This is a genomic window from Cohnella baijiui (assembly GCF_020731285.1).
In the GTDB taxonomy this organism is placed as follows: Bacteria; Bacillota; Bacilli; order Paenibacillales; family Paenibacillaceae; genus Cohnella.
Genome location: NZ_JAJFOW010000031.1, coordinates 1 through 57,671, shown reverse-complemented (window position 1 = coordinate 57,671; position 57,671 = coordinate 1). Strand labels below are relative to the sequence as shown.

Sequence of the window (57,671 nt, the reverse complement as noted above, 5' to 3'; positions counted from 1 at the left end):
CGCCATTGATCGTGAGACAGGTACCACGTCAGCAGCGGAGGATCGGTCGGTCTCATAGGCTCACGCTCCTTGGCGCTGATAGGCGCAGATAGGATAGAATACGGTTCAGTGCGGCAGCATTTTGCCTTTCATGCCGCCGGCAGTCGGCTTGGCGTCGCGATGGGTGAGCTTCTTCCAGCCTTTGGCCAGCCACGGCAGCAGGTAGGCGTCAAGGCCGAACCGTCCCGCGTTGGCGCCTGCCGTGAAGACGACGAAGGCCAGCAGCAACAGCCAAGGGTTCGTGCTTACGGTCCCTGCGAAGAGGAACAGGAAGTTCAGCATCATGCCGAAGAAGGCGGCCGTCAGCGTCAGTCCTCCGACGATCAGTCCGACACCGATCAGGAATTCGCCGAGCGGGATCAGGATGTTGATCAGCTTGACGTTCGGCAGCGCGAAGTGCTCGATGAAGTAGGTGTAGTTCGGAAAAACGGCCGCTTTCGTCGCGTGGTCCGCAACCGGATTGGCGGTTGCGCCTTTGAGAAAGCCCGCCGCGTCGAAGCCTCCGGTCAGCTTGTGCCAGCCCGCGTCGACCCATTGCCATCCGACGTAGATCCGCAGCAGCGTCACCGCGACAGCCGCCCAGATGTTCTCCTTGAACCATTTCATGACCATGAGGGTCATCTCCCTTCGGGATATGGGTGAGATCTTCTTGCTGCTTGGGGGTCGGTAAGATCTCCTTGCAGCTTCAGTATGATCCGAATCGTCCGCCAGCAATGTGATGGATGTCACTTTCGCGGTGAACACTTTGTGAATTAAATCACTTATTAGGATGAAAAATATCGGAACCGCTGTGCGGCGAGAGGGAGGACCGACTTTCGATCGCGCTCACGATGTCGGCTTCTTCCCGGAGCCTGTTTTTCAGGCAGGCGTAGGCTTGCAGCAGCCGGGTCGCCAGCCTTTTCGCCTCCTCTCGCGAGACCGGAGCCGGCGCGACGTCCGCAGCGGCCAGAAACTCCCGGACAAACCGCTCCGCCCGCCGGTAGTCCTCTTCCATCGGCGCGAACAAGTCCGGTTCCCCCGCCAAATACCAGGCCGCGCAAGGGAATAGCTCCGAGCGCTCCCAGGAGACGTGCGCGCTCCATTCGGAAAGGAACCGCCGGACCGCCGCCCGTAGTTCCCGGATCTCCCGGTGCAGGCGCGCCAGGTCCTCGTCCAGGCGGACCGTGCAGGCCTGTTGGTAAAGGTCCTGCAGCTCGATCTCGAGCAGATCCCGCTCCAGCTTCGCGCGGACGACGGTCTCCCGGAGCGCGAGATCGGACGACGGCCGGTCCGGCATCCAGCCGCGATCGATCGTATCAGCTGTCGTTGTCATGTCCGTTGACTCCCTTCGGCCCGAACGGGCGTTATTCGACGATGAGCTTGCCGGTCATGTCCGCATGGCCCTTGCCGCACATGACGGAGCATTCGAACTTGAATTCGCCCGCCTTGTCGGCTTTGAACGTGACGGTCTGATTGCCTTTGATCTCCTGGTCGTAGCCTTCGATCTTGAGCGCATGGTTGCCTTGGCCGTTAACCAGCTTGATCGTCACTTCTTCGCCCTGCTTCACCTTGATTTCCGGTTGGTCGAACGCGAAGTTTTTCGCGTTGATCGTGATGGCCTTGCCCGCGCCGCCCGCTTCCGCCGAAGACGGGCTCGCCGCCGGCGACGATGCGCTCTCCTTGGCGCCGTCTCCGCCGCAGCCGGTCCCGATGATCACCGCCGCGAGCAGCGTCGCGCCGGTCATTCCCCATTTTCTTTTCATGCGTCCTTCCTCCTCGGGTTCGATATGCGTCCATCATACCGAGCCGGCGAACCGCGCTCTGTGACATCCGTCACAACGGAAGGCGATGCCACAGAACCGTCATAAGTGGGGCGACGCCGGGCGTTATGCGGGTTTTCCGCACATCTCCGGCTCGTGAGCCTGTCTCAGCCGGTAGTTATGCGGTTTTTCCGCACATCTCCGTCTCATGGGGCCGTCTCGGCTGGGCGTTATGCGGGTTTTCCGCACATCTCCGGCTCGTGAGCTTGTCTCAGCCGGGCGTTATGCGGTTTTTCCGCACATCTCCGGCTCGCGGGGCTATCTCGGCCGGGCGTTATGCGGTTTTTCCGCATAACTCCGCCTCGTGGGGCCGTCTCGGCCGGGCGTTATGCGGTTTTTCCGCATAACTCCGCCTCGCAGGCCCGTCTCTGCCAGCCACGTTTTAGTTCGCCCTGCCGCCAGACTGGAGCATCCAGTCAATGCAAATAGACCGCCCGGCCGTTTTTAGCGGCCTAGCGGTCCCTTACTCTAAGTGCTATTCCTCTGCCTGTTGGATCTGTTGGCAGCCCGAGCTTGACGCCCCCCGTTTTCGTCAGCCGCCGAAAAGCCGAACCCCGGCCCGCGACCGCCCCTTCGAACCGGTCACCGCGGTCGCGCAGGACACTTCCGCTTCACTGTCCGACTAGCCTGCCCTGTTGGTGAGGAAAAATAAAGTTGTTTAATCACAACCCTTTAACCATGCGGCTTATCGGCTGCGATGCAACAATACGCAATAAATTAATGATATTTTCCGGAGCATTTCAGCACCCATCTGGTTCACCAGAAGTGTAATCATTCAATCTTGTTAATCAAATCCCCGGTCTTACTTAACCTCTCTTTTCAATTCATCCATATATTCGGGCATCAAGATAACCCTTTGTTCCAATCGCGATTTTTCAGCCGCAAAAGCAATCAGATGGCTTTGCACGGAAACTTTCGCTCCGGTCAGCCCTTTTTCGTTGCCATCGCTTTGAACGAGACGCACGAAATCTCGCATAATCCCGCTGTCGCCGCCGCCGTGACCTGCCAAATCCGCATCGATCCGGATCGTCTCTTTCTCCCGGGTATTGAAACTGGTGATTTCGATTTCGTTTTTCTCCATATCGCCTCGGATTTGACCGTGCGTCCCCATCAGCTTCACCGACCTGCCGCCTTCATACGTAAAGGCGCTCATCGTAAAGGCAACCGTCACTTCATTGGCGAATTCCAAATTGACGACCTGATGATCGACTACATTGTTGTCGCAGTGAAACACGCATCTTCCATAAGGACCATCCTTCAAAGCCCGAAGCACGCCTTCGTCGCTGGTGTCGTTGCTGACGACCGATCGAAGCACGGCGCCTACCCAATCGTCTCTCTCGATATACATTTTAGGAGCGTAGTACGGACAATCATCCTTCACGGGACAGCCTTCCAAGCAGCGAAGAGGGGCGCCCTCCGGCGCATTTTCTTTGCGGAAATGGGTCAACGATCCGAAGGAAGAAACTTTGACGCACTCCGAATCGACCAGCCACTGCAAGATGTCCATATCATGACAGCTCTTCTGCAAAATCATAGGACTCGAAGTGTCCGAATTCCGCCAGTTTCCCCTGACGAAACTGTGGGCTTGGTGACGATGCTCCACGTTTTCCGTGTGTTGAATCGAAACCAGCTTGCCGATTTTGCCATCCTCAATGAGCCGCTTGATGGTCGCAAAAAAATCGGTATAGCGAAGCACGTGGCAAATCGAAAATACCCGGTTGTATTTCTCCGCATATTCTCCCATGATGATGCATTCCCGAGGATCCGGCGACATCGGTTTTTCCATCAGCACATGGTATCCTTTTTCCAGCGCCTTGAGCGCGGGCTCGAAATGCATTTTATCCTGCGTGCAAATCAGGACGGCATCCGCCACCTTCGGTCCGGCCAGCAGATCTTCCCAGCTCGAATAACTGTTGGCGTTCGAAATCCGATGTTCTTGCCGGAAAAGATCCCTTCGTTCAGGATCCGGATCCGCAACCGCGACGAACCGGATGTCGTCCGGATTTTCCAACGCGTAGGGTGCGTATGCCCCCCTGCCTCTTTGTCCTGCTCCGATTAATGCTGCCGTAATGGTTCTCATGCATGCTTCTCTCCTTCTCTATGATTTGCGCTAGCCTAGCTCGGCAAAATCTTGAAACGTAACAGCAGGATCTTGCGTGCCATGCAGCTCGAATACGATCAGCTCGTTGTCGCCTTCGCGAAGAAGCGGGCCCGGGACGTACAGCGTCTTTTGCGGTCCTTTTTCCCAATAACGTCCCAGATTGAAACCGTTGACGAACGCGACTCCTTTCGTCCAGCCTTCCAATTTCAAGAACGTATCGCCCGTCTCTTCGACGTGGAACACGCCCTTATAGAAGGTGGGCGTAAACTTCTCCTCCGTCTGCAGATCCTGAAAGACAAGCCCGGACAGATCGTCCAACGGAAGCGAATGGATCTTCCAATCATGCAGGAACATCCGCTCGAAACGGACGCCTTCGGTAATCCCTTTCGGGTCCTTCATGCCGAAGCCGTAATTGATCCGGCCCATATTTTCAACGAGTATGCTTAATTCCGCTCCCTGCGGGGGGATTTCCGCCACGATATCGTTCTCTTGAATTTCAAGCGTTTGATCGTGCGAGTTTCGTTCGACGGCACCTTGATACACCCCATCCAGATAGAGAAGCGCACGATCGCGGACTTCCTGGATCGTAATCTTGTTTCTAGCTCTTGGGCCGGAAATCCGGGTCGTGTATAAAATAAAGCCGAAATTCTGCCCCAGCTGCTCCATCGCTTCCGGACATCTCCGCCTGACCGGCTCAGTCAACCGATCGAGCGAATCGAATAGCCGCGCTTGTTTCGTCAGGCGAACCCTCCCGTAATTTTTCTTGGGAGCGGGCGGGGGCAGCTCCACATCCGGCAGCTCTGCGTACCTGGAGATGACTTCGCGGATCGCATCATACTTTTCCGTCCTATCGCCGGACTCATTCAACGCCGCATGATAGTCGTAGCTGGTCACGGTCGGTTCATATTTGCCCAAATAATTGGCCCCGTTATAGAAGCCGAAATTCGTGCCGCCGTGAAACATATAGAAATTGATAGATGCGCCGGACTTCAGCATCCGGTCCATCACGTCCGCCACGTCGTCGTGACCTCTCACATGGTGCTCGTCTCCCCAATGATCGAACCACCCGTTCCAATATTCCATGCACATCAGTGGTTGATCGGGCTGGTATTCCTGAAGCTTGGCGAACGCTTCCTCCGGCTGCGATCCGAAATTGACGGTAGCCAGAACCTCGGGGAGAAGCGTTCCTCCCTGAAGATTGGAATCGTCGTAACCGTCCGATGTAAACAGAAGCACATCGATCCCGCGCCTGATCATCGCTTGCTTCAAATAAGCCAAATACGGCTTGTCGTTGCCATAGCTTCCATATTCGTTTTCGATCTGCATCGCGATGATCGGTCCGCCATTCCTACACAAAAGTGGCTTTAACCTGGGCATCAACTCATCGTAATAAGCGTCGATTCTATCCAGATAAGGTTTATAGCAGCAGCGCAACTGCATGGAAGGATCTCGCAGCAGCCATGCCGGCAATCCGCCGAACTCCCATTCCGCGCAAATATACGGACTCGGCCGAACGATGACATGAAGTCCCAACTCCGCAGCCAATCGGACAAATCGCTCTACATCGGCGATGCCCGTAAAGTTGAATTGCCCTTCTTTAGGTTCATGCACATTCCAAGCCACATAGGTTTCAACCGTATTGAAGCCGCAGGCCTTTAATTTCAGTAATCGATCCCGCCAATATTCCGGTACGATGCGGAAGTAATGCATGGCGCCGGACAGGATTCGCATGGGCTTGCCGTTATACAGAAACTGATTTCCTTCGGTCGTGAACGTCGCCATTCTTGATTCTCCTTGTACAGTTAAAGTCGCACCTCTGCTATTTCACTGTACAAGAGCAAACGTATACCGAGAGCAAAAAAGTACTCACTTTCCTTCAAAAAAACGCGATTACGATCAACAAAAAATACACTTTTCTTTAAAATTGCAACATCGTTCCCCTTCAGCCGAACCTTCGTTAGCCCGGCCATAACACACTTCTATCTATGGCATAGAAAACGCCCTGTCTCGACGTGCGTAGACAGGGCGTTGCATTCCGCCGGCGAATGGAAAATGTCGTTCCTTTACCGGGTTCGCTGTGCGGTTTCCTCCAACAGAGGTACGAATCTTCATTCAGATAACCACTCATCTGGGCAAAGGTTGCGGTTTGTTTCGTTTGGTTGTAGCCCATTTTGCTACTACGCTTTGTTGCGATTCCGCGTTAGATAACGCCGCACATTCCCGGAAAGCGAAGTGCTTGCAACCTAAGCACTTATCATAGTCAAGTTGGAACAACGCATAGTCGATCGCTTCGCCGGTGTGGCTAAAGAAATGTTCCGCGCCGATCCGATCATAAAGACCGGTTTTCTGCAGAACCTGAAGCGGTTGTGGTTTCATACCGGAGATCATCACTAAACCGCCGCCCTTCTTAAAGTGGTTGACCAGACTTGATAAATTGGATTCACCGGTCATATCCATAAAGGGCACTTTTCCAAGCCGAAGCAGCAGGATTTTGGGTCGCAGGTGAATGGTATCCATGATCGACTTCTCAAACATGTTGGCAGCACCGAAGAAAAGGGGGCCTTCGATGGTGTATATACTCATTTGCGGGCAATCGTGGCTTTCTGACACCATATGGGCCTTCACTTTATCCGAGGCGGGGTCGGGCAGCATTTTTGCCACCGTCAACAGATCGCTCATGCGTTTGACAAACAGCAGCACCGCCAGGAGCAAGCCGACTTCAACTGCCGTCGTTACGTTTGTGAAAACGGTTAATAAAAAAGTGGTCGCCAGCACAAGCGAGTCGCTTGTTTTCGTTTTCAGCACATGGGCAAACGCTTTACGCTCGCTCATATTCCATGCAACGAGCATTAGGATAGGAGCCATACTGGCTAGCGGAATTTCGGAAGCGTAGGGCGCAAACAAAATGAGAACCAGGAACACCACAACGCCGTGAATGACGCCGGAGATCGGAGACACAGCCCCGTTCTTGATGTTAGTTGCCGTTCGTGCAATGGCACCTGTCGCTGGGATCCCCCCAAAGAAGGGGGTAACGATATTGGCAATCCCTTGTCCGATTAATTCACGATTACTGTTATGACGTTTTCCGGTCATACCGTCCGCGACAACCGCGGACAAAAGAGATTCAATGCCACCTAACATGGCGATGATGAACGCGGGTTGCAACAAGGTTGTGATTCGTTCCCACGTGATGTTGGGCGCATGAAAATGGGGAAGCGTACTCGGTATCGTTCCAAATGAGGACCCGATGGTGGCCACATGTCCTTTAAAAAGTATCGATGCCACTACCGTTGAGACGATCAGCCCGATCAATGAGCCTGGAACCCTCGGCAAGAACTTTGGCGTTAGTATGATGACGGCTAAACAAATCAATGCCGTCATCACGCTGTAGAGATTGATGGTTTCGAAGCGAATTAGGATCTCTTTCATGTTAGAAAGGAAGTCTTCATGCTTCTCGATCTGCGTGAGGCCTAAGAAATTCACGATTTGGCCACTAAAAATAATGACGGCGATACCGGCTGTAAATCCGATGGTCACCGGACGGGGGATATACTTGATTAAGACGCCGAGTTTCAGCACACCCATAAGAACCAGCATAATGCCGGCAAGCAGCCCTGCGATCAACAAATTCTCATAACCATACTGCATGACAATGGCAAAAAGAATCGGAATGAATGCGCCGGTAGGACCTCCAATTTGAAATCTTGAGCCGCCGAAGAGAGAGATCATGATTCCGGCCACAATGGTCGTATAAATGCCGTATTCAGGTTTGACCCCCGAAGCAATCGCAAACGCCATGCCGAGTGGAATCGCGATAACGCCGACAATCAGACCCGAGATGAGGTCTTTGCGTAAAGAAACGGGGGTATAGCCTTCAAACCGTCCGGTCCATTTCATTTCAGAACCTTCTTTTATATATTTGATTATTTGAATATATAGCAAATACTACTCTCACAGTGTTCCATTGTCAATTGGTTCGCGACACCCATGAACAAAGAAAAAAACAAGGCCTCCGGGTTGATATCTCGGATCACCTTGTTTTATTATGGTTCTTTTCTTATCACTTCAAGCAAGGAAATGGCATCTACCAGGTGGTTGTCGAATATCTGCTTTGCCACTGTTAATAAATCTTTAATCAGCGGGTCACGCAACGAATATATTACCGTTGTTCCTTCTTTTATACCATAAACCACATTCTTATTACGCAACACCGACAATTGTTGCGAAACGGCAGAGCCTTCCGAACCTAAAATGCTCTGCAGTTCATTGACATTTTTGTCGCCCTCACTCAGCACTTCCAGTATACGAATTCGCATGGGATGGGCCAGTGCTTTGAAAAAATCGGCCTTGAATAGATGAAGGTTTTGATATTGAGGCATACCACTTGCTCTCCTTGACACTTAAACTTTTGAATATGCGAATATAATACCACAATAATGAACCGATGTTTCAAGTAAACCTAAAAATGCGGAAGGGTCGTTGTCATTATTATTCCCATGACGTATAATAATTGAACATTTCAAACATTTGAATATTTGAATTTAAGAGGAGCGGAGGGTTCGAATTGCCAGACGAACCATTCAAGCAACTTTCGCAGTCCTTAATCAAACTCCATTCCAACATGAAGCCAACAAGCAGAGAAGCGGTTATCGAAACAGGACTTCAGTATCTTCGTAACGTCGGTTCAGAAAACATATGTAAGGTGTGCATTTCGAATTCAGGTTCTTGCTGCATCGGATGCCGGCATCTTTCTGATCGAGTGGGTTGTCAGAGGCGGAACACAAGTTGTACCGCATGGTTGTGTGGTTTCCTTAATTACTTGTTGTATGAATTGAACTTATTAGAGGAATGGAATGATTTTTGGAATGAGGTACCTGGACAAAAATTTCGCAGGGACGTGACGCCCGAATACTTTTTCATGTCCAAATCACTTTCTGTACCGAATTTTAGGCATCTCAGTGAAGCCTTTGCTGCGGATCTTGAGGAGTTGGCGCGGAAGCATATCGCGATTGGGTTCATTCTTACCCTTAGAGAGAAATTGGACAAAAATATGGAACGTTTGGAATTGTCCCGTAATAACCCGACGTATCATTCCATCATAAAACGGACCATAAAGGAGTTGGCCAGTCCTTTCCACCGTTTTCATGAAGCCTTGGACGAATATCGTCTATGCACGGCTAAACGAGACAAAGACTAAAGTCTTGAAAAGGTTAACCTATGCGGTCATCATCCATCATAAAACCACCTACTACATATTGGTGACGAGGTATCTTCACTTGAAGGATACGCCGGCCATCCCGATTCTCGCGGCGCTCGTGTCTCCGATAAACGTGCTCGTTATGCGTATTTTTTTCGGTGCGGTGCCTGTTCGATTTCAAATGGGGCACCTCCTCGCGTGGATGCAGCAACACTACAACGAGCCCGGCGATGAAGTGTTGGTAAACAACGTTTTGGCGTATACAAAGGGATTTTGGAACGGTCTGTATACCTGTTACGACACGTCACATGTACCTCGAACGAACATTGACCATGAACGGTTCTTTCGCCAGACGAAAACGAAGCATCGCCGGATGACCGGCCGCCGCAGTTGGAACGATTACATCCTCCGCAGCGGCGAGTTCGTTGTGTTTGTAGACAATGCTCTGAAACAACCCGACATCATCGAACGCCTACAAAAAGTGGATTACAACGCGTTCAATAAAGAGAGAACCCGATGGAATGATCGTCTGCTCGAAGGGACGAAACGTCGGAGGTTCCGTAAAAATCCTGAAATATACTTGCAAATCATCGAAAATAAGATTTGTGAGTTAATTGGTCAGTCGTAGAAAAAAACCAAATTTCCCTCTAAAAATCCGCCGTAGAATATCCATTTTGGAAAGACCACTTGTTACTGCGCGGGGTGATGGAAAAAGTTATATTTATGCCAATTGCAATCCCAAGTACGCTCAGTACGCCCAAACCATCCTTCGGACGTTCTATAACTTCTATACGCCGTATAAATCTTATGACGGAAAAGAAGCGCCCCCTGCTCAAAGGATTGGAATTACAGACAAACAATTCACCTTAAAGGATATTGTTTATTTCAAATAGTATTGGGGGGGGCATCTTTGCTAAGCTCCCTTCCCTTCTTCAAATTAAAAGCCACGAATAAGATGAAACTAAAAGCAAATTCATGTAGTATCAATAGGTTAAGGAAGGAATTTGAAGAACTTGTGGATAAAGTTAAACGAACTGAAAAAGGAGTGTGATTTAAATGAATAAAACTTTCTTGGGGAGAAATCCAGCAACAATTATACTGCTCGGAATTATTGCAATTGCGTTAGTAATACTCACGATATCGTTCACGCAGAAGCATTCTTCAGGAGTAGTACCAGAGAGCCTACCTCTAAATAAACAAATACAACCGACAGATGTTCAAGGCTATAAAATGAGTAAATGGGTCGTTGAAAACTCATTCGCAAAACAAGCGGATGTCAGTTTAACTCAACAACAAGTTATTCAACTCGTAGATATGTTCAATTCAATTCCAGAAATGAGCGTTGTTCAAGTGGAAAGCGTCGACCCACAAATTAGTGCAGGGATTGTACTTGGTTTAAAGCCTGATAGAGAAATACGTATACAATACGCAAAAAAAGAAGTATATGTGACTCGAAACGACCTGAGCAATGACTTTGAATTAAAATATTACAAAGTCAATCTTGAAAACATTAAGGGTTTCTTTGAAGGATTTCTGAAAGAAAGTTAAACACAAGGTGCATTTAACAAAAATAAGGTGGGCTAAACCGGCTAAAACCCACCTTATTTTTTGTTTGCTCATGCCAAAACTCAAGTCATTCAATATGTCATTTAAGACCTTTCTACTTCAAAACGGAACCCGTTAGAATCATATCCACCTCTAATCATTTCGCTCTCTTCTCGAAAACCTTTCCATCATTATGCCAGAGAGCGTTTCTATTTTAATTCTTCTCTATACCGCGCTTTATTGCGGCTTGATCGCGTCAGCCACCAACGAAGCAAATGCCTTGGCACCTTCCTCGTCAAGATGAACGCCATCCTTTGCGAAATACGAATCTTTGTCTGTGCTGGCCGCGTACCAGTCGACGAGTGTGACATTGTCGAACTTTATCGCTTCATTTGCCAAGGTCGAGTTGACGTCCCGCTCCCAGGGACGAGGCACGCGTATATTTACGAGCACAATTTGCTGTACATCTTCGAGCGATTGCAGCACCGTATCGAGCGTCTTCTTCGAAAACGTGCCGTTCGTACCGAGCCCGATGATGACCACGTCTCCGAGTTCGCTATTCGACTTGAACTTATCGATTATGGCCTTCGCCTGAGACATCTGTCGGCCCACTTTGCCGTCGATCGTGATGCCGGGAAGAAGGTCTTTCAAATATGGGGCAATGTCCAGCATGACCGAGTCGCCGATCGCGATCATTCCCCGCCCCGCATCCGGCTTCGGAGTCTCGACGTGCTGATTCGAGCCGTTTGACTGCGGCTTCGATGTCTCATTTGGCTTCGCTGTTCCGTCCATCCCGGTGCCGGGTTGTTCCATGCGAGGCAGTGCCGTACCGTCCGTTTGTAGATTGCCGCTGCCTTGCGAAACCGAGCCGGCCGATTTGCCGGATGCACAGCTGGTCAAGCCGATCACAGCCACCATCATTACCAGTATCATACTCAACGAAGCAATTGTGCGACCGACCGGCACCCTCCCACGACTCATGTCTCGAGGTCGCATTCGCCTCCATACTTTACCCAAACCGCCGCTCCGAATTGGCTCCTCGATAAACCGCCAAGATAACGCGGCAAGGACGATACAGACTACTATCTGAAATATGCTGCGCATAATGTTTGTCCCTCCAGTGTTAACAGTTGGACTCGTCAGTACGATAACCGGATAATGCCAAAGATAAATGCCGTAAGAACGGACGCCAAGCCACCGAAGCGGTTTGCAGCCCAATACTTTACCCAGCCTGCTTACCGGATGAACAAGCACCGCCACAGCCAAAGCCGCGGCGACGGACAACAGCGCAAGTCCGCCCCGGTAAAGGAAGCTGTCGTACTGATCGGTCAGCCGAATCATGACCGCAATCGTTACCAGTCCGCCCGCCCCGATGCCGTCAATGACAACGCGCGCCTGCGGCCCAGTCTTTATGGAGAGCTTGCGGCTCGGCCAAATGATGGCGAGCGCGGCGCCGACGAGTAAGGCGAACGCTCTCGTATCCGTACCATAGTAAACCCGGCTTGGATCTGTACCCGGCTCATACAGCAGCGCCATCGCCAGCGCTGAAACTAGCGCGAGCGCGAGCGTCGACCGGCCGACAGCACATCCCCGCGCAGCGATGCCAGTTGGGAACGATCGAATACCGCGATCCATGTCGTAACGGCTGCAATCATGGCAAGCAGCGCGGGCATCAGCCGCCGTAGCCGTCTTAGCCAGAAGTCTTTCCAATCAATACGTCCGCTCCTCGCCCATTGGGCAATGAGATTGTCTGTAATCAGGTACCCGGACAATACGAAAAACACGCCGACGCCTAGCAATCCGCCCGGTGCCCAACCGACATTGAGATGATAGAAAATGACTGCAAATACGGCGAAAGCCCTTAGCCCGTCGAGTCCGGGCATGTAACGGGTATGATCATTGTTCAGCGGCTTAGGCATACATCCGCTCTCCTTAACCAACCTGACTTATTTGATATATTCATGACTTACCAATGCATCGGCGATTGCATCGGTCGGTATGATAAATTCCAAAACGCCCATATAACCGGGAGCGGCTTCGTATTTATCAAAGCAAATGACAAGCTTGCCTTGATCATTAATATAGAAGGATTGGTTTTTGTCAATGGATTCGAAGCTCATGGTACCATCTACCCAATAAACCTTGTCGGCGTCTGCTTCCATCTGGTCTCTCATCTGTTGTTTAACATTATCGTTGATCAGGTGAACATAGCTGTCATCTTTAAATAAACTCGGTAACGTAATCAAAAGTTGATTTTTCTTGTCTATCGTGTCATAGGTATACGCCGAGTACGAATTAACCGTGCTTACAGTATATCTGCTCACGGCAAGAATCCGATCATTGTCGGTTTTGACATCAAATCCGCTTTTTACGCCTAAATGACCTCCGCCATTTTTCTTTAGATCCTCCATCGTCGCCAAGAAATCGTTGTACAAATTTTTACTTTCCTCCAGATACTTGTTGTTCAAGGCGGCTTCTAACGTTGTATTATCCATGTTCGCAACGGAAGGTACCTTTATTTCGGCTTTGGCTGTTTCCTCATCTACTTTAAATTCCGTAAACGTTAGCACCTTCACGAGCGAGCCGACGTATGGCACATTCGATAATGCATGTGCAAAGGCGGGGCTAGCGTTAATCCCAGCAATCAATATAACAGCTGCCGCCCCGACCCCGACAAGACGATTCATCCAATTCGATTGTTTTTTCTTATTTTGTTTGAGGGCTTTCTTCACGACGAAATCCAATTCTTGCGGGATCGGTACATTTTTATAGTTTCTTTTCAATTGTTCCAGCTGTTCGCTCAAATTACTTGACCTCCTTGAGCAATTCATTGCTCATTTTAATTCGAAGTTTGTAGAGCGCTTGATACAATCGCGTTTTTACGGTACTGATGTTTTCATTCAACACTTCGGCAATTTCTTCGATTTTCAAATCTTCAAAATATCTAAGTACAACCACAGTGCGATAGGCCTGGGGTAATTCCTCCAAAGCCTTCTCCAGGTCAATATCATGGTAGACGTCTTCGCTTGCAGGGCAATGCAACTCCAACGTCATATCGTCTACAAGTTGAATCCTCTTTTGTTTTCTCAGAAAATCGAGCGATGTATTTACCACGATTCTGTAGAACCAGCTTTTCATTGAGCTTTCGGATTTTAAGAATTCTGAAGCTGTTATCGCCTTTTGGATGGAATCTTGAACGATGTCCAGTGCATTTTCAGCGTTCTTAACATAACTATAGGCCAATCGATATACATTCTCCTTATTTTCCGTAATAAAACGAATAAGCGATTTTTCCAACTTCTTATCCATTTCTAGATTCTCCTCGATACGCGCGTATCATTTTGCTTGCGTGATATGCGTAAGACGTGCGAGTTCCCCAAAAAGTTTGTTTTCGCATTAGAGTAATACCAGCGCCCTAACACGATCTGCAATACAATCAAAACTCGACCGAGTTTGGGTCATCTTTATGAGCCGGGTAATCGCGACTGTGCTCGATTAACTTTCGAAAAAAAAGGGCAGCATCCGGCTTGACGGATGCTGCCCCAACCAGGCAATATTAACAACTTTCTTTTTCCCGAACCTTTTATCTCCCGCATGTCATGGTTGGATCACGCTTCACTCGCGCTATTTCTCTGTAATTGCGAAATTTAAGCTCAGCCGGCTTTAGTTGCCGATGCGCTGATCGGTTTCACGACTTTAAACTTCTTTTGAATCTGCGCAACGATATCCTCCGTCGAATCCTTGAGCGAAATTGTCAGTTTTTCTTCTTTATCCGGCATAGCATTGATCACAAAAGCGGAATAATTCCCGGTTTTTGCCGCGTCCTTCTTCATTTGATCAATCATTTGCGTCAGAACATCGCTCGAAGGAAGACCTCCAAGTAAGGCAATCTGGAGTTTGTATGAACGCAAAGCAAGAGGAGCGGCAACGAGTCCTCATGGTTCGTATCCCGGATTTTCACAGGTGCCTCATGTCGCACGAACTTGCCGGATTTCGGATGCGGTCTGCCCTTTCAATTGTTTTACCAATCTGGCGAAATGATTCGATGTCTTAAAGCCGCAGCGGTGCGCGATCTCCGACACGGTCAATCCGGTATTCGTAAGCAGTTCGACCGCACGGTTGACCCGATAGTTCCATAAATAATGCATCGGAGTCGTTTGCTCATGCTGTTTGAACAACCGCACCAAATGCTCCGACGAAAGACCTGCGTGGTTAGCCAAATCCCGCAGCGTGATATCTTCCGCGAAATGCTCATGCATCCATGTCAACACCGCATAAAGCGCGGGGTGTTTTTCCCGCTGAAGGAGAAACCTCTTCGTCTCGGTTGGAAAAAGATGCAGTGCCGCAAGTCCGAGACTGCGAATCGTTGAGTCATCTGAAGAGACATTTCGTTGCATCTTGAGCATCAAATCGGTCAGCAAGTTCATCTCATCGGTCAGAGGAAGGCATTCCGGAAGCCGGTACATCGTATTGATCGCCTCCTCCGGTATCGGAGAGGCTTTCACGGAGATCCAGCGGTGCCAGGTTTCTTCGGTCTTGGAGAATGTGAACATTTCCTCGTGGCCCGGCTTCAATAACACGGCATGGCCGGGTTGCACGTGCAGGGGACGGCCGTCAATCGTGACATTCATCTCGCCCGTATACAATAACACGAGTTGAATGTCCTGCTGTATTCGGGGGCCATAGCGACCGCCAGGCGGATAAACGATGGATCCTGCATGGGCATATCGAACATGGTCGAACGGAAAAGTGAATACTCCTCGCACGATGCCACAACACCTCCGCTCCCATCTTATGATACTCAATCAGTTATATCAATTTCAGACACAATCATGCAACTTACAGCCATTGTTGCACGGCCGAAAATGCGTTATTTTGAATCATAAGCAGAATCCTAATGTTAAAGGAGAGTTTGATGTGGAAGCAATAAAACCGCCGCCGCTAAAGCCGCTCAATGAGAACCAAATCGATTTCTTCCGAGAAAACGGGTACGTCTTGCTCAAGAAATGCTGCTCCGATGATTTAGTCGATGCCTTTAACGGACACATTTATGATATCCGCGACCAAACGCCCATGCCGGACTGGGCGGCGTGCGACGAACGCAAAAAATATGCCGTGCGGCTGTTCAATCCGCATAAGCACGACAGCTTCTCCCGCCAATTGATGAAGTTGCCGATCATTCGCGGTGCGCTGGCCCAATTAATGGGCAGAGAGGCCGTATGTGTCCAAAGCATGTACTTCTACAAAGAACCGGGATCTCCGGGGCAAGCATCTCATCAGGATTATTATTATATCAAGAACGATCCGATGACGATGATCGCGGCATGGACGGCCATGGAGGACTTGGTCGACGAAGAGAACGGATGCTTATGGGTGATGCCGGGCACGCACAAGCTGGGTTTGCTACCGCACGGTGCGGTCAAAAACCTGGAAGAACATGAATCCCACACCGAAGAAACGGAGGGCGTAGATACGAGTCGTCAAATTCCGGTGATCATGGAAAAAGGAGATATTCTCTTTTTCAGCGAACTGCTGATCCATTCCTCAAACAAGAACCGAAGCAAGGACCGCTGGCGCCGTTCCTATGTTTGCCATTATATCCGCGAGGATTCCAATGTTCTCCATCGGGAAGATCTTCGCCAGAAGTATCCACTCTATTAATCAGAATAGTTGGATCATGGTGGTGTCCAGAGATCGGTTGCTTCTCAACGCCTGAATCTTGGAACAGCCCCCTTCCTCGGAAGGGGGCTGTTCCATTGATTTCGTCCGTTCCAGACCCTGATTTCGATTAACTCAAGCTGATGACGAATCGGAATTTGGCATCTTCTTCATACCACATCCGAAAATTCGTACCCCAGACATTGTTGTGCAGAAGAAAGTGCATGCCTCCGTCCAACGAAACGAAGGTATTGTCGAACTGCAGAAGTCTTTTCTCGCCTGGCGCCAATAAAGGCGCATCGAGCGTTTCGATCGAAGCCTCACCGTCACTGCCGCGATAATGTACGCCCGAATGGACCGCGTGCAAATTCCGGTTTCCATTCTTGACGACCTCCAAAGGCGAGACTCTTGCCCCCAATTTATCCAACTTCCATAGATTCGGGTTGTCTACCTTCAAGGCAAACGAAAACCAGCTTGCTTCCGGCAAACGGTAAGCCTGCTTGTCGAACCAGCTAATTTCAACATCGATCTTCTGCTGTTGCTTATGGAACCTGTAATCGATGCGAATTTTCCTGGGCGCCCCGTGTATCTGAACACATTCCGAGGGCAAGGCGAGCTGAACTTGCACCCGGTCGTAATTCTCCTCCGAGCATGCCGTTAGACAGATCAAGTTCGGCGAGATCCGTTGATGCTCCGGCCTTGGCTCCGCAAATTCCATGCCCGGTTTGCCGAAGTCCGCATCCGCCCAATGGTACGTAGTGCTCCATTGCTCCACATAGTGCCCGAACCAATGGTTATAATTTTCGAGACCGAATGTCTCGTAAGCAAAGCGGCCCAAGCGGCGGGATTCGTCGGCCCATTCCTTTCCGTTCCGGCCGGCGAGCTTGCAAATCGAACCGTCCGTATCGAACTCGACCTGAAACAAGCCGAGCGGATAGACCGTTCGCGGGTTCAGGCTGCGGCCATCCATGCATGGTTCCGGCGAGGCTGCGAGAGCGCGAATGGCCGCTTCCGCTTCATGCCGTTTATCTTCGGACAAGCATTGAATGGCCTGGCGGATATACGCCCGCTGCTCCTGCCACGAGCTTTCGAAGAGGCGAAAGCTTCTTTTCTTGCTTTCCGAGGCGAACAATTCCGAGGAAAGACTGTCGAGCTCATCCATGGCAAACGATCCAATGTAACGGTATTTGTCGGGAACGGCGTCTTGCGTTACCGTATCGGCTTGCCGCGCCGCCTGGAAATCGCTTAAGGAATAATGCTTGCAATCGCCTAAAAACTTCTTCTCGTCGAGTCCCCACGTATGCTCCGGGATGAGCATCAGATGGTCGCAGAAGTCGGCATATTCCTTGCTTCCGGGATCGAACCGTCCCTCCGCGACCCACCTGTCGCGAAGCCTTAACATCTCCCGGTATTGCTGGATTTTCGCCGGGTCTGAAGCGGCTCCGTGAATCCAGGTGTCGCCGATCTCTTCCTCAACTACCGGAAAGCGGTCTTTCAAGGCGATCAATTGGGAAGCGAAGGCCTCCATCGTGGACGCTTGGATCACAGCGCCGGGGAATCTTTCGCTCAGCCGGGCAAATTCCGCCTGGATGTCTTCCTTGGCAGGCGGTCCGCAATTGTCTCCCGTATGCGCGAATACCATAACCTCGTCAAATCCGTCAATCTGCACCGTGTTCCCATAGTTGCTCGCATAATTGACGATCACTTCCGAGCCGTCTTGCGCTCTCCATACGAAGATTTCGGGAACGGCAGGCACCTTCGACGCGGGATTGACGCCGAGGTGCAAGTAGCGGATGCCGTGTTTGGCAAGATGAGGAACCATCCCGATCGTATGTCCAGGTACGTCCGTCATTTTCGCCGTGATCGCGCTTTTTCCGTAACGGGCATTCAGCTTTTGGGCGATCGATAATCCGTATTCGAATAAAGCGGGATCCATCAGCTCGGTATGCGTGGTGAACGGCAATCCATGCCAGACGATGCTCCCGGCTGCGATCGCTTTTTCCATGGTTCTTGTTTGTTCTTCGTCGGCTTGTTTCAGATATTCGTTGATTAACCAGGAGCCGGTTGTCCATACGAATTGCGCAGGACCGCCTTCAAGCCGCAACTGTTCGGCTAATTGAAGCGCCTTTGGAATATATAGCTGAAAATATTGGTCCATCACATTACGCGCCAAGTCCGTAAACCCGATATCGAGATGGGTCTTGAAAACGACGTGAACGGTTTTAATGTTGCTCATATCCATAACCCTCCCTTTCGGCTAATCGACTTGGATGACAAGCTCATTCGCGCTAAATCGGGAGCAAGTTGCGGCGATCGCAATTTCGCCCTTCACACCTTTTGTTTTTACCCATGCTGCGATGCAACCGCCAACCAAGCTGATTTCACTCGGCCCGATCAACTCGCCGTCACCAGTTACAAGTATTTTAATAGTCTCGTTGATATACGGAATCAGATTATCTTCTTGATCCACGATCTGGAATACAATTCTGGTTGCATCCATATCCCCGGATGAAAGAACTTGATCGTCCGCCGAAGCAATGAGTTTTGAAGCTATTGGCGCCTCGCTATATTTTTTGCGTTTGGCTTCTTTTCCATCGAGATAACCGACGAATTCCCCGCTTCTCCACGCCATCCCCCATTCCCCCAGCATTTCGTCAATGATGACCGGAGGGTGGGTTAAACCCGGATAACGGTCTTTTGCAGGATAGAATCTCCCGACAAGTTCACCGCCGTACATAAAATCCACATATTCGCAATTGGTCATCACCACGAGAGGCGTTACCCCTCCGATACACCTCTCCCCCCTGGCGAATACGGTCACGGGCTCGAGCACCACTTCTCTTTGCGACTCGATTTGACTCTTGTATGCGTATGCGGCGAATTTGGGTATTCTGAACATGTCCATAACTCCGTGGTGACAAATACGGTCTCCCGAACCAAAGTCCTTATGGGTATTATAGTCAAAGGCGCACCATCCGATGGCGCCGCTGATATAATCGTCCATAGCTGCCGCATTGATGATTCTGAGATGCCTTACGCTATGCTCCATCTGTCTTTCTTCGCTGTCGAACCTTTTGGTCGGATACATGTGCCCGTTATATTCCGTAACCAAATAGGGTACATTTTCCGGAAGACCCGTGATCTCTTTCTGATCTCGTAAGACGACTTCGCCGCCATCGTGGATAAAGTCATTCATCGTATAGACATCTTCCAGAAGCTCGCTGTTGTTTATGGCTCTCACACCGCCGGTCTGCCTCGACGGGTCGGTATGACGTGCCAATGCATTCGTAGCCTGATAAAAGTCATGGTCGTCCTGCGACTCATTGATTCGTACGCCCCATAATACAATGGATGGGTGATTCCAATCCCTCTTGATCATTTCGATCACATTCGTCTTCGAAACTTCCTTCCACTCTTCATCTCCGATATATTGCCACCCGGGAATCTCCTCAAACACCAACAACCCGATTTCATCACACCTGTCAAGAAAATGCCTCGACTGCGGATAATGCGATGTTCTTACCATATTCAGTCCCAATTCGTACTTCAAAATGTCGGCGTCTTTTCTCTGAACTCTCTTCGGCATGGCATACCCGACGTAAGGAAACGATTGATGCCTGTTTAAACCGTATAATTTTCGTTTCCTGCCGTTGAGATAAAATCCATCCTTTTTGAAAACGGCATCCCGAAAGCCGAAACGCCGTTCATATAGGTCAACATAGTCGCCGCACTGCAATGTTATTTCGACATCATAGAGCTTCGGGTTTTCCAGATCCCACAGTTCAATCGATTCATCCAGATCAAGCACCAATTCCGCAGTGTGTTCCGCCGACTCGCTGATTGGAACCATGAGCGACGTCATCCCGACCTCGTTACCCTTGTCCTTCACTTTCACGGAGATGGAAGCGGATCCGCTTGCTCTTGTATGATTTGACAAACAGATCTCTGCTTTCAGCTTTTTTTCATTTGACAACAGATTCATGGACTCCAGCCTGACGTTGTCAATGAACACGCTGTCCACGATTCTTAAGCTTACTTCCCGGTAGATGCCTCCATAGGTCAAGTAATCTACAACGTTTCCGAATGGCGGAATATCTTTCCGTTCCGTCGAATCAACCATGACAACCAAGGTATTCGCCGTCTCGAAGCGCACAACATCCGTGATGTCAAAGGAGAATGGCGTATACCCTCCCTTGTGCTCACCTATCAGCTTCGAATTCAGGTAAACCTTCGCGAAGCACATGACCCCTTCGAAATCAATGAATATTTTGTTGTCCTGATACTGCTTTGGAACAAATAATTCCTTTCGATAGCAGGATACAAATTGATACATTTTCTCATCAAAATAACTATAGGGAACCTCTTTGTTGGTATGCGGCAGGTTGACGGTCTGGAATGGAGTGTCGTCAAAATCTTCCTTGATAAACGCTTCCTCGAAGACTTCGGTAAATCGCCAATCGTTGTTCAATGGAACCGTTTTTCTCATGCTTAGCCTCCGGTTGTCTGATATGAACCCAACGTATCAATCTCCAAGGCTGTCGTGAACATTGAAATCCTAACAATCCTTCGTATCAGGGAGGAGAGCAGCTACGATTTTCATACATTTCTCAGAAATTAGAAGGCGGTCACCATAACCAGTTCACTCTATTCTTTGACAGATCCCAATACGATCCCGTGAATAAAAAACTTCTGCAAAAATGGATATATCAGAAGCGACGGAATTATCAAACATTTTCCGATTTTCGAGAAAAAAAGAGGAGCGGAAGTCCGCCCCTCTTGAATCAGAACGATTCGGCTGAAGATTGCACCGATATCGTCATCGGCTACTCCCACTCCTGCCCCGCCTGATCCAGCAATGATTTTAAAGCGCGAATAGCGGTAACGACCCGCTCGGGATTGCTGGCGTTCGGCAAATAATGGTGCAGATGCGGCTCGACCGAGAGGAATCCTTCAAAGCCGCGCGATTTCAGCGCTGCCAGTAACTGCGCAATCTCACCCGCGCCAACTCCGGCAGGAACGAACTGGCTCGGTTCGATGGATGCGTCCTTGATATGGACATAGTCAATGGAATCATATATCTTCGGATAAGCATCGGTCATGGGCCGAACGCCGCTATTCACATAATTGCCAGGATCGAACGCCGCGCGGAGTGAAGGATAACGGCAGTTCGAGAAAATATCCTGCGTTCCTTCATCCGTGCTGCCATACATATTCGAATCATTTTCCAAAATGAGGATGACTTGATTCCTTTCGGCCATCTCGGCTAGGCGGCTCAATCGGTTCAGTACTTCTTCCCGAAAATCCGTTATCGGTTCATGAACGGGAGGATGAAAGGAGAATATCCGAATATAAGGCGTCTCGAAAAAATGGGCTGCTTTTACGGCCGCATCCAAAGCTTGCAGTTGCGGAGCGAAATCCTCATTGACCGGATATTTGCCGATTGGCGAAGCGATGGAAGATATTCGGAACCCACGTTCCATAAGCGTATGACGGATCAGCAGCAATTCACCGTCGTTAAGGTTGAGTACATTTTTGCCCCACACGCTGCGAAGTTCCAGATGCCTTAAACCTTCCTGTCCCAGCACATCCAACTGCTCGCTCAGCTCGGCGGAGATTTCATCTGCAAAACACGTAAGTTTCACTTTAACCATTCCTAAACCTCTCCCTTTACAGCTTAGTGCCGAAAGATTTTGAGAAATCTTCATGGATAGGAGGGATTACTGCCGCTTTTTTCACGTATCTGGAAGTCCGAATGAGCTCTTGTAGCTTGGCTTCGAAAGCATCGCCGTCGATCGGCACATCAACCGTACGTTTCTGGAAAGAGGACAGCATGATGCCGTTCGCGATCGTAAGAGAGCGGATGCCTTCCGTTCCTTCCGCTATCAGTTCTCCCTGTCCGGTCCGTATCCGTTCGAAAAACTTTTCGGAGACGACATGATGGCCGACAGGCGTTTCGGTATCTACCGCAATTTCAATCTGCTCTTGTCCCATATTGCCGAATCGTTCGGATGTTTCCCTGCTATACTGGAGCATAGACATTTTATTTTTATGCAAAACGAGTTTGTGGTCCTCATACACCAGCTTGCCGTTTTCGCCGATGATTTCCAGACGGTTTGTACCCGGGAGCTCGGCGGTTGTCACGATCAAATGTCCGATCATGCCATTCTCATGTTCGAAATAGGCTGTTACCTCATCCTCGACTTCAATATCGTGGTATTTGCCGATGTGCGCATGTCCGGTAATGCGGGCAGGTACGCCTAGCAGCCACTGGTACATGTCCAGCGTATGCGGACATTGATTGGTCAAGATGCCCCCGCCTTCCCCCGCCCATGTGGCCCTCCAGTCTCCGCTGTCGTAATAGGCTTGGGAACGGAACCATTCCGTATGGATCCAAGTAGCTCGTGTCAGACGGCCGAGCTCTCCGCTATCCAGAATCTCTTTGATTTTGCGGTAATAAGGAAAGGTCCTTTCCTGGAACATAATGCCGAACTGCAGCTCGGGGGCCAGTTGTTTGGCTCTGTCGTACGCCTCAATCATACGCTTGGCGTCATTGACGTGGACGGCAATCGGCTTTTCCGTCATGACATGAATGCCGCGTTCGAATGCATCGATGGCGATCTGAGGGTGGTCATAATGCGGTACCGCAATGATGACGGCATCCAATCCCGCTCGGTCCAGCATCTCCCTATAATCGTAATAGGCTCGGGTGTTGCATGCTGAAGCAACGGCATCAGCATATTCTTTGACGATATCGCATACGCCAGCCAGCACGACGGTGTCCATTTCCTGCAAATCATGCAGATGGCCTTTTCCCATTCCATTCAAGCCGATAAGACCGACATTCACCTTTTTGTTGGCCACTACAGTTCTCCTCCTCATATATGCTTTTCAGTCGTATCAGATCTATCATATACTCTAATTAAATCCATTTCCTTGCGTTATTTGATTGAAATATGGACTATATTGTCATTATTAAAAAAGGAGCCGAGCCGCATTCTTTCACCCTATTTGAGTATGATCGATAGTCATATCCATTACTTGCATGTCCAACGGACGAAGCCACATGTGGAATTTCATTTGCACCGCGGGTGCGAGATTTTTTTTCTAATTCAAGGGGACGTGAAATATTTCGTCGAGAAGACGATCTACCCGCTGCGGTTCGGCGACCTGATCATCACGAATGAGCATGAAATCCACAAACCTTCCTTTTCTACCGAAGCGCTATACGAGCGCATTACAATCGAGTTCACGCCGGCGATGGCCGAGCTCTTCCAAACGGATAGATTCAATCCTCTGGACTGCTTCTATAATCGTCCGAACGGCCAGCGTAATAAATTGGCGATGGATCCTAAGGAAACGTCGTTGATGTCGAACCTGTTCCAGAAATACGAATATTTCCAGAATAACCCGGCGGATGGCGATGCCATCTTGAAACTCGGCTGCTTTATGGAAATACTGGTTTTGATTAATCGTCTGTTCAAACAGCAGCCGCCGAGCACCGGAATGGAAACGCATCACAAGTTAACGCCCGTTCTCGATTATATCGAGCTGCATCTGGATCAGGATTTATCGCTTGACTGCTTGGAGCAGAAGTTCTATATCAATAAATATTACATGCTCAAGCTGTTCAAAAAGCATACGGGCAGCACGATCCACGAATATATCGTATCCAAACGGATCGGAATGGCCAAAAAACTGCTTGTAGAGGGATGCGATGTGATGGAAGCTTGTTTGAAATCGGGTTTCAACGACTACACGAGCTTTCTGCGGATGTTCAAGAAAAAGGTGGGGCTTCTGCCGAAAGATTATGTGAAAAGCGTGAGGTAACACATTCCGCCCGAGTTTTTTACATATTTGTTTTTGTTAAATTTCCGATCTTCGAGAAAAAAGAGGAGCGGAAGTGCCGCCCCTCTTGAATCAGAACTATTTGGTCAGCAAACCCTGTGCATCTCGTAGCAAAATCTGCGCCGCTTCGGCAGTCATGTGCTTCCCGCTTTGACCCTGTACGTCACTGCTCTTTACTTGCCGGAATGTCCCGACTGATCGTGAGGCACCGTGACGGTCGCGGTCGCAACCGTCTGGTTGCCTGCGTTGTCGGTCGCCGTGTAGGTGATCGTATAAACGCGCCCCGTGCCTTCGCCCAATCTCTCGGCGCGCAGACCGAACGTGGTGTCTTCCGAGCCGATGTTCGCTTGAATATCGTCTAGTTCGCTGTCGGGTTCGTTGCACGTAATGGAGGTCAGCACGACGGATTTCACCCCCGCCCCGGCGTCACTCGCTTTCAGCGCAGCCTTCACGGTCGCCATTTTGTGGTTCGCCGGCCATAACGTCGTTTGATCCAGCTCGATGGCGAGCTCCGGCCCCGTCTTGTCGATCATCACCGTTGCCGTTCGCGGTTCCTCCGCATTGCCAGCCTTGTCTACGCTCCAATAAACAATCTTGTGAACGCCTTCTTCGGACAATACGAACTCATTTCCAGTCCGCACTTCGCCGTCGTCTACCTGGTAGAAGGTTTCGTCCACTCCCGTTCCGACGTTCGTGGCGCTTAAAAGAACCGTGACATCATGGTTGACCCAGCCGCTCGGCGCATTATCGGTAGTCGTCGGCGGTTGCTTGTCGACGACTCTGACGACCGCTTTCGCTTTGACCGGCGTTCCTGCAACGTGTCCGTCAACGGTAAACCAGCCCATATTTGCGACCCTGTCGGCCGTTATTGGCTCCCAGGCAACGTCGACCAACCCTGTCGTGCTGTCGTTATATACGGCTTCCACCTGCGCAGGCAGTGACGGGATATCGCCTATGTTCGTATCTACAGCAACCGATTTGTAGTCTACGATTGTCTTTTCAAACGGTTGCTGCGCCTCATAAACCCCGAATTCCGCCAACCCGCATTCCGCTCCGCTTGGATTGTTGTACTTGTTGTCAGGATCGATGGTAAACTTAATCCAGCTCGTCGTGATCGGGGTTTCAAAAGCCACGGTGTTATCCGGTTGGCCTTCCCATTGGATACCGGTCACCTTCTTGCTGCCGCCTTCCCATTCCAAAAGCCCTTCAACAATTTGATTGATCGAGTGTCCACGGTCAACCAGATTAATACGGCCAATGCTCACTGGCGAAGGGAATTGGAGTTTGATCCAGGGACTTTGGTCTACCTGTTTCGCTGCCCATGAAGTTGCTTTGTTTCCATCTGTTGCTTTCACCCCAAGGTATCGATCGTCCTGATTATTTCCATCAGGGACACCGTTTCGATCCCGAACCGAAGATACGGTTACGTTAGCTATTCCGGCTATATTTTCGCTTTTCCCGATAATGGTTGCCTGATTGGACTCCACAGTGACTCCATCCAGTATAACTTTCACCTTCACGGTCGACTGGAATGGTTGATTGACAGCTTCTTTCATCACAATGGTATTGCTGCCCGGAACAACCTGCAATCTGGAATCGCTAAAAATATACTCGACAGCCGCCCTTGACAGATCCGCTTGTTCGCCATTACTCAGTAATCCTTCAATGGCAGCGACGATAGGGTCATTGGGTTTAATGGTCGTTTTATTCAAGGTAACGTTCAGTTTGTTTAAATAGGGAGCAATATAAATACGCCCTTTCTTGTCGACAGACAAATACGTCACTTGATCAATAGAACGTCCACCAATATTGACCCTGATGTTGATCTTGGCCATACCTTGAGAAACAGCTGTCAGCAGGTTGGCATTGCCGACCGCAATGACATCCGGATTGTCGCTTGTTGCGGTGATCTCGGCGTCTTGCATGTCCATCAGTTCGCCCGCACCCGTATAAGCCTGAACATCAAATTTGCCTGAGACTGCATCAACCGGCTTGTACACATAGTCGAAGCGGTTGAACAGATGGGACTTGTCGATTCCGTTAATGGCCACTTCGAGCAAATCGATCGTCGAACCGTTCGAACCGGCGTCGAAGACAAGTTTCACGTACTGCGCATCGGTACTTAAAGGATATTGGTTGTAAAATCCGAAATACGCAGTGCCCGTCGGGCCGTTAACGGTGCTGACATCGTTCCAGATCACGCCGTCATCGCTGGTTTTAATTTTGATTGTTTTGGGCGTGTTGATATAACTTTGCTCTAAGGTATTAAAGTTAAGATTGACGCTTGTTAACTGGGACTTGGCCGGCAGTTTGAATTGAATCCATGCCTGTTCATTGGCGGGCGCCGACCACTTGGATTGGTCAAAATGAATGCCGTCAATCGTCTTACCGTCAACCAGACGGTTTACGGCGTCCTGGCCGTGGCTAGCTGTAATTTCAGCAGACTTGGCAAGATTCTGATACGGCAACAGGTCCATGAACACTTTGTTGGTCGTGAACGTCTTGCCGTTCAGCGTGACATCGGCCCAAACCACTCCCCGTGCAGGTTGTTCTACATACGGCGTGACGATTTCGTTATCCTTGAAAGTAAACATATTGACTTCTTGAATCACGACGGGCTTGTACTTATCGCCCGCTTTCAGATCGACGATACCGCCATGCCATTGAATCTGTGCAGCGTCAAGCCCGATCGCTCCGCCTTTCGCAGATCTGCCTTCGATTTGATAGCCAAGCTTTTCCAATGTGCAAAACTCGCCATAAGTTTCTTTTTCATTCACTTTCAATGCTGCGCCGATCATATTTTCGCCGACATAGACTTTGCCGTCTCTTGAAATTACTTTCAGCGTGTCCTGTTTCGTTACCCCTTCATAGGTACCGCTTACCGTAATGGTTGTTGTTCCATTCGATACAGGAGTCACGATTCCGTTATCGTTAACCGTTGCTATTTCAGGGTTCGCGCTGACATATGCCAGGCCCGTAAGCTTGACTTTCAGCGCCGGGTACGTCATATAACCTTCGGAGTTGATTTGGATCGATGAAGGTGTCAGCTGCTTGCCCGTTGCGACGACATTCGTCAGCGTATATTTGCGCTCGGCGCTGTCGGTAACAATCTTGATGATCGTATCGATCGGATCCTCCTGAACGTTCGCCAGATCGATCGTCAGACTATCGCCATTTTGCACGAACGAAGTTGCCGGAACATCCTCGTTGAGCCAGGTGACGGCCGTCACTTTGTCTTTGATCGCTCGAATGGTCAATGTTTTGCTGGGAATGGCGTCGAACCCTTTCTTGCCGTCAGGCCCTTTCATGATATGCAGGTAAATATTGTTGTCCCTGTAGGTTGCGTAACCCCATTGCGGACCTGTCGTGCTGTTCGGGAAGGCAAACTTCTCATAGTTGCCTTTGCCGTCGTCTTCGTAACCGTAGCCCGCCAAGAAATAGGGCATAGTCCCCGTAGTGGACTCGTGTCTTTCCGGCTTGCCCTCAGGCGCGAACCAGCTCGCTAGCCCTTCGCGAACATCGATAAACTCTTGTATGGATTTGGGATAGCGGGTGGCAACATCTTCCGGGGAATCCCAGTTCGTTCCGCGGCTCATTAACGGCATTTGGTCGTTGTTGTCCACATAGCCTCTGCCGGCATTCATGATCATTTCTTTAGCAACCTGACGGTAATCATCGCGTTTCGCATAGTATGGCGTATAGTTGTTCTTGGTGTGAACGGACTTCCAGGGCTCCATGGTTGTCCGTTTCACTAGATGGTTGGCTCCTGCGCTCGCATAAATATGGCTGGCTTCAACGGTTCTTAAGTCCGGATCGCCGTACTCTGCGCCCCACGCGTTGGAGTTGATGATGATGTCATCGCCGTAATTGCGCACCATGCTGAACATGACGTCAAAATTGGCATTCGGCATGGCCTGCGGACCGTCAAAATAGAGGTATGCCGGATCATAACGCGAAATGAGATCCTCAATATTTTGCACAAACACATCCGTAGAGAAATGCTGCAGGCCTCCGCCCTCGGTTGCGTAATACAAACCGAATTTCATGCCATAACGTTTGACCGCCTCTTCAAACGGTTTCAGTCCGTCAACCACTTGGCCATTGCCGTCTTTCGGGTAATATTTCTGCCGATCATGCTGAGGGTCTGCAAATTTGGACGGCCAGTAATAGTTTTGTTGCAACGCTTCAATCGAGACGAGTGAATGCCCCTGCCGTTTTGCTCTCTCTGCCCATAAATCAGCGGAGAAATTGGGGTCATCAAAATAGCCGTACGTTACAATCGTGTGGCTTAATGCGCCAACCCTGCCCTCTTCGAACCATTTGTTGGGGCGTTCCTTGACTGTAATCGTAAATTCCTTTGTTGCTTTTGTTCCGTTGCTGTCGGCAACTTGCACAGTAAAGTGATAATCTCCCGGCTCGCTGTTGATGCTGATGATGCCCTTATTGCTGTTTAAATCAACTTTTCCGTTCACTAATCCGTCCGCAATGGTGCCGTCCGGATTCAATTCCAGACCGTCAGGCAGTTTGCCTTTCACGATGCTCCAGGTATATCCGGGAGCACCGCCGGCAGCCATGAACTGGAATGCCGATGCTGCAACGCCATATTTATTGGCCGTTATGGATTTATTCCACACATAGGGCCATTCTTTGTAACCCAACGGCATATTGTTGGCGGGCAGCGGAGTTTGAATCGCATCGCCGGTCGACAGGCCTTGAGTGACAATTTCCAGCGCATTGGACTCCCCTGTTACCGACTGTACAAGCCCGTTGATTTTGTTGCCATATTGATCCGCGACTCTTCCGTAAAACCCAAGATAGGCGACATTCTGATCCTTTGCTACCGGAACGCCATTGGCATTCACGTCTTCCGTATACGTATGCTTGATTTGTATCATCATCTTGTTCCAGCCCTGCTTCAACTGAATAACCTGTTTGGTCAAATCCTTCTGGACTTCTACCGGCGTGGTCGGTTGGGTGACGCACTTGTCGTTGACATACAACCGGTAGGAACCGCTGGCGCCTACGTTGAAATACGCCTGCTGCGCTGCCGGGCTATATACGTAGGTGTTAGCGTATACATATTTGTTTCTCGTATCGATGCCTTTCTTCACCTTATAATAGCCATACAAATCCTGGTAATCGTCGTAGTTCCGGTTGTAAATGCGATCGTCGAAATATTCCCATTTGCGGCTTTCGTCGCCAAAGCTTAGCGGCTCGCCGATTTTAGGCGAGATCGCGGCGGACTCACCGGGAGTACTTGCCGCCCTGTTGTATACCTCGATTTCCGAAATGCCGGTGATCGACGGGTAAGGCGTGCGCCCCTTGTCGATTTCCACCTTCATTTCCACCACGTTGTTCAATCCGGACGGGATCGTGTATACTGTCGGTTCCGACGGGTCAGGGGAGGCGCTGTTCACTTGCCCGGATTCGACTTTGCTGCCATCTTGCAACGTGAACGTCAGGTGGTACCCGTTGTTGACGTGGCGCGAATCGCCCCATTGCGCGATTCTGACTTCATTAAGGGCAATCGGGTCCTTCCATTTCAGATTAACCCACGGACTGGAATCATTCTCGGTCACCCACTGGTTTCTTGTGCTTCCATCTACCAAATAGGAGACGGGGTTTACCGCTAGCGTGGAAGATGACGCGGTGATTTCCGACGCCAACGGCGCGTAATTTACAATTTCGCTCGCTTCGCAGCCATAGATTTTTTCCGCCGCAGCCGAATCGAAAGGACCCGATACTAGCCACGAGTTAATGAACGGGGCGTTCCCCGCCGTTTGCTGTGCGTACACGGTCTCATGAGGAAATCCGAATAGGAACGATGTCAAGACCATGGACGCCACCAATATGACAGAGGTGATTTTTTTGCACACTTTTACCATTTTTTAATTTCCTCCTTGCAAAAGTAGTTGGGTGGTCGGACTCGAAGAGTTGACCGGGAAGCGCTTACAGAATGTCGGAAACATCAGTTTCCCAGTTTGTACACCCCCTCTTCATTTTTTAACTAGCAGGTTATGATTGCTCCATCAGGTTAAGGCACCATAGAAGGCAGGAGTACAGAAAAATGTAAATATTCCTTCAATAATTCGCCATTTCAACTCTTCAAAAAAGATACTTTTCTTCAAGATGATGACCGTATCGCGCGCTCTCCTTTCGCTATAAACCGTTTGCTCATTGCACGCTCCTCCTGACCAGACATTCCTCACCGGTTTCAAGTGCGATAGTGAGCAATGCCCCGATCGGACATTCCAGTATAACCATCGTTCCGCTCCGCTCCACGGACAACTTGTCGGTATCGAAATCGTTCTTCACTCGAAAAATCCCGCCATGCTCCGCCTGCAATCGCACGTATTCCAAGCGGCTATGAGCCGCTCCCGCCGATACAATAACGCCCATCTCGCCGCGAAACCGCTGGAATTCGGCTCCGTTATGCAGCCATTGCGCAGGCACGGCCGGAAAAGCCCGAATGACGCCGTTATCCGTCTGCAGCAGCATTTCTTGCAGCGCGTCCGCCGCGGCCATATTGCCTTCCAGCGTAAAGGGACGATAATGAATGGCCGTGATTCCCGTCTTCCGGTAATCGCCGTTGAGATGAAAGCCGTTCGGAGAACAAATGCCATTCCAAAATTGCCGCAAATGAAAATACGCCGCCTCGCCGTTATCCTGTCTTGTATATAAGGCGGCCATCCACGCAAACGTATAACCGACCCACAACCCTTTTCCCAACAATTCCAAATGGCCGATCGTATCGTCGATGATCTTTTTTTCCTCATCCGAACGACGATAATCGAGCGTCCGCAAAGGATAGATCGCCATCGCATGGGAAAGGTGACGATGGCTCTCCTGCAAGGTCTCGTCCGGGCTTAGCATCAGCCCTTTGTCGCCAACGGCAAGCTCGGGAAGACGGTCCAGCACGGCCGTCCATCTCCGGCGTTCTTCGTTTTTCTCCAGTAGCTCGGCCAGTTCGGTCAATCTGCCGAACAAATATCGGAGCAGAGACAAATCGTAGTTGCTGTTCGGCGTCAACCATGACCGCAAGCTGTCGTCATGAATTTCCGGCGAGCTGGACACCGGCAGCCGAAGCCGGCCGTCTTCCCCGGGCAGAAACAAATCAATCAGACATAATGCCGTTTCTTTCAAATAAACATAAGCTTTTGTCTCGAGAAATTGACGATCGCCGGTATAGCGCCAATATTGGTCGAAGGTATGGCACAGCCAAATTTGATTCGTCGGGCTGAGCGAGTACATCGGCCACCCGCCAAGCGGCTTTCCGTCGATCGTCATGACGGATGGCATATTAATGCCCGACGATTCGTAATACGATTGCGCGAAACGACGGGCTTCCGGCATCAGGTCCCAGAGAAAATCCAGCAAGCTTTCCCCTTCGGACCAGTGATTCGCCTTCAAATAATGCGAGTAGCTCAGCTCCGTATTCAAATCGTGGTGATAATCGCCTTTCCATGGCGGCAATTGTCCTTCGTCAGCTGTCCATACGCCTTGAAGCGGCATGGGAGGGGCGCCTTTGCGCGAGCACGAGCCGAACAAATAATTCGTGATATACCATTGCTTCTCCGCTTCGAAATCGGGTAACGACAGAGCGCTTTGCCGCCAATATCGTTCCCACCAAGCCAGATGGCCGGGCAATGCATCATCAAAGCCCCGAAGCGCGGCTTCCCGTACCCTTGCCTTTGCTCGTTCGAGCCAGTCTTCGCCGTCCAGGCTCGCGGCCACGCGATATACCCATTCGATTTGCCGCGGGGAGGCTTGCCGCTGCGCGACGACGACCGCATAAGCCAATTCTTGATTCGTTCTCTGCAAAAACCAACGGACATCCCCTTCCGTGCCGAACACCGCATCCGGATACGAGAGCAAAGAAAGAGCAGCCGGTGGTTCCAGGTTCAAGCTTACGGTTTGGACCCGATCCCCTTGCAGGCGCACGTAACCAAGTCCGTCTTCGGCATGCAAGAAGCTTTCAATTCGATAAGACGCGTCGCCGGCCATCCAGTCGACTTTCGCGACGGCTGCGTGAAGACGGAGACGGCATGTCATCCTATTCGACGCATGTTCGCCATGCAGCTCGATTCGTCCCGCGGGCAGCTTTGTAGGATTCGGGGAGGCGGAGAAAAAATCGCTGAATCTCCGATTGATTTGTTGTAGATCGCCATTTCGCACCAGTTGGATAAGGTTACGATAAGTAAACCCGCTGTCGAGTACTTCCGGCGCAAGTCTCGTGTCCCACAAATCGCCCCGATCGAGACTTAATTGAAGCGGCGCGCCGTCCCCCCACACCAAGCAGCCGGTCAAACCGTTCCCTAACGGAAGCGCCTCGTCCCAACGGCCGATCGGTGCGTCGAATAGAAGATCGTGCCGTTCCGAAGGCATTTTTCGATTATCCATCCTGCAACCATCACCCTATCTGATCAAGAATAAAAACAGCCCCCTGAATGGTCGGAACATCGCCAGTCAAGGGGGCCATTTTTACTTGCCTCCATTATTTGCCGTTTGCAGCCTTCCAAGCGTCGATTTGTTTTTGCTTCTCGGCGATGATGTCGTCGGCCCCGGCTTTCTTTAATTTGTTCAGCAATTGATCATAGTATTTGTCCGGGTCTACCGCTCCGACATCAAGCGGTTTCAGCAATTCGCTGATGACTGCGTTCACGTTCGCGATTTGGGTCTTAACCGGTTCTGTATCAAATACGAAGCCCATTACCGGAGACACCATCGCCGTCTTGTCGGCAGCGTAGATCGTATTGAGCATCTTATCGTTCGTTTCAAGATTGGTCGATTTGTCCCAAAGCATTCTGCCGTAGGATTGGCCGACCGTCCATTCGGAATAGTTGAAGTTGTACTTGTCCGGAATCAATTCGTACTGCTTGTCGCCAATTGGCTTGTAATCCACATTCGGTTGGCCGAACGCAAGAAGATGGTACAACTCGTCGTTCGTATTGAGCAATTCGATCAGTTGAACCGCTCTTTCCGCGTTCTTCGAGTTCGCGCCTACCGAAAGCATCGCCATGGAAGGCGTATTCGAAGAAATAAACGGCTCGGTAAACCGCTTTGAAACGGAGTAGATATGATGTTCCGGATCCGTATGGGGCATCTTGCCCTGTCCTACAAGTTCAGGCATGTCAACTGTATCCGGGAACGGTTGCGCGTACAAGGCCGCTTCTTTCTCGGCCTTCCGATCCGGAAGCGTGTCCTTCAAAGTAGCGGCGTCTTTCCGAACATAGCCATTCTGATACCAGTCGCGTACCGTTTTCAACCATGCTTTGTATTCCGGGGCTTCATACTGATTGATCACTTTGATATCCTTATCGCCGTACTTTACCCATCCCGGAAGTTTAAAATCTCCGACGCCGTCCATACCGTAGTAGACCGGAATGTCCGCGAACAAGTCCACGGAGCCGCCGATTTCCATCGGAATCATCCCTGGCTCTCCCTTTTTGACGGCAGCCAGGAAAGGCGTCAAGTCGTCCCAATTCTTCATCGATGCATAATCGAATTTATATTTGTCGACGAGATCTTTGCGGAGCTGCACACCTCTGGCTCCCGCCATTCCCCATACTTGATAGTTGATGGCTCCATAAATTTTCCCGTTCACTTTGACGCCTTCCCATGCGGCGTCAGGCACTCTGGACTTGGTTGTAGGCGCATACTTGTCGAGAAGATCGGTGAGATCTACGAATGCCCCTTTGGAGGCATTCTGGAAGTAGTTGATATCGCCCCAGCTTGCGGTAAAGGCAAGATCGAAAGGTTCGCCCGAGGAAATCATAAGACCGAGTTTTTGCGCGTACGAGCCACCGTCGATGATATTGAGCTTCAACGTTGCGTTGATTTTCTCTTTTACGATTTTGTTCGCCGCTTCCATAATGCGATCCAAGTCTTTAACCGGCCCATTCGGGATGTACATCGTTAATTCTACCGTTTCCTGGTTTGACGGCTCCGTCGACGAGCTCGAAGATGGGCTCGCGGATGGGCTCGCCGAGGACGGGCTGGGTGAAGCACCGTTATTCTTGGTTCCGCATCCGGATAAGATAAGGGATAGCATGAGAACCAATGTAAATACAGAAACCAATACCTTTTTCTGTTTGTACATCTTTTAACCTCCCTGGTTTGTTTACTCAACGAATGGCTGAGTACAATTTCACGATAGAGGTCTGAATAGACTCAGAACACCGGAAAAAGCATATCAACCTTCGATAATTTGCGAATGAAGCTCTTAAAAAAATGTACTTTTCATTAAAAATGCGCTTTTCGGGCTATTCGAATTCCATCTGCGCGCCCGAATCGTCCGCTTTTTTTCTCGATATTCGGTATTGAGAAAGCGGGATCCCGAAATGTTTTTTGAATAAAACGTAAAAGTAATTGGATTCTTCCCACCCGCATTGCTCCAATATTTCCTTGGTAGACAGGCTGCTCTCGTCCAACAATTGCTTGACGCGCGCCATTCGAACTTCCGTGATGTACTCGACAGCGGATTTTCCGGTTGACTCCTTGAATAACCTTCCCAAATAAATAGGAGACATCTGAAACGCCTCCGCAAGAAGATTCAGATTCAAGTTGGAATCCCGGTATTGCTCCTCGATCATCTTCTTGATGCGGGTCACGATGATTTGGCGTTTGTTTTGTTTATTGGTGACTGATGTCGAAACGATCTCGGTAAATATCGCTTCAAAAGTCTGGTGAATCTCACCTATTGTTTCATAGTTATAGATGTTGACCAAGAAAGAATGAAACATGTTGGGCAATCGCGATTGGCCTATGTCCCCGACGTCGGGAAAGGAACCGCGGATCATGAACATGAGGTGAAGCATCGAGGAAAGCACGGTTTCATATGTCGTACAAAGTAATCCCTCCACGATTTCATCGTAGTACTTTTTGGTTTTATCAAGTCGACCCAGCTTAAGCGAATCCAGCAGCAGTTTTGCCTTTCCTTCCGGGAACGGCGGCGGATTCAACCGCATCGAGGAAAGGAATGATGGGGTAAGAATGCTGCCATGTCCGGTGATTAACCGATACATGGAAAGAGCCAGCGTATCCGAATACACTTCACCGAGAGAGTTGCGGGATTCAACCGGCTTTCCGATGGTGACGGATAGAGAAAAACGCAAATATTCGTTTACCGAATGTTGGATGTTTTGAGCCAGCTTGACCAGGTCTGTTTCCGCTTCTTCCGAACCTGCCGATTCCAAGATCAGAACGAGCTTATCTTTATCCATATCCACGACATCGCCAGTATATTGGGCAGATGAAATATCGTCGATGATATTGGCGATTCCGAATTTCAACAGCCTTCGGTCTCTTTCGTGATAACGGTCCAAAAAGGATCGGTAACCGTCTATACGGAATAAGACGATTCGAAGCGGCCTCATGAGGTCGGTTCGAATGCCCAGTTCCTCTTTTTTGGATTGGAACTCGCCCAACTCGACATCCTTTTGGCCCAGAATGATTTCCTTCAGCCAGTTTTCCTTCAGCTTCGGACGATGATCTCGTTGCTTCCGATCCAATTCATCGCTTCTCAGACGAACGGCGTCCACCAATCTCCTAAAGGGAGAATACAGCGATTTGGACATCAGAAGCGAAAAAAGCAAACCCAATAGAAGCACGATCGTACTGATGATCAACGTAGAAGATTTGACGGCATCAACGGGCGAAAGGAACGATTGGTACGAGGTCAGACTGATGAATTTCCATTTCAGACTTCCGGATGAAACATAGGTCACGTTGAAAGGCTGATCGGCGATCGTCGTCTTGAAGCTGCCCGACGTCTGATCGGAGGCAAGAACGGTTCGGACATATTCCTCGTTCCGAGCATTCTTCAAAAACTCCCCATTTAATGCATGGTTGACCACGGTTCCATTCGCATCGATCACGAAGACATCGCTTACGTTATCGCCTGTTTTATTTTTTAATGAAGCGATAAGCTCCCTTAGATAGCTGGCTTTGACATTGACAACGAGCGCTGTTGTTGGATGTTGGCCGTATGTCGTTTGGTAAGGCATGATGTACGTATAGACGTCGGCGAACTCGGTGGAGGAATCCGCTTTCGGGATTCTTCGAACGACGGGCATGGAGAGCGGATGGCGAGCGTCCCAGCGTTTAATCATTTGTACGACTTCAGGGTCGTAAAAGTTCGCTGCGGAATAGAACGCGCCGTCTTCCGTGGAAATAATCCGGTCTTTCGGCAGGTTGACCGTGTAAGCCGAATAAACGTAATCATTTGTATACACAAGAAGATTAAGAAACCGAAAACCGTTGCTGAGCATGACATTATCGTCATCCGGATTCAAATACAGATTGGCAATGCCGGGATCGACGTTGGCCGTGTTCATGAATTTACGAGCCATATTGTCCATGTAGTTGACGCTAAAGCTGATCTGATGCAATAAGGACGTGTTCATTCTGTTTATATTATCCAGTGAAGCCGTACTGTAATTCCGGTACAAGAGGGCAGATAAACCGAAGATCAGCAGAGTGACCGTCAACGTAAAAGTCAAAAGCAGTTTCGTATACAAGCTATTCAACCGGACCCGGAATTTAAGAGAAAAAGCCATGGCGATTTGTCCTTTCTGCATCATAGTCAGTCATGTCGTTATTTCGACGTTCGGAACGGCTTTCCTGTGAAACGAACGGCGATTCAAGCGGCAGTCTGCTGAAATGACACAATATTAGCGAAAAGTACATTTTTTAATGCTTCCTCATCACGAGTTGTCGAAGGAACCTACGCTTTTTTCTGTTTGATGCGCCATTCGTTCTTGATACATTGGGATCAAGCAAACAGAAGGAGTGGTTGAATGAGTACCCCATCGCAAACGGCTGCAAATTCAGAGAGAAGAACCAATCGAACTCGCTCCTTGCATCCGTTGACCTTTATTAAGGAAATCGTCAAACATTGGTCGTTCTATGTCATGATTCTACCCGGATTGCTTTTTTTGATCATCTTTAATTATTTGCCCATGTTCGGAGTCGTGATCGCCTTCAAGGATTACAATCCGGTGAAGGGAGTATGGCATAGCAAATGGATCGGCTTTACCAATTTTGAGTTTTTTTTCAAGTCCGATGCGCTTTGGAGGGTGACCTTCAATACGATTTTTTATAACCTGCTCATTATCGTACTTGTAACTTCCATTGCCATCCTATTTTCCATCTTGTTGCAGGAAACCGGAAGCCGTTTGAGTACAGGGATCTATAAGAGCATCATCCTTTTGCCATATTTCCTCTCCTGGATCGTCATGGATTACATTGTTTTCGCGCTGCTCAGCGAAGATCATGGTCTATTGAACGGAATCCGGCACGCCCTCGGTTTCGAACCGATTTCATGGTACGGCGAACCGTCGTATTGGCGGATTATTATGCCATTGGCTTATATATTGAAATCGGCGGGCTACACTTCGGTTATTTATGTGGCGGCGATTACCGGAATTTCTTCGGACTATTACGAAGCCGCCGAAATCGACGGCGCAAGCAAACTCCAAAAGGCCAGACACATTACGATCCCTCTTTTGATGCCGGTTGTGCTCATTCTTTCGCTTCTCTCGCTTGGGAAGATCTTTAACGGAGGGCTCGGCGACTGGGGCGCTTTCTACAACCTGCCGCGGGAATCGGGCGTATTGTTCCCCGCAACCGACGTCATCGACACTTACGTTTTCAGGGCATTGAAGAACATGGGCGATATCGGAATGTCGTCCGCAGTCGGTTTGTATCAGGCGGTCGTAGGATTGGTGATGGTGTTGATTACCAACTACTTCGTGAAAAAGTACGATTCCGAAAGCGCATTATTTTAGCAGGCCGGGAGTGTGACGGAAATGATAAACCATCGATTAAGCTTCGGACGCGTGTACCCAAAGCTCCTTGTCCATTTGATGTTCATCCTATACAGCCTTATGTGCCTCATTCCTGTCCTACTGGTTTTGTCCATCTCGTTCACGGATGAAAGCTCGCTGATGAAGGACGGATATCACCTGATCCCGAAGGTATTCAGTTCACTGGGTTACCATTTTGTTCTGAATGGCACGAATACCATCTTGAATGCCTATAAGGTGTCCATATTTGTAACGCTCGCCGGATCGTTTTGCCATTTGCTCGTCACCTCATTTATGGCCTATGCGCTCTCGAGAAGCGAATTAAGATACCGAAATCAAATCTCTTTTTTGGTGTTCTTCACCGTCTTGTTTAACGGAGGGCTGGCTCCCTATTACATTTTGGTGACGAGGTATCTTCACTTGAAGGATACGCTGGCCATCCTGATTCTCGCGGCGCTCGTGTCTCCGATAAACGTGCTCATTATGCGCAATTTTTTCTCAGCGGTGCCGGCTTCCATTATTGAATCCGCGAGAATCGACGGCTCGGGCGAATTCAGGACTTTTTTCCGAATCGTGCTCCCTCTTTCCACGCCGGTGCTTGCGACGATCGGGCTGTTTACCTCTATCGCCTATTGGAACGACTGGATGACCCCTTCTTTGTTTATCGAGAACAACAAGCTTTATAATCTTCAGTACTTGCTTCAGTCTCTCTTGACGAACATTGAGTATTTGACCAGCAATGAAACGGCTTCCAGATCGCTTGAAAAGACGATCGGCATGCTTCCCGGGGAAAGCGCCAGAATGGCCACTTGCATCCTATCCATCGGGCCCATTATTTTGGCATATCCCATGCTGCAAAAATATTTCGTCAAGGGGCTCACGCTCGGAGCGGTTAAATCTTAAACGAAAAAAGGCGGTGCAGGTATGAATGAACACCTGTACCGCCTTTAGGCGCTGTTCGATTGTTAAGTCAACGAATCCGAATCAATTTCGTGATGCGACCGAACTGAGTCCATTCGGCAACGAATACATTGCCTGCGGAATCCACGCATACGCCATGCGGCGAGCTGAACCGGTTGTCGCGAAAATAGTCCTGACGAACGTTCGGCCAGTCTTGCTGGCTCTTCGCCTGCAAGTCTTCTCCCAAATGCGTGATCAGCCTGTCATTGCGGTCGAAAATCGTGACTCTGCTATGAAGATCCGGGAAATACACTTCATCATTCCAATAATAGAAACTGCAGGGCAAATCCATGTTCTCGTCAATGAAGCGCTTATGCTCACCCTCAAGCGAAAACACTTGAATCCGATGATTGGACCTGTCTGCAACGTATATTTCCGGCTCGCCGTGTCTCAAATCGATCGAGATGCCGTGCGGACCGTCCAGCTTGCCGGCTTCCGTGCCTTTGCCGCCCCACGAACGAATACGTTCACCAAATGCGCTATATTGGTGAATCCAGCTTTGGCCGTAACCGTCCGCCACGTAGATGTCGCCATTCGGCGCAACGGCAACGTCCGTCGGGACAAATCTGCGGTCCTTGTCGTATACTTCCGGCATATCCGGCGTTTGGATCGTCAACAGCGTTTCGCCGTCGAGCGTCATTTTCGCCACCAAGCTTCGGTTTACGTCCGTAACGTACAAGTATTCCGTTCCGCCTTCCGCGTGCAGCAGAAAACCGTGCGCGCCTCCTTCGAACTGTTCCCCCCATGATGAGAGATAGTTACCGTCCTTGTCGAACTTCACGATCGAAGGAGCGTTAGTATGAAACACATAAACATTGTCCTTGGAATCCGTAACGATGCCGTGCGTGTAACCTAAACGAATATTGTCCGGCAGCTTTGCCCAGCCAGTTGCGACTTCATAGACATGCGTGCCGCCGCCCATTTTAACTGCCATGCTTCAAATCCCTCCATCTCTCCGCAAGCTTACTTCCCGAAATTTTCGCTGCCCCGGAAGCTCATATGCTCGTTTGCATCGAACTTCGGAAGCTCCGCATAGTGATTTTGCACTTCGCCTTTGTTGCCGCGCATAAGGAAAATTTTGCGTTGTTCCATCAACACTTTCGTGCTCGTCGGTATATAACGAATCGTTACTCCGCAACGACGATGCGGCGAGAGGTTTGCTTTGGAACCATGAATAATATTCGGGTGATGGATCGATACGCTTCCGGACTTCAGAACGAGATCGACCGCTTTGGTCTCATCTACGTATTTTTTCTCGATTTCAGATCCCAGGACGTTTTCAACCTCGAAGCTGCCTTTCATTTCTTGCAAATGAAGATGTTGCGTTCCGGGAATCACGCGCAAGCAGCCGTTATCCACGGTGGAGTCGTCAACCGCAAGCCAAAGCGTAATCACTTTCATCGGATCCAATGGCCAGTAACTTCCGTCCTGATGCCATAGAACCGGCTTGCCGTTAAATGCAGGTTTGCAGATGTAATGAGAGGCGAATAACGCGATATCCGGTCCGATAAACGCTTGCGCAATATCGAGCAAACGCTCGTCGCTGACGAGCCGAAGCCAGAACGGGTCATTGTAAATCAAATCGGTATGAAGCTGCTCGGGGCGAAGATGCGGATTTTTTGCAATCAGCCAATCCACATGCGCTTTGGCTTCCTGCATCAGATCCGCATCCAGAACGTCAGGAAACACTAGGTAGCCTTGTTGTTCGTATTTCTGGTGCAATTCCTCGTTAACGATGGCTGTCATTGCAAATCGCTCCTCTGATATGAAATGAATGATCTCCTAGTACAAATGTAACGCCTCCGTTTCCAATCGTCTTTATATGGTAACGCCCTTGTTTTGTATAAATGCGCCACACTATAATGAACCAAAACCCGCTCCGAGGGAGGTGTAGACGATCAATATTCAAGATTTATACGGCGTTGTTGAACGCGTCCAAGACGCGGAGGCCACATTACACGTTCATTATTGGGGACATATTGCCGAGCACTACACGCATGAGCTTCATAGGCATTCCTTTATTGAGACTTGCTACGTAACGAATGGCGATGGCTATTACGTGGAAGACGGCAAGCGATATTCTTTACACCCAGGCGACATCTTCTTCTCAAGGCCGGACAAGTGGCGTCTGATTGAGGGCGGGAGCTTTCAAAGCTGCAACAGGAGAGTCCCCCGGGCAATGGCGGAGACGGAATCAGGAAATAAAGACACTCTAATCCAATAAAGACTGCCCCTGAAAGAGGCGATATACTTGGTCCAGCTCATCCGGCTGCAGGCCTTGTCCGTCACAGAAGGTCAGATTCTTGCGAAGCGAAGCGATGGAAGCGGTCCCCGTCAGCGTCACATGAATATCCGGATGACTCAAGCTGAAGCGCATGCCGGGCTCGATCAATCCTTTAGGCTCCGATTTGCGCAGAAAATGAATTTGCTCCAGCCGGTCTTTAGATTTTGCCAACGTTTCTCCGTCCAGAAAATGAGCAGGCGCATCCGCAAGAATGCCCATGCCGAGCACGCTGCCGTTCAAGACGCCTAGACCCATCTTCTTGGCAAGCGGCATCACCTCATCCTTGGCCGTATGATCAAGGAGCATATACCGCGCGTAAAATTGAATCGCGTCGAATCTTCCGGTCTCCATATATTTCATAAGCAAAGGCAATTTCCGCGTCGTCACGCCGATAAAACGGATTTTGCCTTCCCGCCGCAGCTTCTCCAGTGCCGGTAGGGTCTCGTTTATAATCAGCTCATAGGGCTGGGATTCCACATCGTGAATTTGCAAAAGATCGATCCAATCCGTCTGCAGCCGCTGCAGGCTGTCTTCCACCGAACGAATGGTGCTGCTGTAATCGTACGTCAAGTCCGACCTGACCGCTTTGGATGCCAATACGACACGGTCTCTGCGGCCGATCAACGCTTTGCCGATACGGCGCTCCGATTCGCCGCGCCCGTACAAGGGAGCCGTGTCAATGAAATTGATGCCGGATTCGAGAGCCTCATGAATTAACCGCTGCACTTCGTCTTCATCCGTCTTGCCGAAATCGCCGGCTAGCGGCGCTCCGCCCAGGCCAAGCTTGGACACTCTCAGCCCTGTATGGCCAAATACCGTATACTCCATGTTTTTCGCCTCTTCTAGAAATATCCTCTGTCACGACCGAGTCATGTTTTGCCCTTTATTCCGCATCCTCCGCAATCCGATAAAATCGAGCCGCCGTACCTCCGAAGACGGCGTCCTTCTCCTTGGCGGAAAATCCCGACAGCGCGAGGTGCGTTTGTTCCCACACTTCTTCATAACTGCCGTTCAAAATCGCAACCGGCCAATCGCTTCCGTACATCAGTCTCTCCGCTCCGAATACATCCATGGCATACTCGAAACATGGCCGCAGCGATTCCGCCGACCATCCGTCGCCGAAGGCCGTATTCAAACCGGACAGTTTGGCGAATACGTTCGGATTTTCCGACGTCTGCTTCAGCTGCCGGGCCCATTCTTCCCACCCGTCTGCTTGGAACGGCGGTTTGGCCAGATGATCGATCACCATGCGAAGATGAGGGAGCTTCTCCGACAATTTCGGAATATGCTTGAGATGATGCGGAAAGACGGCGACGATATCATAGGGGAGTCCGCTCTGCTCGAGCAGCTTAAGCCCTTCGAGCACTTCGCCGCGCAGCAGCCAATCCGGATCTTGCTCCCCGTGAATCAGATGTCGGACTCCTTTGAAATTGGGATTGCGGCGATACCGCTCCAGACGAAGCGCTGCCTCTTCCGGGCGGTCCAACGGAACCCAGCCGACGACCCCGCCAATCCAGGAACAACAGACAGCCGTCTCCAGCATATAGTCCGTGTCCTCGTAAGAATCCATCGCTTGAATCAGAACGGTCTTGTCCACCCCGAGCTTTTTCAGAACCGGCTCCAGCTCGGGGGCTTCGAAAGTGCGGTATATCGGTCCAAGATCGGGAACGAGCCAAGGGTAACTGCATGTTTCCAGATTCCATACGTGCTGATGGGCATCAATGATCATCGGCTTGCCTCCATCCTTAGCCGTCATTCCGATGAAGCCGGTAAATCTCGGATGCATCCTGCCATATCTTCGAGAAGCACTCGCCCGTAAGCCGATGCCACTCTTCTTCCAAACGTTCATCCACGAGCCGATCGGAAAGCGCCAATGACGGATCGGACTCGACGATCATAAACAGAGTCAGCCCCTCGCGGTAAATCCGCAAACTCACGATTCCCGCTTCCCGCATATGCTTCTCGTTCCCCGCGGGAATATCGCGATGAAGCTGTTCGTACCGTTCGACTTGATCCGGGTGCAGAAACGCCACCTTCACTTGCGTCATCTTATTTGCCGACATATCCCCGCTCCCTACAGCTGCTCGCTCACCATGCGATTTGTCAACGCGCCCAGCTTTTCGATTTCATATCCGACGTGTGGGACTGCTGCCGAACCTCGCCGTTCACGATACAGCGAATGTCCAGCTGATTCGAGTCGCCGACTTCGTCCGCCGTAACCAGATAAGGCCGAGCGGGCTAAAGCCGTCGCAGGTTTTGCCGAGCAGCCATTGATGCGTACGCAGTTTCCTCCGCGTGTTTGCGGTAATTGAGCCCCACGCAAATGATTTTGCTCGGATTTGTGACGCATGGCGCATATTGAATTGCGGAATCATCCTTCATATAGCCTGAACCGACGCAGGATCCGCAAGCACACGGTCCGCCAGCCGCTGCAGCGCAGCTACAGCGTCCTTTCCTCCTTCGATGACGCACCGTCAATGGCAACGTTTCTCCCGGCAGCGAAGCCGTACCTGCCTGCGCCGCTGCGACGTCCAGGATGCCCCGATCCCTTTTAATCCCCAGCTTCAACTGGCCGTTATCTTGAAAGGTTACAAGATTCATTCTTCCACGCTCACTCCCGTCTATCTAATTCAGGCGTTTTTTCCGAATACGACGCCGCCGTCGATGTACAGCGGAGAACCCATCATGAACCTGGATTCATCCGAAGCAAGGAACAAGGCCGCACCCGCGACATCCTCGGGTTTGCCAAGCTTTCCGCTGAGCTGGCGTTGTTTCAAGGATTCGATCACGGCTTCCGGGTCGGTATACGAGGTTTTCAAAAAGTTCTCCACGAACGGCGTAAAGATCGTCCCCGGCAGCAGCGCATTGACCCGGATATTGTAGGCCGCATAATCGACCTGCATCGACTTGGTCAAGGCGAGCACCGCGCCTTTCGTTGCGGCATAGGAAACTCTGCGGGCGAGCCCGATTTCGGCAACGCAAGACGACATATTGATAATCGAGCCCGACTTGCGCTCCATCATGGAAGGCACCACATATTTCGAAGGCAAATATACCCCTTTAACATTGATGCTCATGATCCTATCCCAGGCTTCCGGCTCGATCTCGTGCAGCGCGCCGACGCCGCTGATGCCCGCGTTGTTGAACAGCACGTCGATGCGGCCATATGCGGAAATCGCGTTTTCCGCCATCGCCTTGACCGACTCCGGCTGGGTGACGTCCGCCTGGATGAACAGCGCTTCGCCGCCCCTTTCCTGGATTTCGCTTACCGTTTCCCGGCCTTTGGCCTCGTCCAGATCGTTGACGATCACGGCCGCTCCTTCTTGCGCGAACAGCAGCGCCGTGCTTTTTCCGATGCCGGAACCCGCGCCGGTAATCAGCGTTACTTTATCGTGCAATCGCATACGCCCACTCCTCTGTCACGTATATTATGAATCGCTCCGTCCCCGGATGACGCTAGTCTCATCATCGTTTGGCCAAGGCATATCGTACGTCGGAGTATGGACGTACCTCTCCATGGAAAGCCGCAAGCGAATGCCCGTTCCTGCCGGCAGCGATACTTGAAGCCATTTCCCCTCGATCCCGATCGTACCGGTCACCTCGCCGGAGGCATCGATAATCTCTCCCTGCCGGAAGCGATGTTCGCCAAATACGCCGGCCTGCACGATCAACGCCCGATCGTCGAATAAGCTTGTGTTGACCAAATGTACCGTAGCCGAATCCGTCGTCAGCTTCTCGACCAAGGCGGATACTCCCGAAGGCAGTCCCGGACGCTTCTCGGCAGCGTCGAAATAGCGTACGCGGCCATGCTGTAAACCGCCGTGCGAGATGTGCATCGGCCCGCCGAGCGTCAATTGCACGAGCCCTTCGAAATAGAGCGGGCACATTTCTTGCCATATGTGAATGGCGGAATAAATACCTTCGTTGTAATGCTCGGTCCAACTGCGCGGATCGCCTTCCGGGCCGCGCATCTTGGCAAGCTGATTGCCGATCATTTTATAGTTGGCGCTCAGAATCCGCTCCGGATAATCCGGATTAAGCCCGCGGATATACTGATACCAAGGCTGCGTATTGCCGATGTAATGCTTCGTTTCCCGGCCGGTCTTCGGGTCTTTACCGGAGAAAGCAGGCACGATGACCTCGTTCCAGTCATGGTCTTTCGGAATGCGTTCGATGCGTTCCAAGTCGTCCTCCGCCATCGACGCCGTCCACAAATAGATCGGATATTTCGGCAGCGCCTCCCGGTAATCCGTCCAGCCGCTGTCGAAGCGCTTGTACGGAACGACCCATTTGCCGTCTTGCTCCTGGCGCAGCTCCCAGTTGCGGTCCAGCTGCTCTCGGGCCAGCTCCAGCCCATTCATGTCCCCGGTAAGCAGTACCGTATTCATGCAAGCGTTCGTCAGCGGTTCGATGACCGTCATGAAACCGTGCGGCCAACGCCACCCGTAATAGCCGCCCCACCATTTGCCGCCGTTGTATTCCCCGATCTGCCCGGAAAGCCCGATATTGTCGGGAATGATGCCGCCGTTTAACCGCGTCCGTTCCTTCCATGCCTCTACATATTCGGTGACCCATTTCCTCAAGTTCTCGTCCTGGGAATGAAGAAACGCATGGGTCACCAAGCCGGTCGCATTCAGATTCAGCGGCACGTCGCCGCGATTCATCCGTTCGTTCATCATCCCGATTAAGTGCTTGTACACTTCGTCATTGGACCAGGCGCACTTGCCGCTCTCGAAATCGACGCCGGGAACGTCTTCGTAAGGAGCCAGGTAATCGTCCAGGATCCCCCGGTGCGTGCTCCAGTCCTCCTCGTTCACCTCGAATCTGGGTCCGCGGCTCCCGTTCAGCGGAGATCGAATCAGCTTCAATCGCTTATCGTAGTTTTCCGCTTCCGGATCGTCGCCCGTATACATCGCGGCAAAATTCATTGCGCGCTGGCGATCTTTCAACATGGAGGGTCCAGCCAATCCCAGGAAATACAAATACAAATACCCTTCGCCATGATGCATCCAGTCATAATAAGCGTCGAATTCGCGGTGGATTTGACCGTATTCCGTCCACTGCCACGTGATACCCTCCCATATTTTGCGGGATACCTCATGCAGCTCGCTGTTCCCCCCCAGCACATAGAGGAGCGCCAAATTCATAAACCCTTCATAGGGATCGTCCGAGCCGTCCATGCCCGGCCAATGCTCGAACCAAATCAGCGTGCCGTCGGGATGCGTATAGCGCTCGACGAATTCTTTGGCCGCTTTGTTCAACGTTTCGAATAGCAGCTGCTCCTGCAGTGCCCACTGCGGGGGCGCGACCCGCTCCGAGGCTCGGACATGGGCGGGCGGTCGATGAGATGAAGTCATGGACAGTTCTCCTTCCCTTATTCCAAGCAAATAACGGCATTCATAGAAGCCGGATCAGCCAAGCTGATAACCGCCGTGCAAGGGGATCAGCGCGCCATTGATCCACGACGCCCGGGAGCTGCACAAGAACGAAACGGCATCCGCCACCTGCTGGGGCGACCCCACGTCCGATCTCAGCTTCTCGGATTCGGCAACCCGTTCGGCCTCGGCAGGATCCTTGATCAACTGCTTAAACCAGTCATTCAGCAGCGGCGTCGCGATGCCAGCCGGCAGCAAGGCGTTGCAGCGAATGCCGGTCTCCTTCAAATCGAGCGCCAGTCCCGTCGTCAGATGGTTCAACGCCGCCTTTAGAGAGTCGTAAACGAAGTTGCCCGCGATGTTCTTCTGGCTGTTGAACGAGCTGACGTTCACGATCGAGCCGCGCGTCTCTTTCAAATACGGCAGCGCCTTCTGAACGAGGAAAAAACCCGACTTCACGTTGACGGCAAACAGCCTGTCCCAATCCTCATGCGTGACCGCTTCGATCGGCTTGTTGCACACGAGGGCAGCGTTGTTAATGACCATATCGATTCTTCCCCATGCTTTCACGGCTTGCTCGACGAGCATTTCCGGCGCAGTGGGATGGAGCTGATCGACTTGCACGTAGATCGCCGTGCCGCCATCCCTATCGATTCCTTGGACGACGCATCGTCCCTTCTCCGCATCCCGGCCGCAAACGACGACGCGCGCGCCTTCCTTCGCCAAAGTCTCGGCGACCGCTTTGCCGATTCCGCTGCCGGAACCCGTCACGATGGCCACTTGATTCCGAAACTGAGCCAATTGCACCTTCTCCTTCTGAGCACGTATTGATGTACGTACCATTCATCCTTCTCTTTACACTATACAAAGTCCGATGGATGCCGGAATCCAATAAAACTGACGTTGCCTTTGAAAAGCCGCCATTTCTTTCACCAAAAAACACACATTTCTTTAAAATCCATACTTGTGCTGCGCATGCAGGCTAACGATCGCAATCATCTAGCGAGATTCAACCGACGGCACCCTCTCCTCTCTTGTCTCTCATCGCGTCGCACTCATCGTAGCACCCCTCCTCCCGATTGCAATTTCTCATTTCCGGATTGCGTTCTCGATTGAAATCAAATCGCATTTCACGCCAAACCGTTTAAGTTCTTATATTGAATCATGGTTCTGAATCTGCGAATCTTCCGTTTGACATCCCGGCAAAAAGAAAAATCCGGAGCGGCGTTCAAGCCGCTAACCGGATTTTTTAACCAGATTCCTGTATTGGCTGGGCGTCAGCCCGTGCTCCTTTTTGAACAAGGTGAAGAAGTGGCTTCGGCTGGAGAAGCCCGACTGCAGCATGATATCCGTTATCGTATCGTCGGTCGTCGCAATCCGTTCGGTCGCGTGCGTCAGACGAACCCGATTGATGTAGTCGTTCACCGAAATGAGGCGGTGCCTCTTGAACAATTTCCCCAAATAGGCCGAGGAGAAACCCACTTCAGTCGCGATCATATCCAGCGACAACGCCGGACTGGCGAAGTCTTTCTGAATCATCCGATTGACGTCTTCGAGCAAATCCAAATATTTATGCTCTTTTTTAGATTCAAGCTCTTTCTCCAAATGCTCGAACAGCTCGCGAAAATCGGATTTGATCTTGTCCAGCGTCTCGATTTTCTGCAGCTTGGCCAAGTACGCATTGAAGTTGAAATTCACTTTGATCGAATGGTTCGTTTCCAGCACTTCGATCGCGTAACGAATGGACAGCAGCAATCGGATCAGCACCGAGTTGAGGACCGTATAGCTGAATGATGACGCATGGCCGATCATGCCCATGAGCAGCCGGTCCGCTTCCGAAAAGCGCCCTTGAATGAGCGCGTCCGTCAGCTCCTTCTCCTGATCCTGCGGATATTTGAAATCTTCGTTCCGATTGCTGACGCCGCTCTCCGTGATGACCGCCTGATGGCCCATAATGATGCGGTAATAAGAAAGATCAAGCGTTTTCAAATAATGAAAATTCAAATTCGAGATCGACTCGAACGGCTCGCTAATCGTAACGGAAACGGACAACTGCAGATATTTTGACGTATTCTTCTGGATTTCATATACCAGCGCAATCAATTGTTCCTGCAGCGAAGTCTCTACTGCAGAGTTACAGTTCACCAAGACTACAATCTGATCCTCATCCACTTCGACGCATTCATGCTTATGCAGGCCGGAGAGATGCTCAGAGACGATGTTCATGATGCCGAATTTCAGCAAGCCCCGGTCTCTCGAGCTGTATCTGGAGCAAAACACGGAATAATGATCGATTTTGAGCAGAAGGAGCAGAAAGTTATCTGAAGGTTCAAAAGCAATACGGTAATTATGAAAAGCGTTAGGAAGAGAATGGGCAGAACCGACATCATTGGTCTGTACCAGTTTCCTTAAAAACGCCTGCTTTCGGTTGTAAAACTCATTTTTCTTCTCGGACTCCAGGTTGCGATAGTTCTGAATCACGAGCTTGACCGGCAAATAAAGCCTTCGCGAGAAATAGAACATGATGAGCATGCTTACGGCGAGTAATATCAGCATGAGCAGTAACGTCTTTTTCTTCATGGTCGCGATTTCCTGAAGAATCTTCGTATACGGCGTAACGCTGACCAGCTTCCACCCGAAAACGCCCGTGTCCGTGTACGTGATAAAAGAATCGACCCCATCGGCACTCATCCGAAGACTGCCTGACGGTTCCTTCATGGCATTGATCTTTTGAATATAATCATAACCGTTCATATCGCTAAGCAGCGGATGGAATGGATCACGGGTCATGAGCCTGCCGCCGGCGTCGACGATGAAGATGCGGTTGTCCTGCCCGTCGGCAGCGCTGATGCTTTGCTTGACCCAATCCTCGGATATGTTGAGAATGATGGCCTCGCTTACTTTGCCTTCCCGCAGCTGCGAATCGAAAAACAAGTACGAGTAAACGTTGATCGTAGGCCGCGCGCCGGTTGAAATGCCGGACAGCACATTCGGTATTTGGCGCAAGACGATGCTGTGCGACCGGTTGTTTTTCATATCGTCCAGGATCGGAAACAGGCCTTTGTCCGCAAAAGTTGCCCGGTCATAAACAAAGCCTTCGCTCGGCACGGTATAGATATTGCGGCCGTTATAAATATAAATCGATTGCAGAAACGGATAGATGTTTTTATAGGATTCCATCTTCACCTGGTATTTCACGTAACTTACCGCATCTACATCCGAATACAGTAAATCTTTGATCATGTCATCGAAAAAGGCGGAGATCGCCACCGAACGGACCGATTGTGCCATGATCTGGACGTTCCGGCTCGTATTCTGCAGCTCGGTTTTTTGTTGGTTATAGATCATTTGAAGCGCAAAATCTTCAAAGTTTCGATTCAATAAGGAGGACTGAACCAGCAGCAAAACCAATGCGCTGATCAGAAACGGCAACAAGATCGTCAAAAACAGCTGAAACGGATTTTTCAGGACGAGCTGTTTGAACATGCCCCGTTCTCCCCCTTCCATATGTTCCCCTTGCCTTAATGAAGACTATCACATCCCTCGAAAAACGGGCAATGACAATTGGACTCCAAGCGGAAAAAACGTAAATTCAGAACTGCGGATCAAATTGAGAACACCGTTTTCGCTCCGTTCAGGACACATGGCTGAGATGAGAAATTGTTTTCCGGCGGCGTGTTGGTAGTATGAAGCCATGATCAAGCGGTTGAAAAATGGGAACGGCAAAGGAGAAGGTAATTGTGGCTAAGGCAACTAAGAATCGATTCAAAAACACGCAACACAAAAAAAGCTTGCAGTTGACGATGTTGGCGCTTCCGGCGATGGTGGCGATTTTCGTTTTCTCGTACATTCCGATGGCGGGGATATTCATTGCTTTTAAGAATGTCAATTACGAGCAAGGCATTTTTCGCAGTCCTTGGGTCGGCTTTGACAATTTCAATTTCTTTTTTACTTCCAGCGACGCATGGACGGTCGTCAGGAACACGCTCGGCTACAATATCGTCTTTATCGCGGTTGGCACCTTGCTGTCGATTATATTTGCGCTCTTATTAAATGAAATCATGAGCCGAAAAGTATTGAAAGCGTATCAAACGATGTTCTTTTTCCCTTATTTCTTCTCTTGGATCATCGTCGCTTACATGGCTTACTCGTTTGTCGGACCATACGGCATCGTATCGGGCTGGCTGGAAGATCTCGGGGTCAATTTCGACTTCTATACCGAAACGTGGATTTGGCCCTTCCTGCTCATCTTCATCAATATATGGAAAGGGCTGGGATACACCAGCATCATTTTCTATGCCGGCATTCTCGGCATCTCGCAAGAGTACTTCGAAGCGGCTGCGATTGATGGCGCCAATCAATTTCAGATGATCCGAAAAATAACGATTCCGCTGCTCATGCCGCTCATCACGATCATGACGTTGCTGTCGATCGGGAAAATCTTTTATTCGGACTTCGGCCTGTTCTTCTTCGTCCCGAGGGAAATCGGCCAGTTGTATCCGGTCACTCAAGTTATCGACACGTACGTATACCGCATGCTCAGGCAGTCCGGGGATATCGGGATGTCGTCCGCGGTTGGCCTATTCCAGTCGCTGATGGGATTCGCCGTCGTTCTCTTCAGCAACTATCTGGTCAAAAGAGTGAACGAAGAAAACAAATTGTTCTAATATCGCAAATGGAGGCGAGCCGATGGCGCTCCGTGCTAAACTGCCGAAAATACTGATTCATCTCGTGCTGATCCTATTCGGCATCCTGTGCATCATTCCGCTCATATCGATCATTTCCGTATCGCTAAGCGACGAAACGACCATTTTGAAAAACGGGTACAGCCTGCTGCCCCAAGGCTTGAATTTACACGCCTACGCCTATGTGCTGTACAAGCCGGTTCAGCTCCTGAACGCCTTGAAAGTGTCGCTGTTAGTCAGCGTTTTTGGCACTGTCGTTTCCTTGCTGGTCTCCGCAGGCATTTCTTATGTGTTGTCCAGAGAGGACTACAAATACAAAAACAAGCTAAGCTTCTATGTATTCTTTACGATGCTGTTTAACGGCGGGCTCGTTCCTACCTACATGCTGATCAGCAAATACCTGCACTTGAAAAATACGCTCTGGGTGCTCATTCTACCCTATCTGGCCATCCCCTGGTTCATCTTGATCCTGAGAACGTTCATGCAGAAAATTCCTCACAGCATCATTGAATCTTGCATGATCGACGGCGCAAGCGAGCTCCGGATCTTTTTCCGGATCATTTTGCCGCTGGCCAAACCGGGCCTGGCTACGGTCGGTTTGTTCACCCTGCTGCAATACTGGAACGATTGGTGGCTCAGCTTGCTGTACATCGAAAAGGAAAGCCTCGTTCCCCTGCAATTTATGCTATACCGCATGATCAACAACATCGAGTTTCTTACCCGCTCCACGAACATGATGCCGCCGGGTATGAACAACGTTGTCGTACCTGCGGAAACGGCGCGGATGGCGATGGCGATCCTCGCCGCCGGTCCTATGCTTGCCGTGTTCCCCTTCTTCCAGAAATATTTTGTCAGCGGGCTTACGGTAGGCGCGATCAAAGGATAGCTTAACAATGGACTTCGGTCCATTTTTAAGAATATAGCAGCATAGGAAAAAGGGAGGATTCACCATGCGAAGAGGTACCCGTCTTACCAAAACCGGCATCTTGGCAGCGATTCTGATTCTCACAATCAGCCTGATGCTCGGCGCATGCGGAAACAAAGACAAAGACAAAGACAAAGACAAAGAGAATGCCGGTTCTTCTCCAGCTTCCTCTGCGAACTCCGGCCCGTCCGGAAGCGCAAGCGCTGCCGGAGATTTGCCTGAAGTCACCTTAACCTGGTACTTCCCCGGCAACTTCCCGCAGCCTGAGCAAGACAAAGTGTTCGCCGAAGTGAACAAAATCGTGAAACAAAAATTGAACGCGACCATCGACTTCAAGCCGATCGCCTTTGGCGATTACGATCAAAAAATGAAGGTAGTCATCGCCTCCGGCGAACCTTACGACCTCGCCTTCACGTCCAACTGGATCAACAACTACAGCCAGAACGTAGCGAAGGGCGCCTTTTTGCCGCTGGACGATTTGCTCGCGCAATATGCGCCGAAGTCTTATGCCGCCGTTCCGGCCAACTTCTGGGACGCCACCCGCGTCAACGGCAAAATTTACGGCTATATCAACTATCAAATTTCAGCCAGAACGCCTGAAGTGTCCACGGCGAAATCGCTGGCGGACAAATACGGCTTCGACATCAACAGCATCGGCGGCAAGCTGAGCGCGGATACGATGAATTTGCTGGAACCGTACATTGCAGCGGTCAAGAAAGACCATCCGGAAAAAGCGTTCATTACGTCGCTTTCGCAAATCTCGGAAATGTTCACCTTCGAATCGATTTCGGGCATCAACATCCCCGGCGCCGTATTCTTCAACGATGACACGCTGAAGGTCGTCAACCAGTTCGAAACCGATGAATTCAAGAAGTTCGCCGCAGTCATGAGAGATTGGAACGCCAAGGGCTACATGAACACCAAAGAGCGGATCTCCAAGAAACAAGACGACTGGGCCGACGCCAAAGCGGGCAAATGGATGATCAACATCGGCGGCGCTTACAAGCCGGGCGGAGATGTACTTGCCACCTCGTTGGGCGGCGAGACTTATGTCAGCGCTCCTGCTTCCACGCCGCATCTAACGACGAACGGCATCATCGCCACGATGCACGCGATTAGCCGCACGTCGAAAAACCCGGAAAGAGCCATGATGCTGCTGGAGCTGCTGAACACGGACAAGGAGCTGTTCAACCTGCTCAACTTCGGCATCAAGGACGACCATTTTAAACTGAACGATGAAGGCTTCATGGTCGCAGGCCCGAACCAACAAGCTTACAACCCGCAAGTGCCGTGGATGTTCGCTTCCAACTTCCTCGCATACGTCCAGGAAGGCATGCCGAAAACCGTTTGGGAAGACACCATCAAATTGAACGAAGCCGCAGCGCCATCGAATTTGCTCGGTTTCTCCTTCGATGCGGAGCCGGTCAAAGCGGAAATCGGCAAAACGAGCGCCGTATTCGATGAGTACTACAGAGGTATTGAGCTCGGGATTACGACCGAAGAGAAATACAACGAATTCTTGAAGAAGCTGAAAAATGCAGGCGCCGACAAAATGATCGCGGAAATGCAGAAGCAAATCGATGCCTGGAAAGCCACGAAGAAATAAGACAAAGGCGGCACGATCCATCCGCAAAAACGATTTGTAACGCAATCGTAATCTGACCTTCATCAATCCTTCATCTTGGGGCGGTACAATGGGTTCATGACCCCCCTTTTCATTTATATAACCTTTGGGCTTGCGGCCGGATGGCTTGCAGGCCCGCTTTTTTTTGGTACGGATAGATGGGTGCGGAAAAAGGGGAGGACCGTCTCCCAGAATGCCGGGTCTCGCTCCGATGCGCTATGTCCTTCTACATCGACGTAGAGATGGGAGAGCGACGGCGTGCGGGACAGCACGTGATCGAGCTCCGACGGCGGAATGAAGCCGTCGCGGCGGGAATGAACATGCAGTGTCGGCACGCGTTGGTCCTGCGCGTTGTCCGCCAGAATACGGGCGGGATCGGCCCGCTTCATGACACGGCGGGGAATGCGGCTCCGCCACACCATCACCTGCGGGATGAGCTGCGCGAGCGGGAACGCGGGCAGGCCGCGGCGCTTCAGCTCCGCTTCGACCATCGTTGCGAACCGGACGGGCATGGCGTCCGTCACGAGCGCCGCGATCGGAGCCCCCGCATCGAGCGCGAGGACCGCGCCGAACGCGCCCAGCGAATGCCCGAGCACGCCGATGCGCGATGCGTCCACGTCCGGATGTCGGCCGAGCCAGTCGATCGCCGCTTCGAGATCTTGATAGAATAACAGCCCGGACGGCGCAGGATGCGGCCCGCTGTCGCCATGCGCTCTCACGTCGTACAGCAGCACGGCAAAGCCCGCCTCGTGCAGCGGACCGGCGTATCGGAGCACGCGGGACCGGTTGGATCCCCAGCCGTGCGCCACGACGACGGCCGGCTGCGGCTCGCCTGCGGCGGCGTCCGGCGGCGGGAGAAACCATCCCCGGATTAGCTGTCCGCCGCTATTCCAGCTTACTTCTTCGTAGGGAACGTTTGGGGCCGTCTCGTTCGGAAGTTGCCGAGGACGCTGCGCTTTGCGTGTCAGCAGCCAGACGAACGCCGCGCCGGCGGCGAGGATCGCCGCGACGATGATCAAGATCCACAAGCCCATCATTTCCATCACCTGCTCCGTGAGTCGAAGTCGATGAAATCTATTGTAACGCAGTCTCCTCCTCCGCACCATCATATAGGCAGATGCATATGGTGCATTATCGTCATTCGCCTATCACGAGGAGGAACACCTATGCCGAATAAAGGGTCGAAAGCCGATCGACCTCGCGTGCGCAAGCCGGCCGAAGGCGTCAAAACCCCACGCGCCGGTGCGCCTAAGCTTCGCACCTTGTCCGCCAGCAAGAAGAAGAGCGGATCGGCCAAGACGGACAAAGTAAAGCTTCATCAAGAGACGGAAGCACAGCAAATTCCGATCAGGCAGATCCCCTGGTGGGTCGTGCCGGAGCATCAGCGTGCGCTGATGCCGGGCACGGGCCCTGGGGCGGGCACCGGCTTGTTCCCGCCCGGAACCGGCGGCACATTCCCGCCTGGAGCCGGGACGTTCCCACCCGGAACCGGCGGCACATTCCCGCCCGGAGCCGGGACGTTCCCGCCCGGAACCGGCACATTCCCACCTGGAACCGGCATGTTCCCGCCCGGAGCCGGCACTCCCGGAACCGGTACATTCCCGCCCGGAGCCGGCATGTTCCCGCCTGGTGCCGGCACTTTCCCACCCGGAACTGGCACTCCCGGAACCGGCATGTTCCCGCCTGGCACCGGCATGTTCCCGCCTGGCATCGGAACGTTTTCTCCCGGAACCGGATCGTTTCTGCCCGGACCCGGCATGATTCCCCCGGGAGCTGGCACATTCCCGCCTGGCATGTTCCCGCCCGGAACGTTCCCGCCGCCCAGGCCCGGGATGTTCCCGCCCGGATCGTTGCCGCCGGGAGCCGTCCCGTTCCCGCCCGGATCTTTGCCCCCGCGGCCGAGCAGCGACGCCTACGTGGCGGTTCACATCCATGGCGGCGAGGCCTATCCCGACGCGAACGGCAACTTCTATATCTCTCATTTTCCGACCATGACGATCCGTCAAGCCCTGATCGCCACCGGACGCGCCCAGTTCGGTACGGAAGGCTTCATCCGCTCGATCTCGGACGTTCCGATCGAAAAAGACGTCGGATTAACGATTCGAATGAACGGCCACGTCATACCGCAGATGCTGTTGGATCAACCGTTGACGCCGGGCAACACCGTCGGCCTTTCGCTGCACGTGATTTAAGCCTGATAGGAAGACGCCCGCGACCGGCTGCTGCCGGCGCGGGCGTCATTCGTTCACGACCGGACCCCGGCTCTGCGCCGCAACCCCGTCCGGCTGCGACCTCCCATGTCGCCGTCGGAAGATTGCGCCGGATCCGCGACCTTTCGTTCGATTTTCCGGCGATACAACACCGGTACAAGCACCGCCACCGCGAAGATCCCGACGGAGAGAGCGATCTGCTGCCAACTGCCCCGGGTCAGGCTCGCGCCCAGGAAGCAATAGGCGAACGTCCCCGGCAGCGCGCCGATGAGGGTCGCAGGCACGTACGCCCGCATCGGCACCCGTGCGGCCCCCGCCGCGTAGCTCACCAGATCGAACGGCACGAACGGCGCGAGCCTCAGCAGCAGCACAGCCGGGAAACCTCTGCGCTGCATCGCGCGTTCGAGCCTTTGCAGCCGGGGGTCGTCCCGTCCCCGAAACAATCCGGCGCCGACCCGCCGCGCGAAAAGGAATGCAAGCACCGCTCCGGGCAGTTCGCCGACGATCGTGTAGAGCATGCCCATCCACGTGCCGAACGCCAGTCCTCCGGCCAGCGTCAGAATCGACGCCGGAAACAGGGTGAACGGACGCACTGCGAACAACCCGATATAAATCGCGGGAGCGATCCACCCGAACGAAAGCATCCAGTTGCGGATCGACTCCGGGGACAGCCGCAAATAGCGAAAATCGATCCACAGCAGCAACCCCGCCAATCCGGCCGCCAGAAGAATCGTCATTATCGTTTTTCGCCGCATCCTTTTCTCCTTCCGACTTGCGCAAAATTTTCCATCTCGTATCAGGCTTCCCCGCCAAGACCGAGCGCATAAGTCCACGTCGGAAACAGGCCGACGCATGTCGAAAGCCGCCAGCATCGGCTGGCGGCTTCGGGCGGAGCGAGCGGTATAAACGTCCCTATCGATCGATTCGCTGGCTGCGCGATTTTTCGTTTACTCGTTCGGCGGCCGCTCGGCGTTCCCTTTTCTTGTCTGTTCCTCGAACAGACCCGCCCTCAGAAGCGCTGCCCGTTGTTTTAGAATCAGAATGGCGATCCCCGCAAACACCGCGAGAATGATGCCGATCATCAGGTAGCCGGCAACCCCAAAGAGAATGCAGAGGACGATGCCGATAACGCCTACCGCCAAGCTCGATTTGTTTAGCTGACGCACTTTGGCTTCGCTCGATTGAACGAAGGTTTTCCCGGTTTGTGCCATTATGATTCTCCTAATCCCTGTCGTGATCCCATGAGGTTTCCCCATAGGCAAGCTGCGGAAACAAACAAAACCATTATATCATCCGGCGTCGTCCCTCGATACGATTCGGCTAGTGCGGTCGCGCGCTGTGAGGCCAGTTGAAGCGAGATGCTCCCCCAACCCTCCGCATTTTCACCGGTCAACCTCTCCTCCTTTGCCGCGAATCTATTCGGTTTTTCGAATACAAATGTCCGCACTCCAGCGAAAAGGCGCGATTCTATTCGATTTTTCAGCTTGATCCCGCGATTTCATCGCATTCGGGACCATTTTTATATGTTATTTCGAATAGATAGTCAGAGAGCAGAGGCGGCATAAAATCGAGTAAGAGGGGGCGACTAACCCCCGTCTTCTCACACCACCGTACATGCG

The 57,671-nt window shown here is 51.2% G+C and carries 47 protein-coding genes and 1 pseudogene (1 of these 48 running past the window's edge); 13 read left to right on the top strand and 35 right to left on the bottom strand.

The window, feature by feature from the left end; all coding sequences use genetic code 11:
- The 8 genes from LKX83_RS23075 to LKX83_RS23040 form a co-directional block, all read right to left on the bottom strand.
- Positions 1–56, bottom strand: partial view of a hemerythrin domain-containing protein gene (locus LKX83_RS23075; protein ID WP_227885188.1) — the start only. The gene continues 430 nt to the left of window position 1, outside the view; 56 of the gene's 486 nt are visible here — the first part of the coding sequence; its start codon is at positions 54–56; its stop codon lies beyond the left edge, outside the window.
- Between the two features lie 49 nt (positions 57–105).
- The gene (locus LKX83_RS23070; protein ID WP_227885187.1) at positions 106–651 is read right to left on the bottom strand and encodes a DoxX family protein; all 546 of its coding nucleotides are present in this window, start codon (positions 649–651) and stop codon (positions 106–108) included.
- A 145-nt stretch (positions 652–796) separates the two neighbouring features.
- Positions 797–1,351, bottom strand: coding sequence for a hemerythrin domain-containing protein (locus LKX83_RS23065; RefSeq protein WP_227885186.1), 555 nt, complete (start codon positions 1,349–1,351; stop codon positions 797–799).
- Between the two features lie 31 nt (positions 1,352–1,382).
- Positions 1,383–1,781 (bottom strand): cupredoxin domain-containing protein, encoded by a 399-nt coding sequence (locus LKX83_RS23060; RefSeq protein ID WP_227885185.1) that lies wholly within the window; start codon positions 1,779–1,781, stop codon positions 1,383–1,385.
- 859 nt (positions 1,782–2,640) lie between these two features.
- Complete coding sequence (locus LKX83_RS23055) at positions 2,641–3,918, bottom strand: Gfo/Idh/MocA family protein (protein WP_227885184.1); 1,278 nt, start codon at positions 3,916–3,918, stop codon at positions 2,641–2,643.
- A 30-nt stretch (positions 3,919–3,948) separates the two neighbouring features.
- Positions 3,949–5,721 carry a glycoside hydrolase family 35 protein gene (locus LKX83_RS23050; RefSeq protein WP_227885183.1) on the bottom strand — a complete coding sequence of 591 codons (1,773 nt, stop codon included), beginning with the start codon at positions 5,719–5,721 and terminating at the stop codon, positions 3,949–3,951.
- Positions 5,722–6,063: 342 nt separating this feature from the next.
- Positions 6,064–7,836 (bottom strand): SulP family inorganic anion transporter, encoded by a 1,773-nt coding sequence (locus tag LKX83_RS23045; protein ID WP_227885182.1) that lies wholly within the window; start codon positions 7,834–7,836, stop codon positions 6,064–6,066.
- A gap of 146 nt (positions 7,837–7,982) precedes the next feature.
- Positions 7,983–8,318 carry an ArsR/SmtB family transcription factor gene (locus LKX83_RS23040; protein ID WP_227885181.1) on the bottom strand — a complete coding sequence of 112 codons (336 nt, stop codon included), beginning with the start codon at positions 8,316–8,318 and terminating at the stop codon, positions 7,983–7,985.
- Positions 8,319–8,503: 185 nt separating this feature from the next.
- Here LKX83_RS23040 and LKX83_RS23035 point away from each other — a divergent pair, with 185 nt between their 5' ends.
- From LKX83_RS23035 to LKX83_RS23025, 4 genes and pseudogenes are all read left to right on the top strand, one after another.
- Positions 8,504–9,136: a hypothetical protein gene (locus LKX83_RS23035; protein WP_227885180.1), complete on the top strand. Its 633-nt coding sequence runs from the start codon at positions 8,504–8,506 to the stop codon at positions 9,134–9,136.
- Between the two features lie 79 nt (positions 9,137–9,215).
- Complete coding sequence (locus tag LKX83_RS23030) at positions 9,216–9,764, top strand: hypothetical protein (RefSeq protein WP_227885179.1); 549 nt, start codon at positions 9,216–9,218, stop codon at positions 9,762–9,764.
- A gap of 10 nt (positions 9,765–9,774) precedes the next feature.
- Positions 9,775–10,029, top strand: a pseudogene (locus LKX83_RS34480) (insertion element protein); the annotation flags it as partial.
- 163 nt (positions 10,030–10,192) lie between these two features.
- Complete coding sequence (locus LKX83_RS23025) at positions 10,193–10,684, top strand: hypothetical protein (RefSeq protein ID WP_227885178.1); 492 nt, start codon at positions 10,193–10,195, stop codon at positions 10,682–10,684.
- Positions 10,685–10,918: 234 nt separating this feature from the next.
- Here the strand turns inward: LKX83_RS23025 and LKX83_RS23020 are convergent, their stop codons facing one another.
- From LKX83_RS23020 to LKX83_RS23000, 6 genes are all read right to left on the bottom strand, one after another.
- The gene (locus LKX83_RS23020; protein ID WP_370639116.1) at positions 10,919–12,217 is read right to left on the bottom strand and encodes an acyltransferase family protein; all 1,299 of its coding nucleotides are present in this window, start codon (positions 12,215–12,217) and stop codon (positions 10,919–10,921) included.
- 14 nt (positions 12,218–12,231) lie between these two features.
- Positions 12,232–12,600, bottom strand: a complete 369-nt coding sequence (locus LKX83_RS34475; RefSeq protein ID WP_370639115.1) for an acyltransferase family protein — start codon at positions 12,598–12,600, stop codon at positions 12,232–12,234.
- Positions 12,601–12,627: 27 nt separating this feature from the next.
- On the bottom strand, positions 12,628–13,485 hold the full coding sequence (gene rsiV, locus LKX83_RS23015; RefSeq protein WP_227885177.1) for an anti-sigma-V factor RsiV: 858 nt from the start codon (positions 13,483–13,485) through the stop codon (positions 12,628–12,630).
- 1 nt (position 13,486) lies between these two features.
- Complete coding sequence (locus LKX83_RS23010) at positions 13,487–13,990, bottom strand: RNA polymerase sigma factor (protein WP_227885176.1); 504 nt, start codon at positions 13,988–13,990, stop codon at positions 13,487–13,489.
- 344 nt (positions 13,991–14,334) lie between these two features.
- Complete coding sequence (locus LKX83_RS23005; protein WP_227885175.1) at positions 14,335–14,526, bottom strand: hypothetical protein; 192 nt, start codon at positions 14,524–14,526, stop codon at positions 14,335–14,337.
- A gap of 123 nt (positions 14,527–14,649) precedes the next feature.
- Positions 14,650–15,447, bottom strand: coding sequence for a helix-turn-helix domain-containing protein (locus LKX83_RS23000; protein WP_227885174.1), 798 nt, complete (start codon positions 15,445–15,447; stop codon positions 14,650–14,652).
- Between the two features lie 151 nt (positions 15,448–15,598).
- Here LKX83_RS23000 and LKX83_RS22995 point away from each other — a divergent pair, with 151 nt between their 5' ends.
- A complete protein-coding gene (locus LKX83_RS22995) occupies positions 15,599–16,342 on the top strand; it encodes a phytanoyl-CoA dioxygenase family protein (RefSeq protein ID WP_227885173.1) in 744 nt (247 codons plus the stop codon).
- Positions 16,343–16,469: 127 nt separating this feature from the next.
- Here LKX83_RS22995 and LKX83_RS22990 read toward each other — a convergent pair whose 3' ends face one another.
- The 4 genes from LKX83_RS22990 to LKX83_RS22975 form a co-directional block, all read right to left on the bottom strand.
- Positions 16,470–18,575, bottom strand: a complete 2,106-nt coding sequence (locus LKX83_RS22990; RefSeq protein ID WP_227885172.1) for a DUF5054 domain-containing protein — start codon at positions 18,573–18,575, stop codon at positions 16,470–16,472.
- Positions 18,576–18,596: 21 nt separating this feature from the next.
- Positions 18,597–20,825, bottom strand: coding sequence for a glycoside hydrolase family 2 protein (locus tag LKX83_RS22985; RefSeq protein ID WP_227885171.1), 2,229 nt, complete (start codon positions 20,823–20,825; stop codon positions 18,597–18,599).
- Positions 20,826–21,162: 337 nt separating this feature from the next.
- Positions 21,163–21,990: a sugar phosphate isomerase/epimerase family protein gene (locus LKX83_RS22980; RefSeq protein ID WP_227885170.1), complete on the bottom strand. Its 828-nt coding sequence runs from the start codon at positions 21,988–21,990 to the stop codon at positions 21,163–21,165.
- Positions 21,991–22,006: 16 nt separating this feature from the next.
- A complete protein-coding gene (locus LKX83_RS22975; protein WP_227885169.1) occupies positions 22,007–23,200 on the bottom strand; it encodes a Gfo/Idh/MocA family protein in 1,194 nt (397 codons plus the stop codon).
- Between the two features lie 72 nt (positions 23,201–23,272).
- On the opposite strand from LKX83_RS22975, the gene LKX83_RS22970 reads away from it, so the two are divergent.
- Entirely contained in the window at positions 23,273–24,166 is an 894-nt protein-coding gene (locus tag LKX83_RS22970; protein WP_227885168.1) for an AraC family transcriptional regulator, read from the top strand.
- A 191-nt stretch (positions 24,167–24,357) separates the two neighbouring features.
- Here LKX83_RS22970 and LKX83_RS22965 read toward each other — a convergent pair whose 3' ends face one another.
- The 4 genes from LKX83_RS22965 to LKX83_RS22950 form a co-directional block, all read right to left on the bottom strand.
- Positions 24,358–30,069, bottom strand: coding sequence for a DUF7402 domain-containing protein (locus LKX83_RS22965; protein ID WP_227885167.1), 5,712 nt, complete (start codon positions 30,067–30,069; stop codon positions 24,358–24,360).
- A 289-nt stretch (positions 30,070–30,358) separates the two neighbouring features.
- The gene (locus LKX83_RS22960) at positions 30,359–32,584 is read right to left on the bottom strand and encodes a glycosyl hydrolase family 95 catalytic domain-containing protein (RefSeq protein ID WP_227885166.1); all 2,226 of its coding nucleotides are present in this window, start codon (positions 32,582–32,584) and stop codon (positions 30,359–30,361) included.
- A gap of 94 nt (positions 32,585–32,678) precedes the next feature.
- Positions 32,679–34,097 carry an ABC transporter substrate-binding protein gene (locus LKX83_RS22955; protein WP_227885165.1) on the bottom strand — a complete coding sequence of 473 codons (1,419 nt, stop codon included), beginning with the start codon at positions 34,095–34,097 and terminating at the stop codon, positions 32,679–32,681.
- A gap of 349 nt (positions 34,098–34,446) precedes the next feature.
- Positions 34,447–36,588 (bottom strand): helix-turn-helix domain-containing protein, encoded by a 2,142-nt coding sequence (locus tag LKX83_RS22950; protein ID WP_227885164.1) that lies wholly within the window; start codon positions 36,586–36,588, stop codon positions 34,447–34,449.
- A 393-nt stretch (positions 36,589–36,981) separates the two neighbouring features.
- Between LKX83_RS22950 and LKX83_RS22945 the strand changes: the two genes are divergently transcribed.
- A complete protein-coding gene (locus tag LKX83_RS22945) occupies positions 36,982–37,971 on the top strand; it encodes an ABC transporter permease (protein WP_227885163.1) in 990 nt (329 codons plus the stop codon).
- A gap of 21 nt (positions 37,972–37,992) precedes the next feature.
- Positions 37,993–38,892, top strand: coding sequence for a carbohydrate ABC transporter permease (locus LKX83_RS22940; protein ID WP_227885162.1), 900 nt, complete (start codon positions 37,993–37,995; stop codon positions 38,890–38,892).
- A gap of 67 nt (positions 38,893–38,959) precedes the next feature.
- Here LKX83_RS22940 and LKX83_RS22935 read toward each other — a convergent pair whose 3' ends face one another.
- Both LKX83_RS22935 and LKX83_RS22930 read right to left on the bottom strand, forming a co-directional pair.
- Positions 38,960–39,871 carry an NHL repeat-containing protein gene (locus LKX83_RS22935; protein WP_227885161.1) on the bottom strand — a complete coding sequence of 304 codons (912 nt, stop codon included), beginning with the start codon at positions 39,869–39,871 and terminating at the stop codon, positions 38,960–38,962.
- Between the two features lie 41 nt (positions 39,872–39,912).
- Positions 39,913–40,695: a phytanoyl-CoA dioxygenase family protein gene (locus tag LKX83_RS22930; RefSeq protein ID WP_227885160.1), complete on the bottom strand. Its 783-nt coding sequence runs from the start codon at positions 40,693–40,695 to the stop codon at positions 39,913–39,915.
- A 151-nt stretch (positions 40,696–40,846) separates the two neighbouring features.
- Between LKX83_RS22930 and LKX83_RS34470 the strand changes: the two genes are divergently transcribed.
- On the top strand, positions 40,847–41,173 hold the full coding sequence (locus LKX83_RS34470) for an AraC family ligand binding domain-containing protein (protein WP_370639117.1): 327 nt from the start codon (positions 40,847–40,849) through the stop codon (positions 41,171–41,173).
- Here the strand turns inward: LKX83_RS34470 and LKX83_RS22920 are convergent.
- The 8 genes from LKX83_RS22920 to LKX83_RS22885 form a co-directional block, all read right to left on the bottom strand.
- Entirely contained in the window at positions 41,162–42,061 is a 900-nt protein-coding gene (locus tag LKX83_RS22920) for an aldo/keto reductase (protein WP_227885159.1), read from the bottom strand. The two genes, LKX83_RS34470 and LKX83_RS22920, sit on opposite strands and share 12 nt — an antisense overlap.
- A 55-nt stretch (positions 42,062–42,116) precedes the next feature.
- Positions 42,117–42,962 (bottom strand): amidohydrolase family protein, encoded by an 846-nt coding sequence (locus LKX83_RS22915; RefSeq protein WP_227885158.1) that lies wholly within the window; start codon positions 42,960–42,962, stop codon positions 42,117–42,119.
- A gap of 16 nt (positions 42,963–42,978) precedes the next feature.
- A complete protein-coding gene (locus LKX83_RS22910) occupies positions 42,979–43,296 on the bottom strand; it encodes an L-rhamnose mutarotase (RefSeq protein WP_227885157.1) in 318 nt (105 codons plus the stop codon).
- A 40-nt stretch (positions 43,297–43,336) separates the two neighbouring features.
- Positions 43,337–43,414: a hypothetical protein gene (locus tag LKX83_RS22905; RefSeq protein WP_465249351.1), complete on the bottom strand. Its 78-nt coding sequence runs from the start codon at positions 43,412–43,414 to the stop codon at positions 43,337–43,339.
- 449 nt (positions 43,415–43,863) lie between these two features.
- Positions 43,864–44,637 (bottom strand): SDR family NAD(P)-dependent oxidoreductase, encoded by a 774-nt coding sequence (locus tag LKX83_RS22900; protein ID WP_227885156.1) that lies wholly within the window; start codon positions 44,635–44,637, stop codon positions 43,864–43,866.
- Positions 44,638–44,661: 24 nt separating this feature from the next.
- Positions 44,662–46,590, bottom strand: coding sequence for a DUF8034 domain-containing protein (locus tag LKX83_RS22895; protein WP_227885155.1), 1,929 nt, complete (start codon positions 46,588–46,590; stop codon positions 44,662–44,664).
- Between the two features lie 54 nt (positions 46,591–46,644).
- Positions 46,645–47,409 carry an SDR family NAD(P)-dependent oxidoreductase gene (locus tag LKX83_RS22890; RefSeq protein WP_227885154.1) on the bottom strand — a complete coding sequence of 255 codons (765 nt, stop codon included), beginning with the start codon at positions 47,407–47,409 and terminating at the stop codon, positions 46,645–46,647.
- A 435-nt stretch (positions 47,410–47,844) separates the two neighbouring features.
- Positions 47,845–50,094, bottom strand: coding sequence for an AraC family transcriptional regulator (locus tag LKX83_RS22885; RefSeq protein ID WP_227885153.1), 2,250 nt, complete (start codon positions 50,092–50,094; stop codon positions 47,845–47,847).
- A 254-nt stretch (positions 50,095–50,348) separates the two neighbouring features.
- On the opposite strand from LKX83_RS22885, the gene LKX83_RS22880 reads away from it, so the two are divergent.
- The 3 genes from LKX83_RS22880 to LKX83_RS22870 all read left to right on the top strand — a co-directional run bounded on the left by LKX83_RS22880 (position 50,349) and on the right by LKX83_RS22870 (position 53,824).
- Positions 50,349–51,275, top strand: a complete 927-nt coding sequence (locus LKX83_RS22880) for an ABC transporter permease (protein ID WP_227885152.1) — start codon at positions 50,349–50,351, stop codon at positions 51,273–51,275.
- Positions 51,276–51,297: 22 nt separating this feature from the next.
- Positions 51,298–52,179 carry a carbohydrate ABC transporter permease gene (locus LKX83_RS22875; protein ID WP_227885151.1) on the top strand — a complete coding sequence of 294 codons (882 nt, stop codon included), beginning with the start codon at positions 51,298–51,300 and terminating at the stop codon, positions 52,177–52,179.
- A gap of 64 nt (positions 52,180–52,243) precedes the next feature.
- Positions 52,244–53,824: an ABC transporter substrate-binding protein gene (locus LKX83_RS22870; protein WP_227885150.1), complete on the top strand. Its 1,581-nt coding sequence runs from the start codon at positions 52,244–52,246 to the stop codon at positions 53,822–53,824.
- Between the two features lie 113 nt (positions 53,825–53,937).
- On the opposite strand, the gene LKX83_RS22865 is transcribed toward LKX83_RS22870, so the two are convergent.
- Positions 53,938–54,879, bottom strand: coding sequence for an alpha/beta hydrolase (locus tag LKX83_RS22865; RefSeq protein WP_227885149.1), 942 nt, complete (start codon positions 54,877–54,879; stop codon positions 53,938–53,940).
- 129 nt (positions 54,880–55,008) lie between these two features.
- On the opposite strand from LKX83_RS22865, the gene LKX83_RS34160 reads away from it, so the two are divergent.
- Positions 55,009–56,034, top strand: coding sequence for a hypothetical protein (locus LKX83_RS34160; RefSeq protein ID WP_304518345.1), 1,026 nt, complete (start codon positions 55,009–55,011; stop codon positions 56,032–56,034).
- A 53-nt stretch (positions 56,035–56,087) separates the two neighbouring features.
- Here LKX83_RS34160 and LKX83_RS22855 read toward each other — a convergent pair whose 3' ends face one another.
- Positions 56,088–56,807 (bottom strand): TVP38/TMEM64 family protein, encoded by a 720-nt coding sequence (locus LKX83_RS22855; RefSeq protein WP_227885148.1) that lies wholly within the window; start codon positions 56,805–56,807, stop codon positions 56,088–56,090.
- Between the two features lie 192 nt (positions 56,808–56,999).
- Positions 57,000–57,263 (bottom strand): hypothetical protein, encoded by a 264-nt coding sequence (locus LKX83_RS22850; RefSeq protein ID WP_227885147.1) that lies wholly within the window; start codon positions 57,261–57,263, stop codon positions 57,000–57,002.
- Positions 57,264–57,671 lie beyond the last annotated feature (408 nt).

Coding starts and splice junctions, on each gene's coding strand:
- LKX83_RS22990 (WP_227885172.1), bottom strand. CDS start 18,575: ATGAGCAACATTAAAACCGTTCACGTCGTTTTCAAGACCCATCTCGAT.
- LKX83_RS23010 (WP_227885176.1), bottom strand. CDS start 13,990: ATGGATAAGAAGTTGGAAAAATCGCTTATTCGTTTTATTACGGAAAAT.
- LKX83_RS22940 (WP_227885162.1), top strand. CDS start 37,993: ATGATAAACCATCGATTAAGCTTCGGACGCGTGTACCCAAAGCTCCTT.
- LKX83_RS23065 (WP_227885186.1), bottom strand. CDS start 1,351: ATGACAACGACAGCTGATACGATCGATCGCGGCTGGATGCCGGACCGG.
- LKX83_RS22875 (WP_227885151.1), top strand. CDS start 51,298: ATGGCGCTCCGTGCTAAACTGCCGAAAATACTGATTCATCTCGTGCTG.
- LKX83_RS23045 (WP_227885182.1), bottom strand. CDS start 7,836: ATGAAATGGACCGGACGGTTTGAAGGCTATACCCCCGTTTCTTTACGC.
- LKX83_RS22955 (WP_227885165.1), bottom strand. CDS start 34,097: ATGTACATCCCGAATGGGCCGGTTAAAGACTTGGATCGCATTATGGAA.
- LKX83_RS22935 (WP_227885161.1), bottom strand. CDS start 39,871: ATGGGCGGCGGCACGCATGTCTATGAAGTCGCAACTGGCTGGGCAAAG.
- LKX83_RS34160 (WP_304518345.1), top strand. CDS start 55,009: ATGCCGAATAAAGGGTCGAAAGCCGATCGACCTCGCGTGCGCAAGCCG.
- LKX83_RS34475 (WP_370639115.1), bottom strand. CDS start 12,600: ATGCCTAAGCCGCTGAACAATGATCATACCCGTTACATGCCCGGACTC.
- LKX83_RS22920 (WP_227885159.1), bottom strand. CDS start 42,061: ATGGAGTATACGGTATTTGGCCATACAGGGCTGAGAGTGTCCAAGCTT.
- LKX83_RS23020 (WP_370639116.1), bottom strand. CDS start 12,217: ATGGCGCTGCTGTATGAGCCGGGTACAGATCCAAGCCGGGTTTACTAT.
- LKX83_RS22945 (WP_227885163.1), top strand. CDS start 36,982: ATGAGTACCCCATCGCAAACGGCTGCAAATTCAGAGAGAAGAACCAAT.
- LKX83_RS22895 (WP_227885155.1), bottom strand. CDS start 46,590: ATGACTTCATCTCATCGACCGCCCGCCCATGTCCGAGCCTCGGAGCGG.
- LKX83_RS23005 (WP_227885175.1), bottom strand. CDS start 14,526: ATGATTGATCAAATGAAGAAGGACGCGGCAAAAACCGGGAATTATTCC.
- LKX83_RS22985 (WP_227885171.1), bottom strand. CDS start 20,825: ATGAGAAAAACGGTTCCATTGAACAACGATTGGCGATTTACCGAAGTC.
- LKX83_RS23055 (WP_227885184.1), bottom strand. CDS start 3,918: ATGAGAACCATTACGGCAGCATTAATCGGAGCAGGACAAAGAGGCAGG.
- LKX83_RS22915 (WP_227885158.1), bottom strand. CDS start 42,962: ATGATCATTGATGCCCATCAGCACGTATGGAATCTGGAAACATGCAGT.
- LKX83_RS23025 (WP_227885178.1), top strand. CDS start 10,193: ATGAATAAAACTTTCTTGGGGAGAAATCCAGCAACAATTATACTGCTC.
- LKX83_RS22900 (WP_227885156.1), bottom strand. CDS start 44,637: ATGCGATTGCACGATAAAGTAACGCTGATTACCGGCGCGGGTTCCGGC.
- LKX83_RS23040 (WP_227885181.1), bottom strand. CDS start 8,318: ATGCCTCAATATCAAAACCTTCATCTATTCAAGGCCGATTTTTTCAAA.
- LKX83_RS22930 (WP_227885160.1), bottom strand. CDS start 40,695: ATGACAGCCATCGTTAACGAGGAATTGCACCAGAAATACGAACAACAA.
- LKX83_RS23050 (WP_227885183.1), bottom strand. CDS start 5,721: ATGGCGACGTTCACGACCGAAGGAAATCAGTTTCTGTATAACGGCAAG.
- LKX83_RS23070 (WP_227885187.1), bottom strand. CDS start 651: ATGGTCATGAAATGGTTCAAGGAGAACATCTGGGCGGCTGTCGCGGTG.
- LKX83_RS22965 (WP_227885167.1), bottom strand. CDS start 30,069: ATGGTAAAAGTGTGCAAAAAAATCACCTCTGTCATATTGGTGGCGTCC.
- LKX83_RS22850 (WP_227885147.1), bottom strand. CDS start 57,263: ATGGCACAAACCGGGAAAACCTTCGTTCAATCGAGCGAAGCCAAAGTG.
- LKX83_RS22910 (WP_227885157.1), bottom strand. CDS start 43,296: ATGTCGGCAAATAAGATGACGCAAGTGAAGGTGGCGTTTCTGCACCCG.
- LKX83_RS23060 (WP_227885185.1), bottom strand. CDS start 1,781: ATGAAAAGAAAATGGGGAATGACCGGCGCGACGCTGCTCGCGGCGGTG.
- LKX83_RS22960 (WP_227885166.1), bottom strand. CDS start 32,584: ATGGATAATCGAAAAATGCCTTCGGAACGGCACGATCTTCTATTCGAC.
- LKX83_RS22950 (WP_227885164.1), bottom strand. CDS start 36,588: ATGAACACGTCCTTATTGCATCAGATCAGCTTTAGCGTCAACTACATG.
- LKX83_RS22885 (WP_227885153.1), bottom strand. CDS start 50,094: ATGTTCAAACAGCTCGTCCTGAAAAATCCGTTTCAGCTGTTTTTGACG.
- LKX83_RS22870 (WP_227885150.1), top strand. CDS start 52,244: ATGCGAAGAGGTACCCGTCTTACCAAAACCGGCATCTTGGCAGCGATT.
- LKX83_RS22865 (WP_227885149.1), bottom strand. CDS start 54,879: ATGATGGGCTTGTGGATCTTGATCATCGTCGCGGCGATCCTCGCCGCC.
- LKX83_RS22855 (WP_227885148.1), bottom strand. CDS start 56,807: ATGCGGCGAAAAACGATAATGACGATTCTTCTGGCGGCCGGATTGGCG.
- LKX83_RS22980 (WP_227885170.1), bottom strand. CDS start 21,990: ATGGTTAAAGTGAAACTTACGTGTTTTGCAGATGAAATCTCCGCCGAG.